Genomic DNA, 57671 nt, shown 5'->3' on the forward strand with positions numbered 1-57671 from the left:
GTCGACTACATCAAGGTCACCGAGTACGGTTCCGGCAACGTCAAGGGCTTCTCCCTTACCGTCGACCTTGCCAACGACCAAACCCAGGAGGTCGCCACCATCGAGATCGAGAAAACCGCCGACGGCCGGACCAATGTGCAAACCCACGGCAACCGCAACATCTACGGAGCCAACCACTACTACCACAGCAGCTTCGGCCTCACCGACTTCCTCCTGCTCAGCTGGCTCTTCAACAGCAACCGCCCCTACTACAGCTCACCCTGGGGCTACAACTCCTACCCCAGCTACTACGGCCGCTACTCGCCCAGCAGCTACGACAACTACCGCCAGCGCACCCGCAACGTCACCAGCAGCTCAACTTGGAGCTCGTCCAACACTTCCACCGTAAGCTCCACCGCCACTTCCCCCAACGCCGGCAAGACGGCCGACAACATCAAGGCCCCGCTCAAGAGCCCCACCTCTTCCCAAAAAAGTTTCCAGGCGCGCAACCCTTCCAAGACGGTGCGCAGCGGCGGCTTCGGGCGCACTAGCACCTCCACCTCCTCGCCGAGCGTCAAGCGAACCACCTCCTCCAGCTTCCGCAGCGGCGGCAAATAGAACCCTTTCCTGAATCAGAAAAATGGATACCATCACACTCAGCGACTTTTTCGGGATTGAGGACGCCACAGCCCTGCTCGATCCCTCATCCTTCGTCTTCCTCGCCCTTTCCATCCTCATTCTCTGGATCGGGAAGATGGTGAACGACTTCTGCACACCCTACTCCCTCGGAGAAGAGCTCACCTCAAAGGACAACAAAGCCATCGCCGTATCCTTTTCTGGATACATGCTGGCAATCAGCATCATTCTCTGGGGCGTGCTTCGTCAGGACATTCCAGTAGAAGACTTGCCAAATGTGAACCCCGGCAAGCGACTCTTCCTGCGCGACATCGGCGCCACCTTGCTCTGGTCCCTCTTCGGCATCGCCCTCCTTCAAGTCGCTCGCATCATCAACGACAAGGTCTTGCTACGTCGTTTCAGCAACGTGAAGGAGCTGGTCGAGGACCAAAACATTGGCACCGGCACCGTGCAAGCGGGCGCCTACATCGGCTCCGCCTTCATGATCCAAGCCGCCACCTACGGCGAGACCTCCGGCAGCCTCGTACGCGACATCCTCGTCACCCTCGCCTACTTCGTCGTTTCCCAGCTCGCCTTCGTCCTCTTCGCCATGGTCTACCAAAAGCTCAGCGCCTACGACCTGCACGACGAAATCGAACGCGACAACGCCGCCGCCGGCCTTGGCTTCGGCATCACGCTCTCCGCAGTGGGCATTATCCTGTCGAGCTACATCGTATCCAGCAGCTCGATACTCGGCCTCGCGCTTTGGTTCGTGATCTGCGTCTTCCTCTTGTCCGTTTGCCGCTTCGCCATCGACCGCTTCATCCTTCCCGGATCCCCGCTCGACGACGAAATTTCCAAGGACCGCAATTGGGGCGCCGCTCTCATCGAAGGAGCCGCCGCCATCGGCCTCGCCCTCATCCTGAGCACCCTTTTCCACTCGTAAAACCTGTAGGGCTGTCGCTTGCGACACGCCGCGTCTCTCTAACTCCTAGTTCCGGCAACGCTGCATGACGCAAGCGCCAGCCCTACAAACAAGAAGAATGTCACCAGAACCCAACTACACCGTTAGCGACCTGCAGAAGCAGCAATTCGCCGGCATCTACCTTCTGGAGTACATGATCAACGCTCCTAAGGTCTTCCAGCTCATGTTGGAGGACGGCGAGGAAGACCTCGAGTCCATCCTCGAGTGGTTGCTCGTGCGCGACCTCATCGAAATCAAGGAGGAGGAACGCTACGCTCCCACGCAAAAGGGCCGCAAAGCCCTAGAGAAATTCATGGCCCGTTACTCGGACTTTCTCAGCTTCTTCGATGTATTTTGCGCGGTCGACCTCGGAGCCGGAGAATTCGCCTTCGCCAGCTACTACGAATTCCAAAATCCCGAGCAGTGGAAAGGCTTCCTCGCCGACGAGCGTTGGGAAGACCTGCGTATTGCCGTGGCAGCCTACAAGGGCATCGATCCGGTAGAAATCGTCTTCATGAGCTTTCTCAACGAAGGCCGCTTCGGCCGCAGCGAAACCGGCTGGGAGTTCGACCTCCTTCTCGGCAGCGTCTGGGACGAGATCCTCAACATCTGCAACAGCGCCCTGCACGCCGACCAGCTCGGCTACGAGGACGATCAAGGCGAAGTTCCCGGCGAGGCGGTCCTGCAAGACGTCATCGCCCAAGGCCTCAACCTCATCGAGCAGCTCCACCAGCACGGCCGCCCGTACTCCGAGCAAATCAAGCACGCCGTCTCCGACGGCCCCAGCGCCGCCACCGTGGAAGCCGTCGAGCTCCTCAAGAAACGCTCCAACGACTTCGACAATTCCCCCACTCCCCCCAAGCGCTGGCAAGACGACTGGGAACTGTAGGAAGAAATAGTCATCCACGGACATGGAACTCTATCGCGAATTCTTCTCAATCATCGAGAAACTCAACGAACACGGTCTCGATTATTCCGTAGTCGGCGGCATCGCGCTGGCGTTCCACGACACGCCTAGGTTTACGAGGGATATCGACATCTTGGCCAAACCAGCCGATCTCGAAAAGTACGAAGGGATATTCCAAAAACTTGGCTACCACAAGACAAGTGAGCCATGGAGCTTCGGAAGCACGCAGCTTACGATGCATCGCTTCGGAAAGAAGAGCGAAGAAGACGAGGAAGAATTGGTCGTCATCGATTTGCTCATTGGACACGAAAGTCGTCACCATGAAATCATTGATGCCAGTATCATCGATGATTCACCTGCCGGTAAGGTAAGGCTCGCACAGCGCGAGGACTTGATCTGGATGAAAAAACTCAGAGGCTCGAAGCAAGACGAAGCCGACATTGAAAACTTGGAGAGCAAAAATGACTAAGATTCAGCGAACCCTAAAAGAGCTAAGCGACCTCAGATCATTCTACCTCAAACTGAAACAGAGGAAGGCCAAAGCAATCAAGACACCGCAAACAACCCCCTGAGTCTTCGCATCCCTGAACCCAAACTGTCTCAAGGGATCGCCCCATCCCCTCCCACTCCATGTTCCTCCAACTCATCCGCAAGTTCATCTCCCGCCGCAGCGACACCAGCATGCGGCTTTGGAAGATTCTTCTGGTCGCCTCAGGCTTGAACCTGCTCTTCGGAGTCGGATTCTACTTCGCGGAGCGAAACCACCAGGAAGGCCTCACCTTCATCGACTCCCTCTGGTGGGCCATGGTCACCATGACCACCGTCGGCTACGGCGACTACTTTCCCCAAACCTTCGCTGGGCGATTCCTCATCGCATATCCCTGCTTCATCGTCGGCATCGGCCTGCTCGGCTATTTGCTCGCATCTGTAACCGAAACCGTACTCCAGCGTGTATCCCTCAAGCGAAAAGGCGCCATGAAACTATCGCACAAGAACCACATCATCATCTGCAACTACCCATCGCTCGACAAGGTCACCCAAATCCTCGACGAACTGCAGGCCAACTCCAGCTACGCCGATAAAAAGGTAGCCCTCATCTCCAACGAGCTCGACGAGCTCCCCTCCGCCCTCGCCAAGCGCGGCGTGCTCTTCGTCAAAGGCCTGCCCACCTCCGACGAAACCCTCTACCAAGCCAACGTCACCGAGTGCGACGGCGTCTTCGTGCTGCCAGCCGTTTCCGGCGACCCCGCCTCCGACGCCCAAACCTACGCTATCGGTTCCATCATCGAGCTCATCGAGCAAGAAACCGGCACCCCCATCAAGACGGTCGTGGAGCTGGTCAGCTCCCGCAACCTGCGCATGATGGAGCGCGCCCAGACCGACGGCATCATCCTCGCCGACGGCATCAACGAGCGCATGATCGTGCAGGAATTCTTCTACCCCGGCATTCGCAAAACCTTCGAGCAGCTCATCACCTCCCGCGAAGGCAGCCAGTTCTACATCCACGAAACCAGCCTGCAGTCCCAGCGCTTCGTCGAGGTACAGATCGCCACCTTGCAACACCCCGTCAACATGCAGCTCGTCGGCATCATCAAAAACGACCGCCACATCCTCAACCCACCCAAAGACACCCTCATCGACGCCGGCGACCGCCTCATCATCCTCGCCGACAAAGCCGAAGACTTCCTCTCCGTCGAACGCGACATCCAACTCAAGCAATCCGCATAAATTGTGTAGGAGCGACCTTGGTCGCGATTCCAACCCGATCCAATCGCGGCGCAAGGCCGCTTCCCACAAAAACATACCACTCACCCAAGCACCTTTTTCGCGTTCATTCGCGCCCTTTATCGGTTAAAAAAAAGAACCAAGCCCAAACCCATCACCACTTTATGAATACAATCCAAATCAAGATCGAAAAAGAGGAAGAGTTCTCGCGCTTCCTTCTGCTCAACGGCTTCGAAGTCGAGGAGCTTGGCAACAACATCTACCGCGTCACCCGCGCCGACGAGCTTCCCGTCTTCCTCAAGCTGGGCGAAGAAGCCATCTACTTCGAAGTCGACCTCGGCAACCTGCACGCCTTCGGCGACGCCTCCCTCCACTTCAAGCTGCTCGACCTCAACACCGAAATCCTTCCCGTCAGCTTCGGCATCAACAACACCAACCCCGAGGACCCGCGCCTCGTGCTGGTGGAAAGCCGCGAAACCGGCAGCCTCAACGACCACGAAATCCTCAGCGTCTTCGACGCCCTCGAGCTCGCCGTAGACCGCGCCGAGGAACTCCTCGCCCCCGCCGTCAAGGACGCCTAACCCTCAGCCCCCTTTCGAACAATGAGCATTTTCTCACGCATCTTCAAAGTCGGCCAAGCCGCCGCCAACAAAGTCGTCGACAAGATGGAAAAGCCCGAGCTCATGCTCGAGCAAGCCATCCGCGATAAGGACAAGCAGATCATGGAAGCCAAGAAGTCCGTGCAAAGCTGCATCGCCACCGAACGCCAAACCAAAGCCATGCTGGAAAAGGAAAAGGCCGAAAAGCTCTCCTGGGAACAGAAGGCCGAACTCGCCCTAAAGGCCGGCAAGGAAGACCTCGCCGTGCGCGCCCTGCAACGCGCCACCGAGCACGAGCAAAAACTCGGCACTCTTGAAACCCAATGGCAGTCCCAGCGCGCCGCCGTCGACGAGCTCAAGAAAGAGATCGTAAAAATGGGCGACGAGCTAGCCGAGTTTAAGCGCAACAAAGACTTCATCATCGCCCAGAGCAAGGCCGCCCAGGTCAAGAAAGACATCTACGAAGCCAAGGCCCGCATCTCCAACAACAACAAAGCCGACGACCTCATGGCCCGCATGAAGGCCAAAGCCGAGCGCCAGTCCCACGAAGCCGACGCCGCCAAAGAGCTGGCCGAAGTTTCCGGCGGATCCGGCGACGCCCTCGAGAAGGAATTCGAAAACATGGGAGCCGGCGGCAGCGCCTCCCCCGCCGTCAACGACAAGCTCGCCGCCCTCAAAGCCAAGCTCGGCAACGCCTAAAAACTCTGTGGGAGCGTGCTTGTCACGCGATAAGCACGCTTCCCACACCCACCTATGCTCCCTACCACCGCCAACGCCCTCGGCACCCACATCCTCCTCGAGCTCAACCAGTGCCCCGCTGCATTGCTGCTCGAAAAGGACACGCTCGAGACTGCCCTCGTGCAATCCGCCGAAGCGGCTGGAGCCACCGTGGTGAAACCCATCTTCCATCAATTCAGCCCTCACGGACTTTCTGGCGTGGTGGTCATCGCCGAAAGCCACATCGCAGTGCACACCTGGCCCGAACACAGCTACGCGGCCATCGACATCTTCACCTGCGGCGACCCCGTAATCGCTTCCCGAATACAAGCGGAAATCGAAAAACGCTTCGCCCCCGCCCAAGTCTCCGGCCAAACCATCACCCGCGGCCCCAGTGTCTAGTATTCGCAAGCCACTCCCTTTCTCAATTGTAGGGTTGGACCTTGGTCCAGACCGCACTGCAGGATCGAACTGTCCCATCCGCATGACGCGGTCTGGAGCAAGCTCCAACCCTATCTACTAAATGCAGGATCCCCACTCCGCCGCTCGGCTCTGCCTCCAAGGCTTCACCGAACTCAAGCAAACGCTGGTCAAACGCTACGCCTGCTCCGACTTCGAGATCGACTTCGAGCTCCGCTTCGCCCTCTTCATCACCGCCCTCATCGACGGCGATACGGTGGCCGCCGAACGGGCCTTCATCGAAGGCGCCGCGCAAACCCTCGGCTGGTCCGAGATGTACGACAGCCTGCTGCGCTCCCGCATCGACAGCCTTCCCAGCTACGACCTCACCCAGCTGCGCACCGCCAAGGAACGCCCCGAGCTCGGACTAGCCATCGCTACCGCCAGCTTCGCTCTCGCCCTCGCCGACGGCTCCCTCAGCTCCGACGAGCAAGTCTTCCTCACCAATCTCTGCGACACCCTCTTCGGTCCCAACGCCCCAGCCGCTCGCCAAGCCGAAGAAAAAGCCCGCCAACTCTTCGACCGCCACGGCCCCGACCTTTTCTCCCCCACCACCTCAAAATCCGCCCCCAACGCCCGGCCACCGGAACCTGACGACTCCACCCTCGAAGACGAGCTCGCCAAACTCGAGAAGCTCATCGGCCTGGAAGCGGTTAAGGAAGAAATCCAAAAGCTGGCTCGCTTCTTGGAGATCCAAAAGCAACGCGAAGGCCACCAGCTTAAGACCGCTCCTCTTTCCCTGCACCTCGTCTTCTCCGGCAATCCCGGCACCGGCAAGACCACCGTCGCCCGCATCCTCGCCAAGATCTACCAAAAGCTCGGAGTGCTAAAAAGCGGCCACCTCGTCGAAACCGATCGCATGGGTCTCGTGGGCCAATACGTGGGCCACACCGCCAAGAAAACCTCGGAAGTCATCGACAGCGCCCTCGACGGCATCCTTTTCATCGACGAAGCCTACAGCCTGCTCAGCGGCGGCGAAAACGACTTCGGTAGCGAAGCCATCGATACGCTCGTCAAACGCATGGAAGACGACCGCGACCGCCTCATCGTCATCGTAGCCGGCTATCCCGCCGACATGGAATCTTTCATCCAAACCAACCCCGGCCTGCGTTCCCGCTTCAGCAAGACCATCCACTTCGACGACTACGCCAGCGAGGAGCTGGAGAAGATCTTCGAAATATTCTGCAAGAACAACGAGTACCAGCTCTCGGAAAAAGCCCGCAAGAAACTGCATCAAGTTTTTGAATACGAGCTGCAGAAGCCCAAGGTCGACTTCGGCAACGGCCGCTACGTGAGAAACCTCTTCGAGCAAGTCATCCGCAACCAAGCCCTCCGCCTCAGCCAACGCGACGGCGCCTTGGAAAAAAAAGACCTCATGCTCATCGAAGGCGACGACATCCTCCTGCCGGAAACGTAGGAGCGAGCTTGCTCGCGATCCGCACAGTCCCCAGCCCACAACCGACCTCCACCAGTCGCACAAGGTAGGGCGGTCTGGTTCGTGGTGAGCGTGCCGAACTGCCCAGACCGCCGCGGAGCACTGAACCTTCGAGCCGACACGTTTTGCGATCTTGCATCGCGGCTGACTGGGCCAGTCAGCCCTACCCCTACCCCCTGCCCTGCGAAATTCGCTGCAATAGCCCCCTTGCCTTCAAGCGTCTAGCTTCCCACTTGCGAAGCGCTTCGAAACGGCTGTCCACGCCCGCAAGTATCACTGCGAAATGAAATTCCTAGGAACCACTTGCATCTCGATTTCCGCCTTGTTTATGGCAGGCTGCGTCACCCGCAACCAAGAACCTCCGCAGAGGCTTCCCGCAGTCAGTCCGCTGCCCAGCTATTCGATTTCCTCGCAAGGCGAAATCGCAGCTCGTCCCTGGTGGGAAAGCTTCGAACGGCCCGCCCTCACCTCGCTCATCGAGCAATCCTTGGCTCAAAACTACAGCCTCGCCCAATCGGTAGCCGTGCTGAAGCAGGCCGAGTCGCTCGCTCGGCGCACGGGAGCAGGACGCAAGCCGCAGCTCAACTTGGAAGGCAACGGATCCCAAGACTGGGAGGACGGCGACTCCCAACGCGGCAGCGCGGAAGCGGGCCTTGCCCTCGCTTGGGAAGTCGACGTCTGGAATCGGGTCGGATCCGTCGCCCTAGCAGATCGCCTCGAAGCCCAAGCCCGCGCCGCGGACGTGGAAGCCTTGCAACTGTCCTTGAGCGCCGCAGTGGCCAACTCCTACTTCGGAGCGGTCGCGGCCCGCGAGCGACTCGAGCTCTTGAACGCCCAAGTAACGCTGGACCGCGAATTGGAGCGACTCCTCCAGCTGCGTCTCGACAACGGGGTCGGCACGAACGTGGACGTCCTGCAGCAACAGGTCCGCGTGGCTGAGAGCGAGACCTTGATCCCGGTGGCCGAATCGCAATGGGCCGTATTCGAAAACCGCCTCGACGTCCTGCTTGGCCAAACGCCGGACGCGAAGCCTCGGGTTGCCAACGGGGAAAGCTTGGACTTCGACCGCGCCCTTCCTTCCATCGACGTGCCAGCGTCCTTGCTGCTGAATCGCCCGGATTTGCGCAGCGCCTTCTCCGAGTTGGTGGCAGCCGACCACGAAATCGCAGCCGCCATCGCCGACCGCTTCCCCAACATCGTTCTCGGCGCCTCCCTCCTCTACTCCGACGACTCGAATTTTACCGGCTCCGTCTTCACCCTAGCCGCGTCTTTCGTGCAACCGCTCCTGGACTGGGGCGCCCGCAAGGCAGAAGTGCAGCGCAACGAAGCCCTCTACGAGCAGCGCTTGGCAGCTTTCACCCAGCTCTTCCTCGAAGCGGTGGAAAGCGTGGAGAACGCCCTGGTACGAGAAGCCAAGCAAAGCGAGTTCCTGCAAAAGCTCGCCAAGCAACAGGACCTGCTGCAACGCACCGTAAATGCGGCGGAAAGGCGCTACACCCAAGGGATCGACGACTACCAGCCCGTGATCAGCGCCTTGCAAGAGCTGCGAGCGGTGGAGCGAAACATGATCACCGCCAAACTCGACCTGCTGGCAATCCGCATCGAACTCTTCCGCGCCATCGGCGGACCGGTTCGCTCAGGACGTAGCGCCGCGCTTCAGCCCGCGGCCGCCTTGCAAGATCCTCAACTCCCCGTAGGGCTGTCGCTAGCGACACGCCGCGTCAGCTCGATCCTGCAGAACCATCACATTGTCGGCGCCAAGCTTTTTAAACAGCCCAATAAGACACCCACGCCTCTTCCGAGTAGGGTTGCAGCTTGCTGCAGACCGCAATGCAACCCCGTTTATCAGCAAGACGCGGTCTGGACCAAGGTCCAACCCTACTATGACTCGACTTATTGGACAGTCTCCAAGGGCTCCGCGGTCGCTGGCTGAAGCACAGCGCTACGACACAACAATCTTTAAACGAATCTACTCTATGAAGCGCGTATTAACATTTTCACTACTTGCTCACTTGTGCATCGCCCAGATTCACGGCCAGGCCAGCGGCAATGCAGCCCCACCCACTCCCGTCATCGTAAAGGTCGCCAGCTTGAAAGCCTACGCCGACGAGGTGGAGGCCCTCGGCACCTTGAAGGCCAACGAAAGCGTGGAGCTCACCTCCTCGGTCACCGAGATCGTCAAGCGCGTCTCCTTCGACGACAGTCAACGCGTCAAGAAAGGCGTCGTACTGCTCGAAATGGATACCGCGGAGGAGCTCGCCGAGCTCGCGGAGCAGGAGTCCATCATGGACGAAGCCATGCGCCAGGTGGCGCGCTTGAAGCCTTTGATCGAGCAAGGCGCCGCCTCCACCTCCGCCTTGACGGAGAGCGAACGCGACGTGGCGGGTGCCAAAGCGCGTATACAGGCTATCCGCTCTCGCATCGACCAACGTGTCATCAAGGCGCCCTTCGACGGCGTATTGGGATTGCGGAACATCAGCGTCGGCGCCCTCGCCCAGCCGGGTTCGATCATCGCTACCATCGACGACGACAGCGTCATGAAACTGGATTTCTCCGTGCCGGAAGTGTTTCTCTCCACCTTGAAGCCCGGAGTCGCGATCGAGGCGGAGTCAGCCGCTTACCCGGGACGTGTCTTCGAGGGAACCATCGCCAACGTGGACAGCCGCATCGACCCGGTCACCCGCTCCATCCAAGCTCGGGCCCTGATCGACAACCAAGAGGGGCTGCTCAAGCCGGGCTTGTTGATGAAGGTCGAACTGCAGAAAAATCCCCGCCAAGCCTTGCTGGTGCCGGAGGAGTCCATCGTCACGGACGGTCCCGAGCACTTCGTCTTCGTCGTGGCCGGCTCCGGAGAAAACTTGAGCGTCGAACGCCGCAAGGTGCGGATCGGCACCCGCAGCTTTGGCGAGGCGGAAATCCTTTCCGGCCTCTCAGCCGGCGATCAAGTCGTCACCCACGGCACCCTCCGCCTGCGCAACGGCTCGCCCATCACCATCAAGGCGGTGGAGAAGAACGGGGAATCGCTGGACGCGCTGATCAAGGGCAAGACCGCAAGCAACTAAACGCCGCGCGACCATGCTACTGTCCGACATCTCCGTCAAACGCCCCGTCTTCGCGAGCGTCATTTCCCTCCTGCTCATCGCGTTTGGAATCGTTTCCTTCGACCGCCTGTCGCTGCGCGAGTATCCGGACATCGACCCGCCCATCGTCACCGTGGAAGTCGAATACCCCGGGGCGCCGGCCAACATCGTCGAGACCCGCATCACGGAATTGATCGAGGAACGCATCGCCGGCGTGGAGGGCATCGAGTTCGTGCAATCCTCCTCCAGCGACGGACGGTCGAGCGTAACCATCGAATTCTCCGTCAACCGCGACGTCAACGAGGCCGCCAACGACGTGCGCGACCGCGTATCCGGAATCCAAGACAATCTTCCCGAAGAAGCCGAACCGCCCGAGGTGCAAAAGGTCGACAGCAACGACGACGTCATCATCTGGCAAAACCTCTCCAGCGAAACCATGACCGTGCCGGAGCTGACAGACTACGCGGAACGCTACCTGGTCGACCAGTATTCGGCTCTCGACGGAGTGGCTCGCATCCGCGTGGGCGGCGGCCTGAACTACGCCATGCGGGTCTGGCTCGATCGCCAAGCCTTGGCCGCTCGCGGCATCACCGTGAGCGACGTGGAAAGGGCCCTGCGCTCGGAAAACGTGGAACTGCCCGCCGGTAGCCTGCAGTCGGATCAACGCATCTTTAAGGCCCGCGTAGAACGCAGCTTCAAGGAGCCTCAAGACTTCGCCAAGCTGGTGCTCACCCGCGGCGCCGATGGTTACCTCGTACGCCTCGGCGACGTCGCCCGTATCGAAAAAGGCGTGGAGGAAGATCGCATCATGTTTCGCGGCAACGGGATTCCCATGGTCGGCATCGGCGTCATCAAGCAGTCCACCGCCAATACCATCGACGTGGCGGACGCCGTCAAGGCCCTCACCGCGAAGCTGGAAAGAAGCCTGCCCGAAGGCATGAAGATTTCCCAGAGCTACGACGAGTCCGTCTTCATCAAAGCCTCCATCAAGGAAGTCTACATCACCCTTTTCATCGCTATCGGCTGCGTCGTCTTCGTGATCTACATGTTCTTGGGAACCGTGCGGGCAATGCTCATTCCCGCGGTCACGGTTCCTGTATCCATAATCGCCGCCTTCATCGTCATCTACGCCCTGGGATTCTCCATCAATCTCCTGACCCTGCTGGCCCTCGTGCTGGCGATCGGATTGGTGGTCGACGATGCCATCGTGCTGCTGGAAAACATCGTGCGCCGCATGGTGGAGCTGAAGGAGACGCCGTTGGTCGCCTCCTTCAGAGGGGCTCGCCAAGTTGGTTTCGCCGTAGTGGCAACAACCTTGGTTTTGATCTCTGTCTTCGTGCCGATCACCTTCCTCGAGGGCGACATCGGCCGCCTCTTCACCGAATTCGCCCTCACCATCGCCGCCGCAGTCGCGTTTTCCTCGCTGGTCGCCCTGACGCTGGTTCCGGTTTTAGCATCGAAGCTCCTCAAGAAAACGGACGAGAACGATAAAGGAAACTTCGTATTGAGGTCGGTCGAACGCATCTTCGAATTTCAAAAGCGACTTTATATAAAGTGCCTGAATCGAGTGCTGCAGGTACCGGTGATCACCACCCTCGTCTTCGTCCTGCTGCTCGCTGGCACGGCCTGGCTCTATACTAAGGTTACCCAAGAGTTCAGCCCGACCGAAGACCGTGGTGTTTTCTTCATCATGGTGAACGCCCCCGAAGGATCCAGCTACAGCTATATCGAAGAGTACATGGACGTTATCGAGGAACGCCTCATGCCCTATGTAGAGAGCGGCGAATTCAAGCGTTTGCTGGTGCGGGCTCCGCGTGGATTCGGCAATATAGAAAACTTCAACAGCGGCTTTGTAATCGTAATCCTAGAAGACTGGGCCGTGCGTCGCTCCGCATTCGATATCATCGCCGAGGTACGCGGAAAGCTCGCCGACTTGCCGGGCATTCGGGCCTTTCCCATCATGCGCCAAGGCATCGGCGGCGGCACCAGCAAACCGGTACAATTCGTGATCGGCGGGCCGACCTACGACCAATTGGCCGAATGGCGGGACATCCTCATTGAGAAGATCAACGAGAACAATCCCGGCTTCGAAGGCTTGGACAGCGACTACAAGGAAACGCGGCCGCAGCTCGACTTCACCGTCAACTACGATCGCGCCGCCGACCTCGGCGTCACCGTTACCGAAATCGGCACCACCCTGGAAACCTTGATGGGCGGCAAGAACATCACCACCTACCTGGAAAACGGACAAGAATACGAAGTGGTCGTCGAAGGAGAACGCAGCAACCAACGCTCCTTCAGCGATATCGAAAGTATCTACGTACGCTCCGCCAGAACCGGCCAACTCATACCGCTCTCCAATCTTGTCAGCCTCAGTGAATACGGCGCCGCCGAAACGCTTTCCCGCTACAACCGCGTGCGAGCCATCACCCTGGAAGCCAACCTCGCGGACGGCTTCTCTCTCGGCGAAGCCCTTGCCCACTTGGAAGGGCTTGTGAGAGAGCACCTGCCGCAAGAAGCCGTCATCGACTACAAAGGCGAAAGCCGCGACTTCGTGAACTCGGGAAGCTCCATGGTTTTCGTCTTCCTGCTCGGATTGGCCGTGGTCTTCCTGGTGCTGGCCGCCCAGTTCGAAAGCTATATCCATCCCTTCGTCATCATGCTCACCGTACCGCTGGCGACCGGCGGCGGCTTGCTCGGACTCTATCTCTTCGACGCTACGCTCAACATCTATTCGCAAATCGGCCTCATCATGCTCGTCGGCCTCGCTGCCAAAAACGGGATCCTCATTGTTGAGTTCGTGAACCAGCTCCGAGACGAGGGCGTAGAGTTTTCCAAAGCGCTCATAGAAGCGTCCGAGGTACGCTTTCGCCCCATCATGATGACCGGCCTTACCACCGTAGCCGGAGCAGTCCCGCTCATCGTCTCCAGCGGCGCCGGAGCCGAAACCCGCTTCGCCATCGGCATCGTAGTGCTCGCCGGAGTCCTGGCCGCCACCGTCTTCACCCTCTTCGTGGTCCCCGCCGCCTACAAGCTCATCGCTAAAAACACCGGCTCCCCCCACGACATCGCCCAAAAGCTAGAAGACGAGATGTAGCACAAGCAGCAAGCCCCCCAGGTGGCGCGGGTTCTCCGAACACGCCTGTCCCGTGCCCAATAGTATTTTACGTCTCACAGCTCATCCCCTAGATTCAGTGGGAGCGTGCTTGTCACGCGATTCCCTGCGTCAAAACAAACGGAAGGTGTTATCCGGTAGCCGCTCTCAACTTATTAGCTCCTCAACATGCAGGGCACAACAAGCCGCGGCTAATGAGTCGCGCAAGGTTCGCGTTTGAACTCAGTGCTGGACGGAAAATTGAGTTCGCGTCTCTCCGTGGTTTCTCCAGACTCGCAGACATGTCACGTATGGAAACACTCAAGACAGAGGCCATGGGCTTAAGCGACAGCGAGAGAGCGGCTCTCGCTTCGGAACTGCTCTACTCACTTCCAGCCACTCTTTCCGACGAAGACGAAGGCGTCTCCGAGGCTCTAAGAAGAGATGCTGATCTTTCCTCAAATCCCTCATCTGGAATCAGTTGGAACGAGCTGAAGAAAGAGCTGGGTCGAGAGTAGTGGGGTTGATTTTCCACAGACTAGTCCAACAAGATCTCAGGGTTGTCCTGCGGTACTACGAAAAAGAAGGCGGTTCTGCACTAGCGGACCGCTTCTTTCGTGAGCTCGACACACTGGTCCATGAGATCGAAAACCATCCAACCCGATTCCACAAAGTGGCTGGAAACCTCAGAAGAGCCGATTTGGAGAGATTCCCCTACCACCTTCTCTTCACGGAAGGAACAAAAGGCATTCGGGTTTTGGTACTACGTCACCACAGGCGTAATCCAAACTTCGGAATACAAAGGAAATGATGTATCAACCGCTTCGATACAACAGCGGTCAGTCTCGTTCCGCGACCAGCCGCCTGACTAATCCTCCAAGGCAAGATGAAGCTCAAGAAAATGCAAAGATGCTCCTCCTTGTCGTCCCCGCCGCCTACAAGTTCATCGCCAAAAACATCGGCTTCCCCCGCGACATCGCCCAAAAGCTAGAAGAAGAAATGTCGGGCACCCATCAAGCCCCCCAGGTGGCGCGGGTTCTCCGAACACGCCCTCTCCGTCCCCACTAGCATTTTACGTTTAGCTAGGCAGCACAACCATTGGGAAACAATTCTCTTAGGTAGGGCGGACTGGCCCAGTCCGCCGCACAGCAGAGTCTTGTGCGACAAAACAAACGAATAAGGCACTAGCGTTTGGGGAAGGAAGATTCCAAATTCGACTTTTCTGCCCTCTGCGGTAGCGTGAACCCATGACAATCAAGGAACAGGCCATCAAAACGATCACCGACCTCCCAGATGACGTTGATTGGGAGGTTGTTAAGGATCGAATCAACTTCGTTTCCGCCATACGCAAAGGGTTGGACGAACTTGACTCCGGAAAAGGGATTCCTGTCGAAGAGATCGAAAAAGAGTTCCAAACATGGATTTCCGAGTAGTTTGGTCGCCATCAGCAAGACTCGACCTCAAGGAAATCGTAGAGTACATCGCCGAGAAGGATCCGTCTGCAGCGAGCCGGATCGGTCATTCGCTAATCGACGCAACAAAAGCCCTGTCTCGTTTTCCCCGAAAAGGCCGCGTTGTTCCTGAGTTTGGAATCGATTCACTGAGGGAGATCCCACTCAAACACTATCGAATCGTGTACAGAGTGTTCGACGAGCCTAAGCTCATCGAAGTTGTTAGAGCCTGGCATTCCTCACGAGGCACCCCTGAAGTGTGAAAAGAATTCACAGCCAGTCGTCCCCGCCGCCTACAAGCTCATCGCCAAAAACACCGGCTCCCCCCACGACATCGCCCAAAAGCTAGAAGAAGAGATGTAGGGCACCCATCAATCCCCCCAGGTGGCGCGGGTTCTCCGAACACGCTTTCCCCGTGCCACTAGCATTTTACGTTTAGCTAGGCAGCACAACCATTGGGAAACGATTCTTTAAGGTAGGGCGGACTGGCCCAGTCCGCCGCGTTGCAGAGTCTTGTGCGACAAAACGAACGAATAAGTCACTAGAAAACGTCTCCCACCAAGAGCCCAGTGATCGAGTAGTTATAATAAAACTACAACACCCAAAACAGCAATCGGCCTCGCCCGAAACCTCCTAGCTCATCGATTGCGCACCGCCATAATGAATTTCCCACGAAGGGCACCAAGATTCACAAAGATTGATAAGTCTAGCCCTATGAATCCTTCGTGAAGCTTCGTGCCCTTCGTGGGCAATGCCCAGCCGATTACCATCCCTTGTGATCCATAGCTCCTTGGAGCAAAGCGAACTCCCTTGAGCGAGCACGACAGGTCGAAGGGCTATGACCCAAAGTTGCCGCTTGCAACTGCGAACCCAAACATGCAGGTTTTACCTAAACCTCCGCTCGTAAATGTAAAATTAACGTCTCCGCAAATTCCCCCAGTTGATCAACCAACAAATTTACGAGCACATAATAATACTGTTGGCATAAAGAATGAACAAAGAAGACAACACCTCTGGGATGGGCAAGTCATCCGTATTACCCACCGAATTAGAAGGTTGGAATTGGGGAGCCTTCCTCCTAAACCTCTTCTGGGGCATCGGAAACAAAACCTACATTTCGCTCCTATGCTTTGTTCCGTTCCTAAACATGATCATGCCATTTGTGCTAGGAATCAAAGGAAACGAATGGGCGTGGCAAAATAGAAGATGGAACGATGTAGAACATTTTCGGCGGGTCCAGCGATCATGGACACGTATAGGATTGCTTATTATATTCGTCGTATTCCCTTTCTTCTTCATCCTGCTTTTTACCTCAATAATGGGAAGCATGAAGGGAGAAGCTTATGAGATGGCACTTTCCGAAATTAGCCGAAACGAAGACGTTATCGAACATTTGGGACTCCCCATTGAGCCGGGATATTTTGTGACAGGAAGCATAACGACCAGTGGACCGAAAGGAGAAGCACATCTAAGCTTCACGTTGGAAGGAACCAAAGAAGAAGCAACTGCGGCGGTCTACGCATTAAAGGAAATGGGAACATGGAGTCTTGAACACGTTATAGTCTACAACAAGGAAAGAAGTTGGGATTTCACAGTCGTATCGCCCAAACAAAAATAGGTCTAACAAGCCGTGCAGCCAGCGAGCGCAATCGCTGGCCGACTGAGCTCGACGTTAGCAAAAATTTAGGATCATGGGTTTTCTAAGAAAACTATTCGGAAAAAGGGACGAGGCCAAGGGACCTCCAGCCGAACCGCCTCCAGGTCGAGATTACACTTCGCTGCCGGTTTTCAAGTATCATCCAGACCCGATTTCTACAGGAGCAATCAAGAAGGACGATGCCTCGTGCGACTGCTGTGGGCAGTCGCACGGATACGCGTACAAATCCTCCGTTTATTGCCATGACGAAGTTGATGCCCTTTGCCCCTGGTGCATTGCAGATGGAAGCGCTGCCGCTAAATTCAACGCAATATTCTCAGACTCCCACCCTCTATCAGAGAATGGAATCTCAAAAGAGATTATTGAAGAAGTAACTACGAAAACGCCGGGATTTGACAGTTGGCAGCAAGAAGTCTGGCTTTCATGCTGCGACGACGCTTGCGAGTTTCATGGTGATGTTTCGAAAGCAGAAATGAAAGCGATGACGAAGGAACAGATCCAAAAGGCCTTTGAAGACGATGGTCTAGGCGACGAAATCGTTGGACGAATCAAAGAGGGATATGAGCCAGGGGGAAGTCCCGCCATCTACAAATGGAGGTGCAAACATTGCGGAGATATTAAGCACTATGCTGACTTCACATAACTACGCCAACCAGTCAGTCCTATTAAATAAACGAGGATAATTCTTAGTTTCTTTAAATCATTAGATATACAAGTCGTTATTGAGCTTGACCCCGAGTGAGCCGAATACCCCAAACTGGTCAGACCGTAATGTTTTAAGAGGGCAGACAAATCGCCATCTCTCCATCCACGCTTTCACATACGGACAGTGAATTGAGCCGACAGAGGAATGGAATTCGAAAACCACATCACCCACTATTTCGAGCGCGAGGTCGGACCCTTTCTCAGTATCTGCGATTTGGACGAAGCCGCGACCGAATCGATCATCGAACGCGAGAAAGACGCGGAGACCGGATTCAATCGCTACTTTTTCGGAAAGGACTTCTTCGACTACCGAAAAGCGGCCGACGACCTTCTCATAGAACTCTATGAAAAGAAGTTCCGGAAGAAAGCCGAGCGAAGGCCTTACTTCGCCGTGCTTGGCAACGCAGACGTGGTGGGTGGTTTGTACCGGGATCCCTACAAGATCCGAATTCCGCTAGACTATTTTGCGGATTTTGAGCTTACCTTCATGTGCCCGGATCACTTTCCTCTGGTCCGCTTGAGCGACACAAAAGTGAAGCGCTATTTTGGATACCCGCTGCCAAAGGACTACACGGAGGAGAAGTATCCCTATTTTGGTAAGCTGCTCACCATCGACGAGCTAAGAGCGCAGAGCGAAGCCCTCAAAATCGACCGCTACCTCGAGGAAAACCGGCGTACGAACCATTGGTACCGGTACATCGAAGCTCACATCTGGGCAGACCCTCAGGACATGCGAAAACGCTTTTCGGATTGGATCGAAGTGGATCCAGAGCCTTGGACTGCTGCAAACGTATCCCTCCTGCAAAACTACAAAGAGATCCGGAAATACAATAAGCTACCCAAACCGCCCACAAGCCGCGGCGTCGGAGCTTAGCATCGACCAGAACGATGAAATCAAAAAATTCAGATCGCGACCTTTGGATCCCTATCGAGGTTCTCGGTTTGATAGGCGTTTCGACGGTACTGTCTACCATCATCTACATGAAAATCGCCTCGAATTGGGGCCCGGTCATCGGAGGATTCATTGTTTGGTTCGGAACCCTAATCGCCTTCTTGGCCTACGCCGTATTCAGCTACAAGCGAATCATCAGCAAGGATACTGGATCCAGGGCTATAAAGTCTGTGGCTCTGGCTTTCCTCGTGGTGGTGATAAATTACCTCACTCCGATCTTCATTTATGGACCGTACCACTATGGGCCAGGACCTTAACGAATCGCTTAAGGACGCAGCAGAGCGGGAGTCCGGTAGTGGAGATGCTAAAGTTGGTATCGTCATCACACACCTTGTCAGATAAGCAACGAGGACTGCGATGGCTCTAGAACGTGAACAATGATCCCAGATTTCATCAGCCACTACTACCTCCCAGATCGGCAACCGTTTCTATCCCTATCCGATTTGAAGGGAGACCTCGAAAACCCAGTTTTCCTTGAGATGCTCAACAAGCACAAGACGACTCCCGGATACAATCGACGGTATGGAATGAGGTACCTCGAAATGAGGTCATCCGCCGAAAGCAAACTCAAGCGTTTGTTCGAAAAGAAAGGCGGAACGCCAAAATGGATGAGCCCTTACTACTTCGTACTCGGCACCTCCGAATGGTTCCGCCACATCAACTCAGGCCACAAGGAACTTAGAGTAAACCTCAAGGACTTACCTCGCGACTCGGTTTCCGTGACCTTTCCCGACAGCTTTATCGCCATGACGGCGAAAGGTAAGGACTACTACGAAAAGGTTTACTTCATCGATGAACTAGAGGAGCTGGTAAACCTGCACGGCCTGCCAAGGAACGAACGACCAGAAACCTACGAGAAATACTGGCTCGGAGACTTCGAGGAGTACATCGAAGTGCAAGTCTGGGACGACGGCGTGGTCGAACCTTTCAAACGGCAATGGCTGCGCCAGCAAGGCACTCACTAGCAGCCGGATTTGCCTGCCTCATTACAAATGAGAAAAGAACTAAAACCCAAATCCAAATTCCTCAGTCTAGTCCTGCGCCACAAACCGGCGGCAGCTGGCGTCACTCTAGACGAAAACGGTTGGTGTCAGGTCCACGACCTTCTAAGGGGAGCGGAATCTGCCGGTGTTAGCATTTCCCTGCCCGAGCTAGAGGAAATCGTAGCAACCAACGAAAAGAAGAGATTCAGCCTCTGCGGCGACGGCATCAAGATACGTGCAAACCAAGGGCATTCCATCGAGTTAGAATTGGGTCTCACTGAAAAGGAGCCGCCAGAAGAGCTTTTTCACGGCACCACCATCAGGTTCGACGAACCAATCATGGAAAACGGGCTGATGAAAATGAAGAGACATCACGTTCACCTGTCCTCGGACATTGAGACTGCGAAATCCGTAGGGATGAGGCATGGAAAGGTTCTCATTCTGCGAGTCGATTCAGAGTCGATGGGAAAAGATGGATACAAATTCTATCTCTCCGAGAATGGGGTTTGGCTCGTTGATCACGTTCCAATCAAATACCTAAAGAAAATGAACCTTCGTTAGTTTGCTGGATAGAGCGCACGGCGCCCTCCAAAATGAGCCGAAAACGCCTCCCGATCCGGGAAAGAGGAATCGAACTTGCTGTATCATGCGAGTCGCGCGGACGCTCCCTTTTGAGCGATACGACGGACACAAAAAAAGGACCAAGATGAAGATCACCCTGACTAGTATTCCCGTTAACGACCAAGGGCAGGCGATCGCCTTCTATACCGATAAGCTTGGTTTCGTGAAGAAGGAGGACATAGCGATGGGCGAGCACCGCTGGCTTACCGTTACCGCGCCCGAAGGAGCCCCGGGAGTGGAGCTACTGCTTGAGCCCCTCGCCTTTCCTCCGGCCCAGGAGTATTACAAAACGCTTTTCGAGGCGGGCATACCCGCCGCCCAGTTCGAAACGGATGAGTTGGACCGTGAAGTTGAAAAAATGAAAACGCTCGGAGTCGTTTTCCGAGGCGAGCCACAAGAAATGGACGAAGTGAGATACGTCATCTTCGAAGACTCTTGCGGCAACATTATTTGCCTCACGCAAAAGGATCGTTCCTAGGGGACAACCGCCCTCATCTCATCTAAACTCTTTGCTTGGATTTTCGTTTCCTGAGGTTTAATTCAAGCACCACTATTTCGCCACCGGACATTGAAATAGGAAACGCAAGCCAATGGTGCAGACAAAGACGACAAGCATGGCGTCTGAGCTCCACAATTCGGCCAAGCAGACACTGCGAGATCAGTCATCCATGAAATTAGCATCCTTCTCAGGCAAGGTAAGTCACGTCAACCGAACTTCGCACACCTATGGCGGCGGGTCTGGCGGCGAAGTTCAAACTTCACACAACACGACACTCCGCTTGGACGGCCGGCACGTCGAACTTCAGGGAAGCGCCACTTGGTTATCCGAAGACGACCTAGTGGTAATCGTTGCCGAAGAAAGCCAAGGGAGCATCGAGCCCTTGGCGGTGCGCAACGAAACCACCGGCTACGAAAGCGTACAAGGTCACGCGTCCTACAAAATTGCTATCGTCTTGATTGTGATAGGCGTTTTCTCGGCACCCGTCGTAATCGGTTGGCCTATTATGGCTCTGGGCGCCTGGTTCTTGTCGGTGGGTATGAAGCGAAACAAGCTCATCAATGAAGCCGCCTCCACCTTACGAAAGATCCCTAGCCCATCCGGGGCTCAAGCCAGTAGCGGGGAGAAATAGAAGCAACCTGAGAGATCTCGGCAACCGATCAAGCACACATTGTATCTTTATCTTAAATACAAAAGTAAAAGTCATCTGTGTAAATCTGTGTCCATTGTTTCGTCGGTACCTCCTCAAATGTCGTCGCAAGCTTCTCGGTAGTGGTTGAAAACTTAGCTACGCCCCGATCATTGAACCAAGTCGTCTTAAGGACAAGCCGACCCACCACGAAGTAAGACCTTCTGCGGATAGGGTTAGAAAACTAGCATCGGTATCAGTTGGACTGGAGATCAACTCCTGCAGCGCGGACCGGGTGGAACCGGTCCCTCCACTGTTTAGGAAGGACAAACCGTCGCGCTGAACGCAAACGCTGGAAAACGTGTAGTTCGCAACTTCATTGATAGCAGTGCCCAAAACAAGTTCATTGCATTTGTATCTAACTCATCAATACAAATTCAAAATTGATCTGTGTAAATCCGTGTCCATCCGTGGTTAAAAAAACTCAGATGCGTCCCCTTCAAGACCCCCAATCGCCTTGAGCTCGCGCCGACCCATAAAAAACATTCGCCCGCCAATCGTAGGGCTGCCGCTTGCGGCACGCCGCGTTGCAGGATCAAATCCCTGGGAACGATGCTTATCGATAAAACCAGCCCAAGTTCTTAGCTGGCTTCCGACTCTTCTGATTTTCGTTGCTGGGCGAGCGCGGAAAGGCCACCGATCGCACCCAGATTCATGGAATCCAAGGCCGAGCTGGGTACCATTATCAGCGATCCCTTTTCCTTGAGGCCTTCGAAGAGCATGTTCATGCCGCGCAGCTGCAGGGCCACTGGATTGTCCGCGTAGTTCTTGCTGGCCAGGGCGAACTTTTCGGAGATCTCCGTTTCCGCCGTACCCAAGATGATACGAGCCTGGCGCTCCCGCTCGGCTTGCGCTTGCTTACTCATGGCATCGGCCAGGGTCTCGGGGATAATGATATCCTTGATTCCAACTGACTGGCAGGTGATCCCCCAAGGGCTCGTCTGGTCGTCCAAGGTTTTTTGCAAAGCCTCCGCGATCTCCTCTCGATGCTGCAAAAGCCCCGCCAAGTCATTCCGCCCAATGATATCACGCAAGCCGGTCTGGGCGACGTAGGATACCGCTTCCACATACTTCTCCACCTCCAAGGCCGCCTTCTCGACGTCCCAAACCATCCAATACACCACCGCATCCACGTTTACGGGAACGGTATCTTTGGTTAGCGTTTTCTCCGCATGAAAGTCCGTTACGCGCACCCGTTGGTCGATGAACGTATTCACTTTGTCGATAACGGGTATGATGAAAAAGATGCCCGGTCCCCGCAAGCCGACGAACTTGCCCATGCGCAAGACCACGGCACGATCCCATTGGTTGGCGATTCTCACGGAAAAGGCCAAGAACAGGCCAATCGCTGCGAGAGGAAGTCCGACCGCAGTCGAGAGGATCTCGGCTGACATCAAGAAGATCACGGGAGCGATCGTGATCACTCCCACCGCCAGTGAAACGACGCTTAGGCCGTTTTCAGTTCTTACTCCCGCTCCGTTGGATGCTCTTAGCTTCATTTTTTTCCTCCTTTGTATTGCTTCAATTCATCGGCTAGCTCGTGCGGGCTTATGCCGTACACAGCCGCGGCGTTCACGAATTCCTCGCAGAGGGACTTGAGCTTGGCGCGACGCTCCTTGGCGCTCACTTCCACTTTGACGGAACCGATAAAAGTCCCGGTCCCCTGCTGCGTTTCCAAAATCTTTTGGATTTCCAGCTCCTTGTAAGCCTTGGTCACCGTATTCAGGTTTACCTGAAGCTTCACCGCCAAGGCCCGAACGGTGGGAAGCTGCTCCCCTATCTTAACCTGCCCCGTCGCCATGCCAAATCGGATTTGGTCGATGATCTGTCGGTAATACGGAACTCCACTCCGCGGATCTAAATAAAAATCAAGCATAGCCTATCCTCCCACTAACTCGCTCTCTCAAACAGTGTTCTAGTTCTATAGTACATTGTTTCTCTAGCGAATCTGCGCAAAGGTCAACTCCTAATTTCTTGAGCTGGGTGAGAAGCGGGAGCCTGCCTGCCTGACTGTGCCGGCAACGCCAATCCTGGCAGAACGGGATTCGCAAGCTGCGAGGCCAGGGCGACGGAGCGAGTCTACGCTTGTATCTGCAGCACAAATACAGACGCAAAGTGATCTGCGTTCATTGTTTCGTCGGTACCTCCTCAAGTGTCGTCGCAAACTCCTCGGTAGTGGTTGAAAAGAACGCAGCAAAAATCTGATCACCGACCCCAGTCGTCTTGAGGACAAGCCGACCCACCGCGATTGGTTCACTCGTTTCAAGATCGTAGGGCTGCCGCTTGCGGCACGCCGCGTTGCAGGATCAACGCTGGGAGTTAGGTTCCGCGGTGGGTCGCAAGCGGCGGAGTATTCGAAAAGGTGGGACGGGCGCTCCGCGCGCGTCAAAATCGCCCGGCGGAGCGGCCGATCCACCACGGAGTTCCGAGTGAGCGCCGGGGAACCCGTGTCGTCTTGAGGACCTGCCGAACCACCGCGAAGTAAGATCTTCTGCAGATTGGGTCAGCAAACTTGCATCGGTACCAGTTGGCCTGGAGATCAACTCCTGCAATGCGGACCGGGTGGAACCGGTCCCTCCACTGTTGGGGCGGGCGCTCCGCGCGCGTCAAAATCGCCCGGCGGAGCGGCCGATCCACCACGAAGCTCCGAGCGAGCGCCGGGGAACCCGTGTCGTCTTGAGGACAAGCCGAACCACCGCAATCGGTTCACTGTTTCTCCCAGCCTTCCGACTGGGAGGATCCAATCCTAGAACTCAAAAAAAACGCGTCCCGGGACGGGACGCGTTTTCTGGTAGGATATAATCTAGGTTTGGAAACGTTCGCAGTTTTCCTTCCACAGGCTCATTCGAATCGGCGAATGCTTGGAGGAGGTTAAGCGAAATGCTTTGCCCTCGCTTGCTATTCGGTGTCAGGGCGAATCTTAATGAATTCTGCTTCGTTTTCTTCGTCGTTCTCAAACTCAATTGAAAATGGATGTTCGGTCCAGTCGACCAGATTAGTGCTACGGTAGAGGATCCAACCGAAACTCATCAGGTCGCCCTTCATTTGAATGGGTCCGCTAGTGAGCTTGAAGTAGAGGTTTGAGATGAATTCCTGCTGGTAAAGGCCGAATCCGCTAGGGTTTTGCCGCACGTCAAACTGCCCTTGCAAGCGAGACTGTTCGAGCTCAGTGGCACTGTAGAGCTGGTAGGTGTCTGGATCAGCCAGCACTTTTTCGACTCCCAACTGAACCGCTTCAGCGAGCTCATCGTCGGAGGTGGCAGCGTTTGAGAGCGTGGGCTCGGAGGCGCCAGCGCTATTGATTGCGCTGACGCGGTAGAGGGAGTCCTCATTGTAGGGAGATGGATCGTGATAGTAGGTCACGCCACTAACAGGCAGGCCCGTTTCTAGCCACGTTTCCCCACCGTTTACGCTGTGCTCGATGCGATAGGCGGTGGCGTGTTTTGAAGGTGTCCAAAATACGGATACGCCTCCGTCGGGAGCGGATTTCGCTGCCACGGTGAGGGGCGATAGCGGAACGGGAGGTTCGGACTGGGTGATAACGATATTGTCGAAAAGGAAGCGATTCGCGTAAACGGGCGATTCGGAGTGATAGAAGATCACCGACGTCTCGTCGTCGCTGGTCCCGAAAGGAATGGACACGGAATAGCGTACCCATTGGCCGGCCAGTTGCGGAGTGGCAATGATCCGAGCAATTTTTAGATTGGAATTCCCAACCCGTAGTTCGACCGACAGGAGGTTCGCGGCAAGATTTACAGAGGCGCCATCGAACTTCAGGTCGAAGCTAACGTTGCCGCCATCGGAGAGATCCAATGGGAGCGTGACGATACTCATGCGGGAGCTATTTAGGGCTAGATAAGTACCGATGCCGCTTTCTTGCGATGCAACCGTCGAACCGTAGACATGGGCGTATCTGGAGGGGTCTAGCCCATCGGTAAAATCATCTTGGAAGACGGCTTCTTGAGGAACGATTTTGACGATTACCGGGTCCGCGTAGGGGGAATCGCCAGCGGGGTTGCTCGCGGTGGCTGAGTAGACGTAGGTCTGGCCGGACTCGAGCTCGCTATCGATATACGTTTGGGAATCAGGATCGTCGATATCCAGCTCCGTCCAGTCTTCCTCACCGGCTAGTCGACGTAGGATGTGGTAACTGACGTCGGTAGATATGTTGGACCAGTTGAGCAGAACGGAGTCATCGCTATGGAGTCCGGCACTGAGGAAAGGTTTTTCAGGTGGATAGCGTTTCTCAGTGGTCACGATACTGGACAGCTTGGCGACCGAGGAGCCTTCCGGATTGATAGCGATGATGCGGTATTGGTAGCGAGTTTCGGCTTCTGCCGATGAATCCACAAAATAGCGTGGCGATGTGGCGAGGGTGGCGAGGACCGACCATTCATTGTCTCCATCGGGCTCCTTGCGTTCCAGTTGGTAGCTGGTCGCTCGTTGGGAGCCGTACCATTCGAGCGCGACGGTTCGGTAGTCGAGCGGGCTAGCGTTGAGCGATGAGGGTGGCGTGGGCTTGATCAAATCCTCGAAGAGGACGATCGGTTCGCTGAGCGCTTCCTGGCCATAAGAACCGACTGATTTGATTCGGAAGCGGTAGATTTGATTCGACTGAATGGTGACTGTGAATTCCGGGGCGGTGAGCTTGCCGTCGGTGTTGTAGTTATTCCAATAGTCATCCCCGTTGAGGGCGTATTGTATTTGGTAGAAGAGAACGTTCTCTGACGGTTCCCATTGGAGACGGTGGGTGTACGCCCCGGTTGAGGTGGCCTCGAGGTCGGTCGCGGCCGTGGGGGGGGCGGAACGTAGCGAGAGAGTATCGGAATACGTGGAGGGCGTATCGCCGTTGATGCCGCGAAGGCGATAGGAGTAGCTATAGTCCGATGAGATATCTTCGTCGTGGTAGGAAGTCGTGTTCATCTCGAGCTCCGCGATCGTATCCCATGGTCCCGAACCTGTACGACGCTCGAGGATGTAGCCCGTCTCGCCACCGACGTCGCTCCACTTCAAAACAGTCCTATACGAGTAGGAGTCCTGAATGAGGAAAGCAGGCGGGGCGGCAATTGTATCAGGAGCGGCGATCTCGAAATCCGCGTCGAGCACGGAAATCTCGGGACTTCCGTAATAGTCGCCTTGCACCAGCACGATACGACCGTCGGAGGTGGAGAGGAGGATGCGTCGGTCTTCCAGGATAGGGAGGGAGTCGGTTACTTCGAAAGTGGAAGCGTCTCGTTTCTGCAGCGATGATCCCGCGAGCGTAATGAGCTGATCCCCCAGCCAGAGGCCGTCTTCAAGATAGTCCTCGATGCTGTAGAGCTCTGCGTAGTTGCTTCTGGAATAGATATTGCCCGATTGGGACAGGAAGAGGGTGTGATCGTCGTTGCTGGCGACGAAGCGGTCGTTGTTTTCGATCGGGACGTAGCTAGATTCGAGAGTCCAGCCAGGGCCTACTTCGACTTCGTAGACACGGTAGGATTCGCTCCAGGAGTAAGTGCGTTGCTCCTCGTTCCAGACGACTAGTGCGTTGTAGTCGATCTCGCCGAGATAGGCGGAGCTCATAAGGTTTCCGAGAGGGTCGTAGATGAAGTGCTGACTTGAGTAGGTGACGAGTACGAAATCCTCTGTCGCAAGTTGGACGTCACCGTAGTTGTAGTTGTCGAATTTCACGAAAAGCACTGGTATTAAGGGGGAGCCGTTTAGGTTAACCTCCATGAGGTCTCCATCGTATCCTCTGAAGAAAAGAGAGTGGCGGGCTTCGCTGTAAGTGAGTCGGTTCGGTTCGGTAAGCGTCGCTATGGTTTCTAGCCACGTTTGCTTCTCCACGTCGTAGCGATAGATGCCTTTCCGATCGTCGATCGAGAGATAGAGGATGTTGTTTTTATCCAACACCGCCGATCTCGCGTATCGAGAAATTTGAGACGGATCTCCCGCCTCAATAGGGAGAGGTTCGCGACTGGTATCGACCGCTATCACATTCGAGTAGTTTGATTCGATCGAGTCGTTGATGGCCTTCACTCGGTAGTAATAGGTTTCGCCGACTGCGATGTCTACGTCGGCGAAGGAGCCCGCGTCGAAGTCCAAGGCAGCTATTTGCTCCCAAGGTCCATCGCTAGCCTCGCTTCGTTCGATCAGGTAGCTCTCGGCTCCTGCGCTTGCAGTCCACTCCACGCTGAGGGCCCCTGCATTCATTTGACCAAAAGAAAGCTTCGGGTCCGGGATGCTTTCGAGCGCGATGATGTTGTAGCTTGTATCTAAAACGATGATACGAGGTTTCCCGTTGCCAGCGAGCGTCACTAGGACGAGGTCGCCTTCAGGCGAGTTGGAAATCGCGTAAGCGCGGTTTTGGAAAGAGATGCTGCTTCCTTCCGCGTAAGTCGGAAGGCTCCAGGTTTTGATGGAGCCATTGTGCAGGGTGTAGAGTTGTCCTTCGATCCAGGTCGCTCCCACGACGGACTCTGGTAGGACGCCCGCGGCTTCCTTTTCCAAAGCGTCATAGAGAATCCCGCTGCTGGTGAGCACGAGCTGCTGATCGGGATGCGGAAACAGCGGGCCGGATACACTTATGTCGTTAAAGGACTTCGAACCGTAGGTCCCGGTGTTTCCGGATTCCTGCACCACGAAGTCGTGGAGGTAAGAGCTGTTTCCCCTGTTGGATACGACTCTCCCATTAGCCCAGACGGCGTCGAATGTGTCGTATCGGTGCTGGATATATCCGGTGACGTTGCCGTCCAGATCGTAGATCTTTATGCCACTCCATTCAATGTTGCTGATTGAAGTAAAGACGAAGGAACCTGCAGCTACGAGGGAGTTGATTTGGCTCTCGGTATCGACAATGAGACTCTCCTTGTAGGTCGGGTCAGTGGGATCGATCTTGAAGATCTTGCCGTTGGAATAGGCGATGTAGATCAATTCAGTGTCGGGGGCGTAGCGGATGGCGACGGGCAGTCCTTCCAATTCGATGGTCGAGTCCCAGCTTTGGGTAGCGATGTCCCACGAGAAAAGTGTGCTGAGATCGTGGTGGGACAGAAATAGCTTTCCGTTGGAAGTGGCAAACACCTCGTCCGGTTCAAAGGCTAGTTTCGATGGATCGATCGGTTCACTGGGATCGTCGATCGCTAAGTCGGCGAAAGGAATGCGCTGCAGCGTGAAGCCAGTACCTGACAGGACGTTCGGGTAAAAGATGAATGCGGTTTCACCGTGAAGGAAGAGGTTTCCGTTTGCAGCATCGAGAGTCAGTCGGCCAGTTTCTTGAAGGCCCTTCGAATAGGTGATCAGCTCGTCACCCGAAACGATCATCGGCAGTTCGCCCTCGATAAAGGCGATGCTGTCAACTGCGGCGATTTGTCCGATCGGCAGGAAAGATGAGCTGTCGTAAATCCAGCCGCTTTGTCCGAGAATGCGGCTCCTTTCGGGCCATCTAAGAAAATAGTCACCGGTGGTAGTGTTGTAGGCGGTATTTCCCTGTAAGCTGCCAACGAAGGTTCCGTTGTCGTCGTAGTTAATGGTGTAGCGCGAGTTGCTCGAACGGGCGTGGTAGAGTTGATTGAGAGAGGGTTCGACTACGGTGCTGGCTGCGAAAGCCTGGTAATTGGTAAAGGTATCCAAGCGTCCAAGTGTGTTCTGGTCATAGGAATCGAAGTAAGCATAGCTTCCACTGGAGTGGTTGACGAAGAGCAGGTCGCCGTCGGCGTGGAGTGAAATGATCGGATGAAGGAAGTTGCCGACATGCGTTTCATCGCTGCCATCGAGTTGGTAGCGATAGAGGATCTTGCCGTAGGCAACGAACAGGAAGTCGTCGACGACCACGAAGCAACTGGCGGATTCACCGATGGCGATGGGATCAAGCCAGCTTTGGCTAGTGAGATCGTAGCGGCTGATTTGGTCGTCAGCGCTTTGCAGAAAATAGACCGAGTCTGCGATCCGCTGGGAGTTTTGTGAATTGGGGCCTGCAGCTATCAGAAACGTGGGGCAAAGGAGTAACAGGAGAGAGCGGAAAAAAGATCTGGCTTTCATATTAAGGGAGATCCCTATTGCCGTCTCTAACACGAAGTTTTGTCAAGTGTATGTAAGAGTAATTGCGTATCCTTAAGGGGAAATCACTTAATTCCCAGGAAAATTGAAAACCGTTGTTTCGTGATGGATGTGGAAAACGGCATCCAAACTTAACGCGAAAGCCCTGATCAAAACCTCGTCTGTCCGTGTCCATCCGTGGTTAAAAAGAGACACAGCAAGGATCTGATCTTCAACCTGAGTCGTCTTGGGACAAGCCGACCCACCGCATTCGATTCACTCGTTTCCAGATCGTAGGGCTGCCGCTCGCGGCGGAGTATTCGAAAAGGTGGGACGGGCGCTCCGCTCGCGTCAAAATCGCCCGGCGGAGCGGCCGATCCACCACAGAGTTGACCCGAGAGCGGCGGAGTATTGGACACAACACGAATCGAGCTGTAGATCTGTGTGAATCCGTGTTCATCCGCGTTTAAAAAGAACGCAGCAAAAACCTGATCAACGAACCCGAGTCGTCTTGAGGACAAGCCGACCCACCGCAATAATTTCACTCTTTTCAGCTCAATAAAAAAACGCGCCCCGGGATGGGACGCGTTTGTTGCAAATATAAGAACTCGGGTCGGAAAAGCTTAGAGCTTTCCTTCGATCATCTGCTCGAGCTTGACGATGTCCTTGGCGAAGTTGCGGATACCTTCGGCAGTCTTTTCCACCGCCATGGCGTCTTCGTTGAACATCCAGCGGAAGGTGTTCTCGTCCATCTCGATCTTCTCGATATCCTTGGCCTTGGAAGCGGCTTCGCTGAGCTTTTCTTCGACTGGGTCGTTAGACTTGGCGAGCTCTTCAAGCAGGTTCGGAGAGATCGTCAGCAGGTCGCAACCGGCGAGCTCCAGGATTTCGCCCTTGTTGCGGAAGCTGGCGCCCATGACCTCGGTCTTGTATCCAAACTTCTTGTAGTAGTCGTAGATGGATTGAACGGAGAGTACGCCGGGATCTTCGGCGGGCTCGAAGCTGCGACCTTCCTTGGCCTTGTACCAATCCATGATACGGCCGACGAAGGGGGAGATGAGCGTGATGCCGCTTTCCGCGCAATGTACGGCTTGGGCCATGGAGAAAAGAAGTGTAAGGTTACAGTGGATACCTTCCTTCTCGAGCTCAGCGGCCGCGTTTATGCCTTCCCAAGTGGAGGCAATCTTGATGAGGATGCGGTCGCGGGAGATGCCCTTCTCTTCGTAGAGGTTGATGATGTCCTTGGCCTTGGCGATGGTGCCAGCAGTGTCGAAAGAGAGACGCGCGTCCACTTCGGTGGATACGCGGCCGGGAACGATATTCAAAATCTCGATACCGAAGAGCACGAGCAGCTCATCGATGATCGCTTCCACCAGGGCGTTGCCCGAAAGCCCGGAGTCCTTCTTGGCGGCGACAGCCTTGTCAACCAGCTCCGCGTACTCCGCCTTTTCCGCAGCCTTAAGAATGAGGGTCGGGTTCGTGGTCGCGTCGCGCGGCTCGAACTCCTTCATGGTTTGGAAGTCGCCAGTGTCGGCTACGACAACGGTGAACTTCTTTAGTTGCTCGAGTTGGTTTTGTGTCAGTACTTCAGACATAATGGTTTAAAAGCTAGGTGTTCTAGTTGACGGAGATTCGCTCACTTCAGCGTTCCCTTCGGGTACGCCTCGGATCGCATTAAGGGTTTCTTCCTCCAAACAGAACGTTGTCCGCCTGGAAGCGACTCATTGCACAGTCTCCTACACGTATTTGGAACAATTAATCGCTTTCAGGTCCACCGCAAATGCCCTTGTTTCTTTACTGTTTAGCAACATTGTCCGGCACAGACGAATTTCATTCATGCTCAAGGAGAACTATTTTAAGACCACGCAGGTCTTGCTCGAGCGAGTTTACCTGCAGAACCAAGCTGAGATCGAACGTCTCGCCCCCCTCGTCGCCCAGTCGATCGCGGACGGTGGGGTAATGCACACATTCGGCAGTGGCCACTCGGAGATCATCGGCCGCGAGATGGTGGGCCGGGCCGGTGGACTGGTTTGCGTGAGCGCCATCCTCGACATGACGGGCGGCTTCATCGAAAACCTGGAAGGCTACGGCCGGGAGCTAGCAGCTCGCTACGATCGCAACCATGGCCTGAAGGAAGGCGAGTTCATCATCGTCATCTCCAACTCCGGCAAGAACTGTTCCCCTATCGAGGTGGCCGAGTACGCCAAGGAGAAGGGGCTGAAGGTGATCGCCCTCACCTCCGTAGGCATGGCCCAAAAGGTAAAGACCACCCACTCCGGCGGCAAGATGCTGCACGAGATCGCGGACTACGTCTTCGACAATTGCGGCAGCTTTGGCGACGCCATCGTGGAGCTGCACGAAAAAGGCAAATTCGCGGGGCCAACTTCCACCATGGCAGGCGCCTTGCTGATCAATCTCCTGCAGATGGAAATCCTGGACCAGCTCCACAAACTCGGGGTGGAAGCTCCGCTCTTGCGCAGCCAAAACACCGACGGCGCCATGGAGGCCAATCGCGAGCTGGCCCGCAGCTACAAGGGACGACTGAGCAAGCCGCTTTGACAGCCAGCCGTTTCCGCACTAAACAATTACGTAAACCACCGCAGTGCTGCACGTTTGAGCATTGCGTTTCAGCTCCTATCTGCTGAATCCTTCAAGCAAACCATTCGGCAACCTACACCATGTTTCAGGTAACTTTCAGCGATCAAGCTCTCAAGGAATTGGAAAAGCTCCCCACCATGAAGCAGCTCGCCGTGATCGATCCGCTCAGCAACTTAACCGAGTACCAGCTCAACCACCCGGAAGAGCCGCTCGGTTCCTTCAAGCGCCAAGGCAAGACCACCTACCGGCTGCGCTCGGGTGAGCACCGCATCTACTTCCAACGGGAAGGCGGCGCCCTCAAGACCATTTGTATCCTGCACAAAAATACGCTTACCGACTTCATCTACCGGACCAAGCTTCCCATTTCCGAAGAGCAGCTTGCCGAGCAGCACTCCTCCTTCTGGAAGTACCTCGATACCCTCAAACACTAATCCCACACCCTTTTGGACGAAGAGCCTGAACTCGAACCCAAGGAAATCGTCAAACTCGACGCCTCCCAAGCCTCCAAGATCTACCTGCTCCCCAACCTATTCACCGCGGGTAACCTCTTCTTCGGCTTCCTTGCCATCAAGAATTGTATCCAAGCCCGCTACGGCATGATGTTCGGGGACGAGGCCAGCGACCCCAACGCCCTCTTCCGCCAAGCCGTGCTCTTCATCCTCGGCGGCATGCTTTGCGACTCGCTGGACGGACGCGTGGCTCGCCTCGGCGGGCGCGAGTCCCTCTTCGGCAAGGAGTTCGACTCCATCGCCGATATCGTGACCTTCGGCATGGCCCCCGCCCTGATGGTGCTCTTCCTCATACTCAATCCGGAGCAAAACGAGGAATTCTACACCAAGGCAGGCTTCTTCCTCGCCTTTATTTACCTGCTTTGCGCCGGAGTGCGGCTGGCCCGCTTCAACGTCATCACCCACCCTGCGGTCAAGTCCCGCAAGCTGGAGGAGGCGGACGGCGACTTCCTAGGCCTGCCCGTCCCGGCGGCCGCGGGCATGATCGCCACCATCGTCCTCGTCATGACCAAGCACGACGCCCTGCGCGTCTACGCGCTCGGTTTGCCGGTGCTCATGCTGCTCATCTCGGTGCTTATGATCAGTAACGTGCGCTACCCCTCCTTCAAGAAGATCGACTGGAACACGCAGATCAAGTTCACCTCCTTCGTGGCGGTACTGGTGATCATAGGCCTCATCTACTTCTCCCGGGAGTACGCTCTGGTAGTCATTTTCTTCAGCTACCTCTTCTTTGGTCTCGGGCGCCATTTGCTGCGCTTGAAGCGGGTTTCCGCCCGCAAATCAAAGGCCGCTAAACAGGTGTAAATCCTTTGCTAACAACTTGGGCAAAACCGACCAATAAGCTGGAGATATTCGTTTTTTTTTAACATGTCCTTTTCTGGAAACAAACTATCCCCCTAGGCTTGAACATTTTCAAACCCTCCTTACTCCTTAGTTTTCAGGCATTTATGTCGCTTATGGCCAATATTCACAGGCTATAAGAATACGAATGATTTATTTATTTAATTAACTAACTATCCATTGGAATTGTCAGAAACTCCAAAAACTAGCTAACTCCTCCCCAATGAAGTTCAAAATCCACCGTGACCATTTCAGCAACGGCCTCCAGCAAGTCCTCAACGTCGTTGGATCGAAGGCAACGATGCCCATCCTGAGCAATGTGCTCATCGAAGCTGAAGGTGACACGATTTCGCTCACGACTACCAACCTCGACCTCGGCATCTGCGCTCGCATCAAGGCGACCGTCGAAGAAGAAGGTGCGGTAACCCTGCCCGTTAAGCGTCTTGCCACTATCGTTAAAGAGTTGCCTAACAGCGATGTAAGCGTGAAGGCCTCGCCCAACAACCAGGTCAAGATCGCCTCCGGCGGATCCAACTTCAAGATCATGGGCATCAGCCGCGACGAGTTCCCAGCCCTGCCGGAATTTAGCGACGACCGCTCCTTCACCATCGAGCAGAGCACCCTTGCGGGCATGATCAAGAGCGTCTCCTACGCTCAGTCCAGCGACGAGACCCGTTACATGCTCAACGGCGTTTTCTTCAACTTCCTCGAGCCGGAAGAAGGCGCCTCGGGTCGCCTCAGCCTCGTGGCCACCGATGGCCGTCGCCTCGCCAAGACCGACCACGAAATGGAAGTGGGCGAAGGCATGTCCGGCAGCCTCATCCTGCCTGCTAAGACTGTTTCCGAGCTGGTTCGTCTCCTCGACAAGGGCGAGAACCTCAAGATCGCTTTCAACGACCGCCGCGTCGCTTTCCAGATCCACACCAAGGACGACTCCAACGGATTTGTAGGTGACATCCACCTCGTATCCAAGGTCGTGGAAGGCAATTACCCGAATTACCAACAGGTTATTCCCAAGGAAACCCACCAGCGCATCAAGGTCGAGCGCGAGCTCTTCCTGCAGTCGATCCACCGCGCTGCCCTCGTCACCACCGACAAGTCGAACCAGGTCAAGATCCAGATCTCCAACAACTTGATGGAGCTCTCCGCTTCCAGCCCCGACTTCGGCGAATCGCACGAGTCGCTGGCCATCGACTACAGCGGTCCCGACCTGCAAGTCGCCTTCAACCCGCAGTTCCTCATGGACCCGCTGAAGGCCCTCAGCAAGGACGAGCTCTTCTTCGAGCTGAAGGATGAAGTCAGCCCCGGCGTCTTCAAGACCTTGGAAAGCTTCCTCTGCGTGATCATGCCGGTCCGCTTGACCTAAGCACTCGCCAAACCAATTTAGCAAAAGGCCCGCCTCGTTGAAGGCGGGCCTTTTTTTGTGGGTAGGAGCGAGCTTGCTCGCGAATGCTCCGAGATGGTTCGCGAGCAAGCTCGCTCCTACCTAACCTTTTTTGGTTGTCCCCTCTGCCTTCCGGGATCTACTACCTGCCTCTCGTACGTTACCATGCCGGAACAAAGCCTATCCCTTTTTGCCGAGATCTTCGTTTTCAGCTGCGTTGGACTTTCGATCCTGTTCGGAGTGCTCAACACGCGTGTGACCTCGCTCAAGGTTTCCGTGCTCAACCGCTGGGCACGTTGGTTGGGAGTGGCGTTCGGGGCAGCTTACCTGGTCTATGACGCCGGCTGGCTGAATCGGCCTTTTTGGGTGATCGGAGCCATCTTTTTTCTAGGCTGGCTGCTGATCGAAACGGTTTATACCTGGCTGGCCATCAGCGCTCTGAGCAAAAGCAGCATCTCGCTCTTCCCGCGCTTTTCCGAAAATACCACTGGCGAGGAGTGGCCGGCCCAGAAGAAGCTGATCGAGATCAAGGATTGGCTCAAAAGCAAAGGCTTCACCCGTTCCAAGGCCTTGCTGGCGGACGTCGGCCATGGGCTCAACATTCGCTCCACTGTCTTTCAGAGCGAGGACCAGAAAACCCGCTTCCAAATACTCTTCGTGCCGCAGCACAACGGCGACATTGGATTCTGCTTCTCCTTCTCCTCGGAAACGCAGTCCGGCGACCGTTTCGTAACCGACAATCTCTACATGCCTTACGGCGGCTACTATCCCGATAACTGGGCGGTCGCGCGCAAGCCATGGACGCGTGATGCGGCCAAGCTCTACAAGCTGCACCTCAGTCGGATCGCCAAGCTGGAGTTGGCTGCATTCGAGTTCGATCCCTTGGACGACCTCAACCAGCAGCAAAGAGAGCTGGAGCAGATCAACTTGAAGCAAGGCTTCCTCTTCGCTCCGCAGTACCAAGAAGAGCACGGTCGCATCACTTGGGAAGGCCGCTACCGGGTCTGGAAAGAAGTCTGGTTGCTCAACTATTTCGGCATCTCAATGGTCTAAGCCCCGAGACGCCGATTTAAGTGCCGAATCGCCCGTTTCTCAGCGTCGAGTCTAGGTAGCCGACACGACTTTGGGCATAAAGAGCTCAAATAAGCGATCCCTCAGGAATGCTTCTGATCACCAAACAAATTTGCTCGTGAATCACACTTAGAATTTTGCCTCACGACGAGTCGTAGACTCGGAAGGTAATCAAGATTCCCCTCGATCTGTGAACTTGCTATACGCGTATTGCGTGCTATTCTCGAAGACATGCTAGCAATCAGACTTCAACCGGACATCGAGAAGCGACTCGAACGACTCGCCAAGAAGACTGGACGCACCAAGACCTTTTACGCTCGCGAGGCCATCCTTCAGCACCTCGAGGATATGGAGGACTATTACCTTGCCGCCGACGCCGCAAGGAACCCGGGCCGCGTGTTCACCAGCGAAGAAGCCAAGCGTGAGCTGGGACTATAGGATCACCGACTGGGCAATCAAACAGCTGCGCAAGCTAGGCCCCGAAGCCAGCCGTCGCGTAATCGCCTTTCTCGACGAACGCATTAAGGACAGTGCGGACCCTCGCCAGTTTGGCAAAGCTCTCCGAGGCGAACTCGGAGAGTTTTGGCGTTACAGGGTAGGCGACTACCGAGTCCTCTGCCGGATAGAGGACGGCGAGTTCGTCGTCTTGGTCGTCAAAGTCGGACACCGAAGCGACGTCTACGACTGATCTTCCTTTTTCGCTTCCCTAACAGGGTTGTGCCACTGCCTGAAGGCGCAGCTACCTTTTTGCGAAAAATTCCGGGCACTAACTTACAGTCTGACTCTCTCGGGATAAATATCAGATCATAGAATCTTACTCTCCTTGTGTCTCGGTAGTTTTTGCTTCTTTTTTCCCTAGCGTATTTCTCAAGTCAGTACCGACTCTAAAAATGTTTTCCCATCCACCAGCAGGTTTACAGAGCTCAACACGAGATTGGACTTCTTTCAGGAAAGGGTACTCCTTTTCTAACACGCTCCTATCGCGTGCCCAGTAGTCGTTCACGTAGAACTCAACTTCTTGTGGTTGTGGAACCCCAAGAAACCGTTCCTGCAATACATTTGCAAAGTATTCTCCTATATAGACAACTTCCCCAGCTTGCACGCTGAAGGTGGCGTCGGCTTCTACGATGCTGTATATATAGCTCCCATCGGTTAGAGTAACGTGGAATCCTGAGATATTGTAATCGCCAGGTGGTGCTAGCACAGCTGCGACCTTCCCCTGAGAATACTTGTCGAGTTTTTGATGATTCTGCCAAGGCCAACCTGAATTATCCAAGCTTCCGACCAGAAGTCGATCACTGCTTGTAAAATCTATTGTGAATGAGTCAACAGGAGCTTTTTTCAGTCCTAGGGTGAGTCCAGAAGCCACTCCCGCAAGCAGGGAGTTTGTCCTCTTATTAACAGTAATCATTGCGACAATTAACCCACTGCCCTCTAGATCTTGCGGTGAAAACGTTTTGTCGGGAACCTTTAGTTTTCGAACCGTCTCGTCGGAGATCTTCTTTTGGTGAGTGGCGGTACTCACAAGGGCATAGCCTTTTTTAGTGAATTCAGATGATGGGAGCTCGTCGCTTTTGTCTTTGATAGAAAAAGCTTCGACTTTCCAATCCGCCGCGTAGCGGAGTTTCGTCATGAAATTTATATCACCAATATATACTACTTGTTTCGGGGTGACTGTGAAATTTACGGGATCAGGAAAGTTGTATGAATATTGTAGCGTATAAAAATCCTGTGCAACGTAATCTCCGGCAGGCATCACAAAGTAGGTAAGTTCTCCTTTTCTTTTAGGAGCCACAGTATAAAACGTTAGTTTGTCCTTTTCCTTAAATCGAATTCGAAGCTTATTCCCGATTATATTTGGGTAGTTCGAATCGACGCGAAAGACGAGTATACCTTCGTTTTGATTTGTTGTCGGGAGTTTTATGTTGGGGAAAGCTAGCGCGGGAATCGCTAAGTATACAATCGATACAATAGATATTATAAATGGCCGAATAGTTGACATCGAAGCTTTAGTTGAGAGGAGGATTTGGATTAGACAGTTGAGAAAGCCCTACGCCTTCGGCGTTTCAAAATCAAGGCTGGGTTTATTGGAACTAGCTCATTGAGATTCGATCCACCTTATGTATGGGGTTCGGATGAAAAGGGACCAATATTCATTCCGGCACGAGGCCGCTTCGAAACGAGAATAGTTTACGCTAGGGAACAGAGCATCGCCTAAAGGAGAAAGGTTTAAGCATGGGTCGGATCTTGTTCTATCGTTCAAAGAGCCACAGAATCTGGAAGCCGAGTTTGCGCCTCAAGTAGACACAGATTGGGACAGCCCACTCGGCGGACTTAGTGTCGCCGTCGCAATGCCCCTTGCGTCTTGCCTAGGGCATCTAAGCAAAGTTCGAGCTCCTTTCTTCAAAGCAAACGTAGACTCTACGTCAACCTCCCCTTCGACCATCAACCGAGCAGCTTCTCGAAACGTCGCTGATGCGGGCTCTCATTAAATTTCAATTGGTACTCGTTTTCAACGATGACACTCTTGAAGCGACCTTGGAAGAGATGTCCGTGCTCTCTGTGAAGCCGGTTATGCTGCATTGCGAATGTCGATTGTAGCCACCGCACGCCTACGCTCAAATTTGCCTCCGGAGTTTCCAAAGTAAAAAGTGATAGTGGTCGCAAGGCTTCCTCTTCGCTCCGCAGTACCAAGAAGAGCACGGTCGCATCACTTGGGAAGGCCGCTACCGGGTCTGGAAAGAAGTCGGGTTGCTCAACTATTTCGGCATCTCAATGGCATAGAGAGCGAAGCTGGCGCCGCTCGGATCCCTCGCTAGATCCGCTACTTTTTCGGTAGCGGAAATTGCCGGAATTACGAGCTGTTTGACTCTAAACTTGAGCCTCCTCTTCAATCTCTCGCTGCGAGTCGGTCCATGTTCCGTTCGCTTGGAGCTTGAGCCACTGGGATCCGTCCTCGCCAAGAGATATCATGTGTATCCACCCATTGGTTACTAGGTCCTTTAAGTGGGGTTGCTGTTCGAGGATCTTGTCGAGGGTCGCCGGATTTGCTGCGATACAGGCGTGCAAGCGGCAGGGCGTATGCACGAGGTGAGTACCGTCTGAGACCGACTGCAGCGGCAAGCCGGGACGTAGGTCGTATTCATTGCCGAGGGCTACCCCGATTCCGCCAACTACATTGTGGATCGCCTTATGACCGCTGCCGTAAACATTGTTGTCGGTGGAGGAAGCGTAGTACTGCAGGTTGATCCAGCTACCCACTACGAGCGGGCCGCCGAGGATACCGTTAAGGAGCGCTCCCTCAGGGTCGGCTTGCGGATCGTATTCGTGGAGAAACGCTTTTCCGGAGAGGTTGCTTTGCTGTGTCCATGAGCGAGGTGCCACGATGAAGGCTGCGTTTCCAGCGAGCCCCCACTCCGGCCGCACTTGCGACCAGTCGCGACTCTTTGCCCTGATTTTGCTCAACGACGGTTTTTTCACGCTCGTATCCAAGTCTGCGACACGCTGCAGCAGGCAAATGTCACCGGCTTGGGCTAAGGCCTTCTCCAAGTCCAAGGTTGGTTTCGTTTCCGCATCGAAAAGAGTTACCTCATCCGTAGTGGTATTGTGGAGACCGGCGATGAAGGTAGTATCCTCTGGGATGTTGATTCCCCGTGCTTCAAGTCCCTGACGGACGCTGTTTTGATTTAGGAGGTTCGCTGCGAGACGCGCGTTTACGTCGCCGGCATGGCCGCCACAAGCTCCACAGTCGAGGCTGGAAGCGTAGGGATTGTTAGCGCACTCACCTCCGTGGCCGCAGATCAGTACTCTCTTTGCGAAGTTTTGAGTCAGGTTGATGCCACGCAAAATGCTTTCGGCCAGATTGACCCGATCGGCCGGCTGCATCGCTTGGGCGAAATGGGGAAGTGCCGTTGCTGGCTTCCTTTGCGAAACTGCCATGCCAAACGCGTCCTTGATTATCTTGTACGCGTAGCTCAAGCCGAACGTCTCCACAAAAGTGAAGCAGGACGATGCTGATTCGCGGAACCCTTTCCAGGCGCGCTTTCGATCGATGGCGGCGGTTTGCTCGAATTCCAGACGTTGCCATTTTTCCCCGGTTAGGTCGCTTAGGGAGCGAGCCGTTTTTACGGGGGGTGCCAGAAGAGCGGGACAGAGCGCTTGAGCGCTGGGTTTGCCAGGGATGTGATGCTCGGCAGGAATTCCGAAGAATCCAGCGAAGCCTATGGTTTGAGCCTTGGGCATCACCGACTCGAGGGCTCTGCGAAAACGCTCGGAACGTACGTCGATGCAGAATACAGCCTGCAGTGTAGGCCTGTCGTTGCTGTCCGGGATCGCCGGCTGAATCGCTTGTTGGAACGACTTTTCGATAGAACGTTCGAGGCTCTCCTGCCAGAGGAGGCGGAGAGCAAGATCGAACGGGATGCTGGTCTCGCCAGTATCGCTTAGGTCCTCTTGCAAGCTGCGTTGCCAGCCGAGCATTCTGTCGTGATCGGATTTCAGGTTATGGTGCAGGATAACCTCGTAGCTGAGGAGCACCGCGAGCAATTGCAGCCCGTAGTCGCTATCGTTGCCGCGCAGCTCGTTTTCCCGATCAAGGTATCTTAGGTAGCCACCCCAGCCCGTCAGTTTCAGCAGGGTACGCTCCAAGATGTCGGCGACGCGCTCTTGGGGGATCTGCAAGACATCCATGGCATAAGCGATGGCTTGCAGGGGTTCGTGCGGTATCTTCGCTAGGACTTTCCGCGTATCATAAATTTCGCTACAATCGAGGGACTTGTCGATTTTGACGGACTTTCTCCATGCTTCGAAGAAGCTGAGATGACACCAAGGAGATCGCCAAGACGATTGACCTTTGTCGAAATGGGCAGCGCACCACTTAGCAGCTTCTTGCTTCAACAAGTGGTTCCATTGGCTTCCCTCCCGCTTGTCGACATATGAAGAGAAGGTCTCCAGTTGATACGGAACCTCTTCTTCGAGAAAAGGTTCAATGCTCTCTTGCAGGAACGTTTCGAGCTTCAGTTCGACTTCCTTGTTCGCGAAGGCACGGCGAATCTCATCGCTTGCGTGAGCGATGGCTTCTACGATCTTGGAAGTTTCGATCTTGTTTTCTCTGTATTGCTCTAGGAACCAGCTGATCTTTGGGAGCGGATAGTCACCGTGTACTTGCTTCAGGTGTTCGGAAGTCTCGCTGAAGGGACGATCCGCGTATCCGACAAATGGATTCACTGCGACGAAGTGCTTCAGTGGCCACAAGGGAGCGATAGCTCGGCAAGCTTGGTCGATTTGGGAAGAAAGTTTATCTATTGTATTCATCATGATGTTACGTCGAGGAGGCTTAGGCGCGTTTTGGCTGAAGCTTTACGAGCTTAAGGATTCGGTTGGCCAATATGTTGATGTAGAAACCGTTGAGTGCGTGTACGTAGAGGGCGTCTCGGAGGCGGAGCGGGATGAGAATGCGACTGCCGATCTGCAGTTGCAGCGTAGTAGCGAGAGCGAGGAACATGATTCCAGCCACGGTGAGCTCGAATCCCTTGCTCGTTAGCGGGGCAGGCGTTAGCGACGGCTCCATCCACCAGGCTGCTAGCGATGCGAGAACGAGGTATACGGTAGCGACCGAAAAGGCTACCGCAGTTACGCGAAGGATGCATGCGGGACTCACGTCGCGACGGAGTTGACGTAGGAGCAGCTGGGTGGTTGCCATGGCGACCACAACTCCGAGAGCGATCATTCCGGGCTTTTGGCTCGGGTTGATTCCAAACGCCCAGGCTAGTCCGAAGACGATGATGAAGGAGATGGCGACAGCAGCGAAGAGCGGAAGGTGTACCTCGCGCTTCGCTTTAGAGTCGGTCGACAAGGTATCAATAGTGTGAACGGTCGATCCGGAAGAGAGAAAGGAGTGCGCTTTATAGAGAGAGTGGGCGAGAATGTGCAGCAAGGCTAAGTGAAAGGCTCCAAGTCCGCATTGCATGAGCATGAAGCCCATTTGGGCGATTGTCGAATAAGCCAGTCCGCGTTTCACGCTGGTTTGCGAGAGCATCACAAAGGAGGCGAAGACTGCGGTGAGGGCTCCTACGACAGCGACCGCGTAGAGCGGGCCGGGAGCCGCCACGAAAACGGGAGCGAAACGGATCAGCAGCACGCCGCCTGCGTTGATGATGCCCGCGTGCATGAGTGCGGAGACGGGAGTGGGAGTTCCCATGGTGTCGGGAAGCCAGGTGTGGAATGGGAATTGGGCTGATTTCAAGACGGCTGCCAAAGCGATGAGCGAACCGATCCACAGCAGCCGCTCGGACTCTGCCGACATTTGGGCGAAGATAGCGCTGAAATTTTGACTGCCGATGGTTTGGTAGAGGCCTACGAAGGCGGCGATCACTGCGATGTCGGCGATGCGGCTCAAGAGGAATTTCTTGCGGGCCGAGAACAAAGTACCGGGCCGGTTGGGAAAATAGACCAGCAGGCGATGCAAGCTAAGGCTGGTGCCGATCCATGCGGCGGCGAACTGGATCAGCCCGGGAGCCAAGATCAGGGCCAGTACGCAACCAAGCGTGGCACAGATCCACTTCACGAACTCTCCTTTGCGAGGATCACCTGCCATGTAGTTGCGCGAAAAGCGAAGGATGATGGCTGCCAGGAAACACACCAGAACTAGCAAAGGGGTGGAAAGCGCGTCGAAGCGAATCCCAAGGAAACTTTCGAAGCCCAGTCCCCAAGTTGAGGGAGCCCGGCCGTTTGCCATCCAGAGCGCCACGCTGGCGCCGGCTGCGAGCAGCGTTCCCCAGGCGATTCGCTCCGCCCAGACAGCGGAACGGGCTCCGCGTCTGTTCAGCGAACGAGACGGAAAAAAGAGCCAGACAAGGTAGGCGAGAGGGATTGAGAGCAAGGTGAATGCGATGAGCGTGTTCATTCCCTCTAGTCTATCATAAGCACTTGCATTGATCCAATATAAGTATATTTAAAAATCGTTCTATATTTTATATCGATGAGTCAGCTCAACTATCACCACTTGCGCTACTTTTTGGCGATCGCCCGCGAAGGGAATCTCACGCGAGCGGCCCGGCGGCTTAAGGTTTCGCAGTCGGCATTGAGTATTCAGCTGAAGAAACTGGAGGAGAGTTTGGATTGCTCCTTGTTCGAGCGAGAACACAAGTCGCTAATGCTGACCGAAGAGGGACGCATGGTGATGAGCTATGCGGACTCGATCTTTCGATCTGGGGAGGAAATGCTGGCCACCCTACGCAATCGAGGCGGTCGGTTTCGCAAAGTGTTACGGGTGGGGGCTGTGGCGACGCTCTCCAAGAACTTCCAGATAGGATTTCTTAAGGAAGCGCTTGATGACCAAGAGCTTGAAGTTGTGATCTACTCGGCGAGCATTCGAGAGTTAATCAGTCAACTGAAAGCCCACACTATCGACTTGGTGCTTTCCAATAGTTCGGTTCCCAGAGAAATCGAACCGACCACCCGCAGCATCCTGCTGGCGGAACAGAGTGTTAGCTTGGTGGCGGGAGGAGAGTTGGCTCTGCCGGCGAAATTCAAGTTTCCTGATGATCTGGAGAACGTCCCGGTGGTGCTGCCCAGCTTGGAAAGCGGTATTCGCTCAAGTTTCGACTTGTTGATGGAACGGGCCGGCATGTCTCCCTTGATCGCTGCCGAAGCGAACGACATGGCGATGTTGCGTTTGATGGCCAAGGAAGCCAAAGCGGTCTCGCTGGTACCTCCCATCGTCGTGCAAGACGAGCTGCAGTCGGGTGAGTTGATCGAAATCTGCAAGATCCCTTCAGTACGCGAACGGTTTTACGCGATCACAACCAAGAGACGTTTTCCTAACCCTTACCTCGCTCGTCTGTTGGGGAACAACGAGGATGTCGACGGGTGATATTAAAAGGACGGCTGTTCAGCCTCCGATGTAGGACATCTCGACTTTCTTGTTGCTCTTGAGGGGACGGCCTTTGCTGCGGTCTTCCGAATATTGGTCTTCGCGGATGCTCCAGAGTTTGGATACAAGCTGTGTAAAGTCTGCTTGGCTGATGCCGGAACGGATGTGCTGCTTCAAGTCGGTGCCAGCGGTGGCGAAGAGGCAGGTGTAGAGCTTGCCCTCTGCGGAAAGCCGTGCTCGGTTGCAGTCGCCGCAAAATGGATTTGTAATGGAATTGATGATACCGAATTCGCTGCCAGTGTCCTTGAAGCGATAGCGTGAGGCGACCTCCCCTCGGTAGCTAGGCTCAAGCGCTTCGAATTCGTAGTGTCTTCCGATGGTTTCCAATATCTGTTTAGCCGGCACCACTTGGTCCATCTTCCAGGCGTTGGTCTCCCCTACGTCCATGAACTCGATGAAGCGCAGCGTGATCTTTCGTTCACGGAAGTAGCTCGCCATGGGAAGGATGTCTTGCTCGTTAACGCCGAGCTTGGCCACCATGTTTACCTTGATGGGAAGCCCCGCTGCTTCCGCGGCGTCGATGCCGCGAATCACCGCTTCCGGAGAAGAGCGACCCCCGCTCATGAGGGCGAAGCGTTCCTTGTCCAGGCTGTCGAGACTGATGTTGATGCGCTTTAATCCAGCCTCCTTCAGCTTTGTTGCGTACCGAGGCAGCAGGGACGCGTTGGTGGTGAGCGAGATATCCTCGATTCCGGTTTCCGCCATCAAGCTTGAAATCAATTCGCTCAAGTCGGGCCGCAGCAAAGGCTCACCACCGGTGAGGCGAAGCTTCTTTACTCCTAGGGCTGCGAAGCTTCTGGCTGCAAAAACGATTTCCTCGTTGGAGAGCACGAGCTCTTTGGGGAGGAAGGCGTAGTCGGGACCGAAGATCTCTTTCGGCATGCAGTAGGAACAACGAAAGTTGCACTGATCAGTGACCGAGATTCTCAGGTCCCGCAGTGGGCGATCCAATTTGTCCGTGGTACGATTCATGCCTCAGAGCAGTAAGGGTGCTGAAGATGGAAAGGTAAAGAGCGCTTTCCGGTGGGGCTGCTAGATCAGCTCTCGGCGCAGGAGGTCCATAGCAGCATTGAAGGCGCGGCGCTTTTGGGCGATGCGCGGACCTCGAAAACTGAACCTGCGGGCGAATGCTCCAGATGGACTATGCAAACCGATATAGACGGTTCCTACTGGATCCTTTTCGGTTCCGCCCCCGGGACCAATGTAGCCAGTGGCGCTGATGGCGTAGTCAGCCTCCAGTCGCTCCGCGACGCCGGTAGCCATGGCGACTGCTACTTCCTCGCTTACGGCAGTATGCTGTTGTATCAGTTCAAAGGGTACGCTGATTAGATCTTCTTTCGCTCCGGTGCTGTAGGTAGCTAGGCCGCCGACAAAATACTCGGAAGAACCAGAAATGTTTGTGATCTCGTTGGCGATATACCCTCCGGTGCAGCTTTCGACGGTAGCAAGCTTCAGTTTCTTGCGTCTTAGTATTTTGGATACGATGTCTAGGAGGGTGTCGTTTCCAATCGTGAGGAAGCTCTCGCCGAGTAGTTTCTTGCACTCTTCCGCAAGTTCAGCGAGTCGATCGAAGGGATTGACCTGATCTGGGAAACTCATGCGGAAGTCCACCATGCCTGGGTGGGCGCAGTAGGCGAGTTCGAGTCCTGACTCGCGTTCGGCGATAGGTTGCAGCAGCGTTTCTAGATTCGATTCTCCGATTCCTGTAGTGCGGATTTGGATATAGTTCTCACTGTCCTGTACGAGCCCCTTGTCCTGCAGGCGTGGAAGTACCTGGTCCTTGAACATGGGTTGCAATTCGTGGGGCGGGCCTGGGAGCATGACCAAGATCTTTCCAAACTTCTCGAGCCAGAGTCCTGGAGCGGTCCCGTTTGGATTGTGCAGCACCTCGGCGTTTTCGAAATGGTAGGCTTGCTTGCGGTTGTTGGGATTGAGTTCGAGTCCGAGGGCTTCGAAGCGAGCTTCTATCGCCTGCATGACCGTAGGGTCGTACACCAGCTTTTCTCCGAGGCACTCCCCTATCACCTCCTTCGTTCGATCGTCGACCGTGGGGCCAAGCCCACCGGTGGTTATGAGCACGTCTGCCTTCTTCCAATAATCCTCGAAGTAGGATTCGATATCCTCAGGCGCGTCGGAGATAGTGACGTTCGCGTGCATGGGCGTCCCTACCTGCCGCAGCTGGTCGCCGATATAGGTGAGGTGTCCGTTGGGGGTCAGTCCGAGGAGGAGTTCCTCTCCGAGGGTGAGGAGGATGATCTTTGGTTTTCCAGGCATTTGAGCGTGAACGAATAAGTGGGGAATCGGATTGGCTGCTTGGTCGAAAGTCTTGCGACTTTCGCTACTTTTCAAAGTCTAGCGTACCGAGGTGCTTGCTCCGACAGCGAAGCGATTACAATTCGCCAGCGTTTCTATTCGATCAATCAAAAATGCCTGAATCCATTTCCAGTGACTTGAAAGAGAAGGTGCGTCGTCTCCCGGACAAACCGGGCGTCTACCTCATGAAAGACCGGCTCGGTTCAGTGATCTACGTGGGAAAGGCCAAGAACTTGAAGAAACGGGTGTCTTCCTACTTTCAAGCGTCCAAGCGGTTTACGCACCAACCTAAGATTCGAGCCTTGGTGCAGATGATTCGCGACTTCGAGTACATCGAGGTGAAGTCCGAACCGGAAGCCCTGCTATTGGAAGGGAAGCTCATCAAAAAGTGGAAGCCGAAGTACAATACGGACTTTGTGGACGACAAGCGCTTCCTCTTGGTAAGGGTGGACGTCACGCGTGAACTTCCCCGTTTCGCCTTGGCTCGCTTCAAAAAGGAAGATGGAGCTCGCTACTTTGGTCCCTTCGCGCACGCCAACCATATTCGCAAGACCCTGACGGAAATGCGCCGCCGCTTTGGCATTTTACTGGGCGATGCCTCGCCTAAGAAGGAAGACGAGAATCGGTTTCGTTTGTACGACGACGTTCGCTCGGAAATCTACGGTCATGAGAATTTGGTGACGCTAGAGGAATACCAAGAACGGGTGGAGCAGGCTTGCGAGTTCCTGCAAGGTAAGTCGAAGGAGTGGCTGGACGAGCTGAAACAGGAGATGGTGAAGGAAGCCGCGGAGCGAAACTACGAGAAAGCGGCCGCCTTGAGGGATATCGTTTTTGCCTTGGAAGCTTCTTTGAAGAAAACGCGGAAATTCGAGCGAGATCTTCCGGTAAGGGAGAGTGCCGACGAGACCTTGGAGTCGCTGCAGAAAGAGCTGTCCATGAGGAATCCGCCCAACGTCATCGAATGCTTCGATATCTCCCACATCTCGGGGACTTTTGTAGTTGCTTCGATGGTACAATTCGTTGGCGGGAAGCCGAACAAAGCGGGTTATCGACGCTTCAAGATAAAGAGCTTCGAAGGAAACGACGATTTTCGCTCCATGGAAGAAGTGGTAGGCCGGCGCTACCGAAGGCTGCACAAGGAAGGCAAACCTTTCCCCGACCTGATCGTCATCGACGGTGGCATGGGCCAAGTAGGAGCCGCCATCAAATCGTTCCTATTACAGGACTTGGATCCTCCTGAATTGATCGGCTTGGCGAAGAAGCACGAGACGATCATCTTTCCTGACGAACGCCCTCCCCTTCGCCTTCCGCTGAAGCACTCAGGGCTTCAGCTACTGCAACGTTGCCGCGACGAGGCTCACCGCTTCGCCAATACCTTCAACGCCGACCTTCGCAGCAAACGTATCCGTGAAAGCATACTAGATGACTTCACTGGATTAGGTCCGAAAAAGAAGAATGCCTTGTTGGACGAGTTTGGAAGTATCGAACGACTCAAGTCTGCTTCCCTAACCGAGCTACGATCGGTAGATGGGATCGGCCTAGAAACAGCGACTCGCTTGAAGGCGTTCCTGGAGGAGCATTATAGAGGTTGAGCTCGTGTACTAATCTATTCAATACAGTTGGTCGCTAATCTTAAGAAAGACTGGACCACTCGACTGTAGGTCGACTGGAGCTCCGTCCCAAGGAGACCAGTGTATTAAGTCTGTAGACATGAGAATTGGAAGGTCTCCGTAGGCACTTGATCCAAACACATCCAGAAACAGGTATCCCGAACTATATAACCATCCAAGTGAAGCCTTGGAGATCTTGCTTGCGGGATCAGTCTGGAAAAGAAATTCGATGTAGTTGGAATGCCCGTCCTGATCGAAATCCGAGTTCTTTTTGTCGTCGAGCCCGTCGATCTGCTCCCCGCTTAGGTAGATGGGAAGCCAAGCGTCGAATGCACTGCCTGTGCGAAGTTCGATCTCTACTGTATCCGAGGAGGTATTGCCGAAAAAGTCGGTCACTGTGAGCGTAGCCGTGTAGATTCCGACGTTCAGGTAGACCTCCGTTAAAGCTGAATTGATCTGGTACCCGTTGAGGTCCCATTGCCACTTCTCGATGGCCCAATCGTCTTGGGACAAGGTTCCGTCCAGTGTGACGTGACCGTAGTCATGCGTCGCGTAAAATACGCGGTCGCTTCCGGCATTGGCGATAGGGCTGGCGTTTCCTTGAGGTTTTGAATCTGAGGATAGAGGATGCCAAGTCGAAGAGTAATTGGTGGAGGAGTCGTTGTAGCCGAAGTCGCCTTTCGCGGTTGAGTAGATGGATCCGTCGTCGGTGAGCACTACAGTCGCGTCGTTGCTGAGGCTGAAGTCCCGGATGCCACTTCTGAAAAGCGCAAGAGGGTCCTTTATGGCCGTATACCCGTCAGTGTATCCCAGCCCCAGGAGCCGGTTGTAACTTGATCCGACACCCCACAAGCTGCCATCCTCCATGAGCCAGATTGTTCTGTTACCGATGGTACGAGCTTTGGTTACAGGGCCGTTTGATAGTTTTACGAACTGGTTGCTTCGATGAACGTTGAGTGGAAGTCCCAGCTTTGAAGAGTCGTTCGACCCGGCTCCCCAGAGAGATCCGTCTTGCTTAACCACCAGAATGACCCTGTTGGAGGATAAGATTTCTTTGGCGTCACTTTCCAGTATTTGTATTGGGGATACAACGATAGAGTTGTATGGCAAAGAGCTTGAGTCGAACGTTCGGTTTCTACCGAACATCCAAACCGATCCATTTTCCTTCATGATGTAGACAGTGCTGCCATCGGTCTCTACTTGGGATACGCCGGATTCTATGATTTGTAACCATTCGTCGCTGGACACTATGGATTCGCTTGCGAACTGGCTGTCGCGGTTCAGGCCAGTTGCCCAGAGGGATCCATCTGACAAGCAGGCGAAGCTCGCGTCATTGGAAAGCGAAAAGTCGACTACATTCTCGGGGATAACTTTGCGGAATGGTTCGAGTAAGCTTTTGTACCCGATTCCCATCTCACCGCTGGTGTTGTTGCCCGTTAGCCAGAGAGCACCCTCGTTGTCTATCAGGCCAGTAGTATTCCAAGCGTTGTCGAGTTGATCAATGTTACCGAGCGTTAGTTGGTGGCCGTAAACACGGCTTTGATTGGAGTGGGCTCGCCCAATCGCAGTGCCAGTGGTGTGACCTTGCAGTAGGGCGTGACCGTTGCGGTAGAGGATCGCGTTGGCTGATGGTGACCCAACAAGGCCCGCTATTTCAGTATTCTCCTCGACGGTCACGGTCACGCTCTCGGTGTGGAAGATACCCTCTGAGTCCGTTACAGTAAGAGTGACCTCGGTGGTTCCGACGTCGAAGTATTCTGAAAGAATGGGTCGGTTGGCGGTATTGTTGTCCCAGGACCAACGCCAGCTCTTTATGAATTTGTCGTCGGTAGAGCCGCTGCCATCCAGAGTAACCATCTTGCTGGGCGTTCCCGGCAAGACGTATGTTTTCTCAGGATAGGCTACCTTAGCTATGGGGGCTGTGTTTTGGCTGGTTTCGAATGGCTCGCTGATGAGAGAAGGGGTCGTGTTTCTCGCTACGTCTTGACCGAAACGGTAGTTGACGGTCGACAGCCAAACTGATCCATCCTCAAGAAGGAAAACTGCCAAGTCGTCGTAGGCCGACGCTTGTTCAACGGATGAGAAGAAGAAGAAGTCTTTTTGATAATTTGGAAGTGGTAGGTAGTTGTTTCTAGGATACGATTGGCCCAGAGTATAGCATGCTCCGATTGCATCCAAAATTAGAGGGGATTGGGTTCGTAGTTGAATATCCGTTACGCCCTCTTGGATGATCTTCGTAAAAGAGAAGTCTGGTTCCAAGAGGTAGTTTCCGAAATAGGGTGTGTATGAACCGAGGCTTCTGTGAGAAATGTGGCCTTCTTGGTCGATGTATAGAAGGAGGTTAGAGTTGACGGCTTCGAGGTGCTTGGCTCCCTCGCTCACGATTTCGATGAAAGGTTCCGTTCTTTCATCCGTTGAGCGCTGTAGTTGTATGATCCTTCCATCTTCGAGAAGCAGGATAGAATTGTATCCACTGGTTGCTAGCTCTCTGATTCCCTCAAGAGGCAGGCGATGAGGACTGTGCACTATATCCGCTGCCGAGTCAGCAATCTGACCTTGGTAGTTTTGGCCCATTCCGTAGGCGGTACCGTCGTCGAGCAGGATCAAGCTCATGTGTGCCGCAGCCGCAATATCTGTCGCACCGCTAGGCCAGATTTCGACGAAGCCTTTGCTCGATGGCTGTTCTCCGAGACCGAGTTGGCCTTGGTTGTTCGACCCGGTTCCCCAAACGCTGCCATCGGTTTTTAGGACAAGGCAATGGTTGGAACCATCGACGACTTTTACGACGCCGCTCGCCATGACGGGGGTAGGCTTCTGGAAAAAATACTCTGTGTAGTCGGAGCCGAAAAGCTGACCGTCTGCCTCCCCAGCGCACCAGAGCGATCCGTCCTCCTTAATTATGAAAAACCGGTCGTGGCCGGCGTACACAGATTTAGGACGAGTGTAGGGCTGCACCTCGACGATGAAGTCTTGGCTATGTTGGAGGCCTTGATCGTCGAAAACGGTTAGGGTTAAGCTTGATTCTCCAACTGGGAGTAGAACGGTTGGTTTTTGCTCGTTGCTTGGGCCGTCCGGCAGGGTCCAAAGGTAACTCTCTATTCTCCAATCGTCGCTGGAGTTGCTGGCGTCGAGGTTGACTGTTGCGAAGCCATCTCCGTCGTCGTCGATTGGATACCCGAGGACTTTTCCCCGAGCAGTGGGAGCTCCGTTGGGCTGGCTGAGGTCGGTTACAGGAGTGGTTTGCAGGAGCGGGCTCATCTGGTGGCTCGTATAGCCCAGCCCCAATTGTCCGTAGTCATTGCGGCCCCCTACCCAGACGGAGCCATCTTTGAGGAGCACTGCGAGCAGATTGTTGCTCGCGGAAATTTTTTGTACCCGCGAAGTAAAAATTGGCTGAAGCTCATAGGCATTTTCTGAGCGAAAGGTTTGAGGGCTTATCAGGCCGTAGCCTGTTCCCCAGATAGTTCCGTCATTCATTGTGACGTAGGTGTTGTTGGATCCTGCTTCGACGCTCGCGGCCCCTGTATCCACTATCTTTTGCGCTTGATCGACTTTCCGATTTTGGTCGCCCGTTCCCAATTGTCCTTCCCGGTTGTATCCAGTGGTCCATACACTACCGTCTTCCTTCAGGTAGACGATGTGTTCGTCGCCGGAATCGAAGGCGACAACACCGCTCTGTTCGATTTTGGTGAAACTCCGATAGTCCGAGTACTCTACACCAGGGAAGGAGTCGTAGCGTACTTTACCGCTCACCAGAAGGGAGCCGTCAGTCCCGATTATCGAGGAGAACGTTTGACCTGCACTGATGGCCTTGGCTCCGGAATCGAATATGACGGATAGTTCGGTCGAATTAGAACTCTCGGGCCCGCCACCGAGTTGGCCGTCGTAATTGGATCCAGCTCCCCAGACTTTTCCTTCGTCGTCGAGGAATAGCGAGTGAGAGGATCCGCTCGCGACCGAGACAATACCTCCGTCGAAGATTTTGGTAAAGCCATCCACTGTTTTATCGGGGAAGTTCTGATTCCAGTAGTAGCCAGTTCCATAGACGGACCCGTCTTTTAGAAGAAAGAGCGTTTGGCCTCCTTTGCCGCTGACTTGATGGAGGTTGTCGAACTTTATCCTCGTAAGGATCGTGATGGAGGACTGGTTCGTTTCTACTCCCATCAGCTTATCGCTATTGTATCCTGCCGCGGAGGTACGGCCGTCCGCCTTTTGCAGAAACAGTCCGTGTTGGGTTGTGAATATGTTTTCGATGGGCGAGAAGCCGTGCACGGTCACTTGGATGGACGCGCTGTCTTTGAGTCCGCCGACCCCTGTGACGTTGAGTGTCACGGTATTGGTGCCGAGTGGTAGCTTTGCCTCCACGGTCTCGCCGCTGGCGCTTCCGCCCGGCCACGACCACTGCCAAGCTTCTATGCCGGGCCAGCCGCGGCTTCCGCTTCCGTCGAGGGTGACCGTCTCGTATCCGTCATTGTCGGTGTCTTCAATCCATTCTGAGTCGTCGTAGTCTGCAACAGCTGTTGGTTTGCTAGGTTTGAAGCTGCGGTAGCCGGCGACGGTGGAAGCGGTTTGGCGAAGCGTGCGAGCGTTGTCGCGTTGGGCGGTACCGGTGGCGACGCCCTCGTATCGAACGTTGGGGCTGGAGAAGTAGTTGACTTCCCATCCCGGTGAATAGGCCATGACTGAGCGATAGGTACTTGAGAATACGGTGAAGCGATGCCCGTAAGAATAGGAATAGAGGCCGCCGTTTTTGGCATTGTCTGGATCGTGGGCGGCTCCGAGGTTGTGTCCTATCTCGTGTTGCAGCACGAGATCGCTGAGAGCGTACTGACCGCTGAGCACTCCGTAGGCGTAGCTTTCCTCTCCGTTTTCGTCGTCTAGCAGCCACGCTTTTCCGATGTGGTCGATGCCATAGGAATCGCTGCGAAACAGGTAGATAACGTCCGCTCCCACCTCGTTGCGCCAGGTACGCGTCTCGTCGATGACACCGTCTAGATTTCGCAGATGATCGAGGTCCACCCCCATGTCGTCTGGGTCCTCGGTATAATCGACCTTCCTCAATCCCACGAGGCGGAGCTCCAAGTCGATATTGCTGTTCTGGAAGCTCAAGTTCGAGCTCTCAACGCTGGCGCGAACCAAAGCTTCGACGCCGTCGTAGCCTCCATAGTCCTGTTCCAAGCTAGGGGTGTAAACCACGAGCAGGTCTATGGTGGCGGCGTAGGCTCGGGGGAGAAATCCGAGATTCAGCACGAGTAAGGCGGCGATGGTGCCGGCGTTTAGCCAACGGAAACTATTCATGGCGGCAGGCGGCGCACCCAGGGAGCTTGCTAAGGTCGACCTTTTCGAAGGCCTGAACGCCCGGGGCGCGATTGCGGATTTCCCAAGCGATCCCTTCGCTTGGAATTCTCAGAGTACCAACGACTGCCTCCCCAACGAAGCTAATCAAGGCGTCGGAAAAGGGCTGGTCCTTGAGAGAGCCGGAGTAGATGCCTTTGCTTTCGCCGAACTTGTTGTAGCGTTCGAATGTGATCTGGTGGCTGACCCCGTCCGGAGTGCTCAGCTTCAGTTTAACGGTAGGAGCTTCGGCAGATGCAAAGTTCTGCCAGCTGCGAGGATGCGGCTCGAAGGATCCGAGCCAGGTACCGAGATTGTGGTCGTGTTGATCGGGAGGGAGCTTCTCGAGGGCAAGAATCTCCAATGCCTCGAAGCCGCTTTCGGGTTCCTCGTTGTCGACTTCTAGGGACTCGCGGGAAAAGGCAGTTTGGTGCTCCACTTCCTGCGACGGTTCGGGACGCTCTTCCGCCCCGGTCGCAGCCGCGTGTTCGACGACTTTGTTCTCCCCGGTCTTGTTGTTGGGCGCATCAGAGTCAGCCTTTCGCCAGAAAACGAAGCTTACGAGGACCGCGAGGACGGGAATCAGTAACAGGAGCGTCTTCGGTTTTGGATTCAAGGAGGCCATCGTGGTAGATTTACTTAGCTAACGCAAGGCATTGCGGTCCCGCTGGAATCGCAGCGTGCGCATTCCCCGAGGTGGTGAAACGAGGTCGAAGATATTCGCTCACATCTGGGCACAAAAAGGCCTCTCCCTTTTTCGGGGAGAGGCCTAAGTGTTCAAACGTTTACGACGGGCTCGCTCAATGTGGGGATCGAGAGCTCTTCGATTCTCAACACATTCTTGGGCATGTCCGGAACGGATGGCTTGGGCACGACTTTCCAGAACTTGCTGGTGGTCTTTTGCCAATCGTCCAAGAGGGCTTTGGCGTGCGGGCTTTGCGTGTTCTCGAAGTGGGCTTTGACCACTTTCCTGAGGGCGTCGATCTCACCGTTGTCGCCAATGCGCTCGATGTCTACCATGGCGGGATTGTAGTAGTGCTCGAAAACGTTGTCGGCGTCGTAGACGAAGGCGAGTCCGCCGCTCATCCCTGCTCCGAAGTTTGTACCCGTTTTTCCAAGACAGACGACAAGGCCCCCAGTCATGTACTCGCAAGCGTGGTCCCCTACTCCCTCGACGACTGCTACCGCTCCGGAGTTTCTGACTCCGAAACGCTCGCCGGCGAGTCCTGCGGCGAAGAGGTTTCCGCCAGTGGCGCCGTAGAGACAAGTGTTCCCGAGCAGCGTGTTCTGGGTCCAGTCGTAGGTTTGCTCTTCACCCGGGCGGATGATGATTTCTCCGCCGCTCATGACTTTGCCGACGTAGTCGTTGGCTTCGCCGAGCAAGGTGACCTTGATGCCGTGGGTGAGCAAGGTGCAGAAGCTTTGCCCGGCGGTACCCTTGAAAACGAGGTCGATGGAGCCGGGAGGCAAGTGGTTGTTGCCGCGTACGTAGGCAACTTCGCCGGAGAGCTTGGTGCCGAGGCAACGGTCCGTATTTCCGACGCGGTACTTGCCGGAGAAGGAGGCGGCCCGTCCGACGACGACGTCGTGCGACTCTTGGATAATAGTATTGTCGAGGCTGCCGTCGAAGCCGAGACGCTCGTTGCGAGGCCGCGTATGGATACGAGGCGCTTCGCCGCTGGGGTCTGGATTATGCAGCAGACCGCTGAGGTTGACCGTGGCGGTTTTGGCGTTTTCCGGATCGTCGATTTGCTCCAGGAACTCGGTGCGACCCACAAGGTGATCGAGTTTGCGTACCCCTAGCTTGGCCAGGTAGTAGCGCACGTCCTCGGCGACCGCATTGAAGAAGTTGATAACGTTTTCGGCGGTGCCCTTGTACTTGGCCCGCAGGTCGTCGCGTTGCGTGGCGACACCCACTGGACATGTATTCAGATGACAAACACGGAACATAGCGCAGCTCGCAGCAATCATGGCGGAAGTTCCGAAGTTGAATTCCTCCGCTCCGAGAATCGCGGCGATGATGATGTCCCGACCTGTTTTCATGCCCCCGTCGGTACGGAGGGTGACACGATTGCGTAGGCCGTTCATCATTAGCACTTGATGCGTTTCGGCGATGCCGATTTCCCAGGATGAGCCGGCGTACTTGACGGAGGAAAGTGGCGAAGCGGCAGTACCGCCGTCGTGCCCTGACACTAGAATTACGTCGGCGTATGCTTTGGCGACGCCGGCGGCTACGGTGCCGACTCCGGAGCTGGAGACGAGCTTCACGCAAACCTTGGCTCGCGGGTTCACTTCCTTGAGGTCGAAGATGAGCTGGGCCAAGTCCTCGATAGAATAGATGTCGTGGTGAGGCGGCGGAGAGATGAGCGTAACGCCGGGCACGCTGAAGCGGAGCTTGGCGATGAGCGGCGAGACCTTGTGGCCCGGGAGCTGGCCGCCCTCCCCTGGCTTGGCCCCTTGGGCGATCTTGATTTCGATTTCCTTGGCGGAAGCCAAGTACTCCGCGGTGACGCCGAAGCGCCCGGAGGCGACTTGCTTGATGGCGGATGCGGCGTTGTCACCGTTTTCGAGCAGGGAGTAGCGACGCGGTTCCTCGCCGCCTTCCCCTGAATTCGACTTGCCGCCGATGCGGTTCATGGCGATGGCCAAGGTTTCGTGGCACTCGGGAGACAAGGCTCCGAGCGACATGCCAGCGGTACAGAAGCGACGACGAATGTCCTCGATCTCTTCCACTTGGCTGATGTCGACTCCAGAATCTGGATACTTGATCCGAAGGAGGTCCTTGATGGCGTAAGGCTGGTGCTCGTCGGATTGCTGGCGGTAGTTGTCGTAGTCTTCCTTCTTTCGCGTTTTGAGGAAGCGATGCATGCCGCCCACGACCTTGGGGTTCCAAGCGTGAAATTCCCCGCCTTTGCGAATGACCTTGTAGTACCCTTCGCTCTCCAGCTCCGCGGTGAGTTCCGGATCGTAGGCGCGTTTGTGGCGAGCCAAGGCTTCCTCGGCGATGAGTTCGTAGCCAATACCTCCGATGGGACTGGGGGTACCGGTGAAACATTCGTCAATGACGGTTTGCGAAATGCCGATGGCTTCGAACATTTGCGAGCGGCAGTAGGAGAAGAGCGTGCTGATCCCCATCTTGCCCATGATCTTGAGCAAGCCTTTGTCGATAGCGGTACGGTAGTTCTTGGCAGCGGTCGTGGCGTCGACGCCTTCTAGCTCTCCGCGATCGGCGAAGTTCGTCATGATGGCGAGGGCGATGTAAGGGTTGACCGCGTTCGCCCCGAAGCCGAGAAGACAGGCGATGTGGTGTACGTCGCGCGCTTCGCCGGACTCGGCAACGATGTCGCACTTCATCCGGTAGCCTGTTTTCACGAGGTGCTGGTGAACGGCCCCGACAGCGAGCAGCATAGGGATCGCAATCCGGTTTTTGGATACGTTGCGGTCGGAGAGTACGATAAGTTTTGCAGCTTTGCTCTCCACTGCATCTTGGGCTCGAGAAATGAGGTCCTTGATGGCGGCTTCCAATCCCGCGGCACCCGATGATACGTCGTAGGTCGCGTCCAAACGAATGACGCGGTCCTTGAGGAACTTGACGTCGAAAAGCGCGGATAGCTCGTTGTTGAACAAGACCGGACTGTTGGTCTTGATGAAGCCGGCGGATTGCGGGAGGTCCTCGAAGAGTCCGAGCCGTCCACCGAGGAACATGTTGAGCGACATCACGGAGCGCTCGCGAATGGAGTCGATGGGCGGATTGGTGACCTGGGCGAAGAGCTGGCGGAAGTAGGTGTAGAGCAAACGGGGCTTGCGGGAGAGGAATGCCAGCGGCGTGTCGTCGCCCATCGAACCGATGGCTTCCATGGCGGATTCAGCCATGGGCTTGAAGATGATGTCGTATTCATCTTTTTCATACCCGAAGGCGAGCTGACGGTGGATCTCTTCGTCGTCAGGGTTCGAGATGCTCGTTTTCGATTCAGCCGAGTAGCTTTGGATGTCGACCAGGTGTTCGTGGCACCAATTGTGGAATCGCTCGTCGCTGCCGATTTGGGCTTTGATTTCCGCGTCGTCGAGGAACTTGTGTTCCTGCATGTCGATGGCGAGCATCTTGCCTGGGCCGAGCCTGCCGGAACGCAGGGTCTTCATGTCGGTCTCGTCGATGAGGCCGAGTTCGGAGGCGAGCATGAAGGTGCCGTCCTCGTAGATTTTGTAACGGGCGGGACGCAAACCGTTGCGGTCGAGGGAGGCGGCCACGTAGCGTCCGTCGGTGAAGGCGATGGCGGCGGGGCCGTCCCAGGGCTCGAGCATGCAGGCGTGATACTCGTAGAAGCCGCGCATGGAATCGTCGAGCAGGCTGTTGTTTTCCCAAGCAGGGGGCATCATCATGGTGACGGCTTGCAAGGCGGACCGTCCACCGAGTGTGAGAAGCTCGAGGGTGTTGTCGAAGCTGGCGGAGTCGGACATGTCCGGCTGCAGCATGGGCCTGAGGTCGGCGAAGCGTTCTCCCCAGATGCCGTGCACGTTTGAGTTTTCGCGGGCTCGCATCAAGTTGCGGTTGCCGCGAATGGTATTGATTTCCCCGTTGTGGGCCATCATCCGGAACGGCTGGGCCAGGTGCCACTGCGGGAAGGTGTTGGTGGAGTAGCGCTGGTGGAAGATGACGAAGTTGGTGGTGTAGGAGGGATCGCGCAGGTCGGGGAAGTATTTCCGTACCTGAGGAGAATTGAGCATGCCCTTGTATATTATAGTGCGGCAGGAAAAGCTGCAGATGTAGAAATCTTGCAGCTCCGCCTTCTCGGCTTCCCGCTCCGCTGTCTTGCGGGCGAGGAAAAGTTTGCGCTCGTACTCTTCGGGGCTCAGCTCGCCAGTCTTGGCGATGAGGGCTTGCACCATGTGGGGCTGGGTGCGGTCGGCCTTGCGACCGAGGCAATTGGGGTCGACC

46 protein-coding genes (2 of these 46 only partly in view) are annotated in these 57671 nt (G+C 55.2%); 34 read left to right on the forward strand and 12 right to left on the reverse strand.

The features are described from left to right. The 25 genes from IEN85_RS15715 to IEN85_RS15835 form a co-directional block, all read left to right on the forward strand. Positions 1–597 carry the 3' portion of a hypothetical protein gene (locus tag IEN85_RS15715; RefSeq protein WP_191618053.1) on the forward strand. 267 nt of this gene lie to the left of the window's left edge, so only the last 597 of its 864 coding nucleotides appear in the window; its start codon lies off the left edge, out of view; its stop codon occupies positions 595–597. A gap of 22 nt (positions 598–619) precedes the next feature. After that, a complete protein-coding gene (locus IEN85_RS15720) occupies positions 620–1540 on the forward strand; it encodes a DUF350 domain-containing protein (protein WP_191618054.1) in 921 nt (306 codons plus the stop codon). Between the two features lie 97 nt (positions 1541–1637). After that, positions 1638–2447 carry a hypothetical protein gene (locus IEN85_RS15725; protein ID WP_191618055.1) on the forward strand — a complete coding sequence of 270 codons (810 nt, stop codon included), beginning with the start codon at positions 1638–1640 and terminating at the stop codon, positions 2445–2447. A 22-nt stretch (positions 2448–2469) separates the two neighbouring features. Further along, positions 2470–2934: a nucleotidyltransferase gene (locus IEN85_RS15730; RefSeq protein ID WP_191618056.1), complete on the forward strand. Its 465-nt coding sequence runs from the start codon at positions 2470–2472 to the stop codon at positions 2932–2934. A 161-nt stretch (positions 2935–3095) separates the two neighbouring features. Beyond that, a complete protein-coding gene (locus tag IEN85_RS15735; RefSeq protein ID WP_191618057.1) occupies positions 3096–4193 on the forward strand; it encodes an ion channel in 1098 nt (365 codons plus the stop codon). 161 nt (positions 4194–4354) lie between these two features. Next, a complete protein-coding gene (locus IEN85_RS15740; RefSeq protein WP_191618058.1) occupies positions 4355–4771 on the forward strand; it encodes a hypothetical protein in 417 nt (138 codons plus the stop codon). 21 nt (positions 4772–4792) lie between these two features. Further along, complete coding sequence (locus IEN85_RS15745) at positions 4793–5488, forward strand: PspA/IM30 family protein (RefSeq protein WP_191618059.1); 696 nt, start codon at positions 4793–4795, stop codon at positions 5486–5488. 54 nt (positions 5489–5542) lie between these two features. Continuing rightward, on the forward strand, positions 5543–5908 hold the full coding sequence (gene speD, locus IEN85_RS15750; protein WP_191618060.1) for an adenosylmethionine decarboxylase: 366 nt from the start codon (positions 5543–5545) through the stop codon (positions 5906–5908). Between the two features lie 121 nt (positions 5909–6029). Next, a complete protein-coding gene (locus IEN85_RS15755) occupies positions 6030–7382 on the forward strand; it encodes an AAA family ATPase (protein ID WP_191618061.1) in 1353 nt (450 codons plus the stop codon). Between the two features lie 301 nt (positions 7383–7683). Next, positions 7684–9333, forward strand: coding sequence for a TolC family protein (locus tag IEN85_RS15760; protein ID WP_191618062.1), 1650 nt, complete (start codon positions 7684–7686; stop codon positions 9331–9333). A 43-nt stretch (positions 9334–9376) separates the two neighbouring features. Then, complete coding sequence (locus IEN85_RS15765; RefSeq protein ID WP_191618063.1) at positions 9377–10462, forward strand: efflux RND transporter periplasmic adaptor subunit; 1086 nt, start codon at positions 9377–9379, stop codon at positions 10460–10462. A 13-nt stretch (positions 10463–10475) separates the two neighbouring features. Continuing rightward, complete coding sequence (locus IEN85_RS15770; RefSeq protein ID WP_191618064.1) at positions 10476–13577, forward strand: efflux RND transporter permease subunit; 3102 nt, start codon at positions 10476–10478, stop codon at positions 13575–13577. Positions 13578–13876: 299 nt separating this feature from the next. Continuing rightward, on the forward strand, positions 13877–14092 hold the full coding sequence (locus tag IEN85_RS15775; RefSeq protein ID WP_191618065.1) for an addiction module protein: 216 nt from the start codon (positions 13877–13879) through the stop codon (positions 14090–14092). Then, a complete protein-coding gene (locus tag IEN85_RS24905) occupies positions 14092–14385 on the forward strand; it encodes a type II toxin-antitoxin system RelE/ParE family toxin (RefSeq protein ID WP_343222542.1) in 294 nt (97 codons plus the stop codon). Before IEN85_RS15775 ends, IEN85_RS24905 begins: the two co-directional genes overlap by 1 nt. 98 nt (positions 14386–14483) lie before the next feature. Further along, the gene (locus IEN85_RS15785; RefSeq protein WP_191618067.1) at positions 14484–14642 is read left to right on the forward strand and encodes a hypothetical protein; all 159 of its coding nucleotides are present in this window, start codon (positions 14484–14486) and stop codon (positions 14640–14642) included. A 179-nt stretch (positions 14643–14821) separates the two neighbouring features. After that, positions 14822–15007, forward strand: a complete 186-nt coding sequence (locus IEN85_RS15790; protein ID WP_191618068.1) for a hypothetical protein — start codon at positions 14822–14824, stop codon at positions 15005–15007. After that, entirely contained in the window at positions 14992–15288 is a 297-nt protein-coding gene (locus IEN85_RS24990) for a type II toxin-antitoxin system RelE/ParE family toxin (RefSeq protein WP_191618069.1), read from the forward strand. Before IEN85_RS15790 ends, IEN85_RS24990 begins: the two co-directional genes overlap by 16 nt. A gap of 728 nt (positions 15289–16016) precedes the next feature. Next, the gene (locus IEN85_RS15800; protein ID WP_191618070.1) at positions 16017–16643 is read left to right on the forward strand and encodes a cytochrome c oxidase assembly factor Coa1 family protein; all 627 of its coding nucleotides are present in this window, start codon (positions 16017–16019) and stop codon (positions 16641–16643) included. A 73-nt stretch (positions 16644–16716) separates the two neighbouring features. Then, positions 16717–17325, forward strand: a complete 609-nt coding sequence (locus IEN85_RS15805; RefSeq protein WP_191618071.1) for a CbrC family protein — start codon at positions 16717–16719, stop codon at positions 17323–17325. A gap of 207 nt (positions 17326–17532) precedes the next feature. Then, a complete protein-coding gene (locus IEN85_RS15810) occupies positions 17533–18261 on the forward strand; it encodes a hypothetical protein (RefSeq protein WP_191618072.1) in 729 nt (242 codons plus the stop codon). Between the two features lie 14 nt (positions 18262–18275). Continuing rightward, entirely contained in the window at positions 18276–18596 is a 321-nt protein-coding gene (locus IEN85_RS15815; protein WP_191618073.1) for a hypothetical protein, read from the forward strand. A gap of 120 nt (positions 18597–18716) precedes the next feature. Then, the gene (locus IEN85_RS15820) at positions 18717–19304 is read left to right on the forward strand and encodes a hypothetical protein (protein WP_191618074.1); all 588 of its coding nucleotides are present in this window, start codon (positions 18717–18719) and stop codon (positions 19302–19304) included. Between the two features lie 27 nt (positions 19305–19331). Continuing rightward, complete coding sequence (locus IEN85_RS15825; protein WP_191618075.1) at positions 19332–19883, forward strand: RNA 2'-phosphotransferase; 552 nt, start codon at positions 19332–19334, stop codon at positions 19881–19883. A gap of 145 nt (positions 19884–20028) precedes the next feature. Then, positions 20029–20421 carry a VOC family protein gene (locus tag IEN85_RS15830; RefSeq protein ID WP_191618076.1) on the forward strand — a complete coding sequence of 131 codons (393 nt, stop codon included), beginning with the start codon at positions 20029–20031 and terminating at the stop codon, positions 20419–20421. A 190-nt stretch (positions 20422–20611) separates the two neighbouring features. Then, a complete protein-coding gene (locus IEN85_RS15835) occupies positions 20612–21073 on the forward strand; it encodes a hypothetical protein (RefSeq protein ID WP_191618077.1) in 462 nt (153 codons plus the stop codon). Between the two features lie 638 nt (positions 21074–21711). Here IEN85_RS15835 and IEN85_RS15840 read toward each other — a convergent pair. The 4 genes from IEN85_RS15840 to tal all read right to left on the reverse strand — a co-directional run bounded on the left by IEN85_RS15840 (position 21712) and on the right by tal (position 30738). Then, positions 21712–22629, reverse strand: a complete 918-nt coding sequence (locus IEN85_RS15840) for a slipin family protein (protein WP_191618078.1) — start codon at positions 22627–22629, stop codon at positions 21712–21714. Further along, complete coding sequence (locus IEN85_RS15845; RefSeq protein WP_191618079.1) at positions 22626–23006, reverse strand: GntR family transcriptional regulator; 381 nt, start codon at positions 23004–23006, stop codon at positions 22626–22628. The genes IEN85_RS15840 and IEN85_RS15845 overlap by 4 nt, the downstream gene beginning before the upstream one ends. Positions 23007–24028: 1022 nt before the next feature. Next, on the reverse strand, positions 24029–29146 hold the full coding sequence (locus IEN85_RS15850; protein WP_191618080.1) for a fibronectin type III domain-containing protein: 5118 nt from the start codon (positions 29144–29146) through the stop codon (positions 24029–24031). A 620-nt stretch (positions 29147–29766) separates the two neighbouring features. After that, the gene (gene tal, locus IEN85_RS15855; RefSeq protein ID WP_191618081.1) at positions 29767–30738 is read right to left on the reverse strand and encodes a transaldolase; all 972 of its coding nucleotides are present in this window, start codon (positions 30736–30738) and stop codon (positions 29767–29769) included. Positions 30739–30979: 241 nt separating this feature from the next. Here tal and IEN85_RS15860 point away from each other — a divergent pair, with 241 nt between their 5' ends. The 7 genes from IEN85_RS15860 (at position 30980) to IEN85_RS15890 (ending at position 36233) form a co-directional block, all read left to right on the forward strand. Then, positions 30980–31702 (forward strand): sugar isomerase domain-containing protein, encoded by a 723-nt coding sequence (locus IEN85_RS15860; protein ID WP_191618082.1) that lies wholly within the window; start codon positions 30980–30982, stop codon positions 31700–31702. 119 nt (positions 31703–31821) lie between these two features. Continuing rightward, a complete protein-coding gene (locus IEN85_RS15865) occupies positions 31822–32172 on the forward strand; it encodes a type II toxin-antitoxin system RelE family toxin (protein ID WP_191618083.1) in 351 nt (116 codons plus the stop codon). 12 nt (positions 32173–32184) lie between these two features. Continuing rightward, positions 32185–33054 (forward strand): CDP-diacylglycerol--serine O-phosphatidyltransferase, encoded by an 870-nt coding sequence (pssA, locus tag IEN85_RS15870; protein ID WP_191618084.1) that lies wholly within the window; start codon positions 32185–32187, stop codon positions 33052–33054. A gap of 259 nt (positions 33055–33313) precedes the next feature. Then, positions 33314–34456: a DNA polymerase III subunit beta gene (gene dnaN / locus IEN85_RS15875; RefSeq protein ID WP_191618085.1), complete on the forward strand. Its 1143-nt coding sequence runs from the start codon at positions 33314–33316 to the stop codon at positions 34454–34456. 183 nt (positions 34457–34639) lie between these two features. Beyond that, positions 34640–35527 carry a hypothetical protein gene (locus IEN85_RS15880; protein WP_191618086.1) on the forward strand — a complete coding sequence of 296 codons (888 nt, stop codon included), beginning with the start codon at positions 34640–34642 and terminating at the stop codon, positions 35525–35527. Between the two features lie 249 nt (positions 35528–35776). Further along, entirely contained in the window at positions 35777–35983 is a 207-nt protein-coding gene (gene relB / locus IEN85_RS15885; RefSeq protein WP_191618087.1) for a type II toxin-antitoxin system RelB family antitoxin, read from the forward strand. After that, a complete protein-coding gene (locus IEN85_RS15890) occupies positions 35967–36233 on the forward strand; it encodes a type II toxin-antitoxin system RelE family toxin (protein ID WP_191618088.1) in 267 nt (88 codons plus the stop codon). The genes relB and IEN85_RS15890 overlap by 17 nt, the downstream gene beginning before the upstream one ends. A gap of 126 nt (positions 36234–36359) precedes the next feature. Here the strand turns inward: IEN85_RS15890 and IEN85_RS15895 are convergent, their stop codons facing one another. The 3 genes from IEN85_RS15895 to IEN85_RS15905 all read right to left on the reverse strand — a co-directional run bounded on the left by IEN85_RS15895 (position 36360) and on the right by IEN85_RS15905 (position 42449). After that, the gene (locus IEN85_RS15895) at positions 36360–37340 is read right to left on the reverse strand and encodes a hypothetical protein (protein ID WP_224772668.1); all 981 of its coding nucleotides are present in this window, start codon (positions 37338–37340) and stop codon (positions 36360–36362) included. Between the two features lie 1076 nt (positions 37341–38416). Beyond that, positions 38417–40861 (reverse strand): YbcC family protein, encoded by a 2445-nt coding sequence (locus IEN85_RS15900; RefSeq protein WP_191618090.1) that lies wholly within the window; start codon positions 40859–40861, stop codon positions 38417–38419. A gap of 19 nt (positions 40862–40880) precedes the next feature. Then, positions 40881–42449, reverse strand: coding sequence for a proton-conducting transporter transmembrane domain-containing protein (locus IEN85_RS15905; RefSeq protein ID WP_191618091.1), 1569 nt, complete (start codon positions 42447–42449; stop codon positions 40881–40883). Between the two features lie 75 nt (positions 42450–42524). On the opposite strand from IEN85_RS15905, the gene IEN85_RS15910 reads away from it, so the two are divergent. Next, on the forward strand, positions 42525–43418 hold the full coding sequence (locus tag IEN85_RS15910; protein WP_191618092.1) for a LysR family transcriptional regulator: 894 nt from the start codon (positions 42525–42527) through the stop codon (positions 43416–43418). Positions 43419–43436: 18 nt separating this feature from the next. Here IEN85_RS15910 and moaA read toward each other — a convergent pair whose 3' ends face one another. Together moaA and IEN85_RS15920 are read right to left on the reverse strand one after the other, a co-directional pair. Beyond that, a complete protein-coding gene (gene moaA, locus IEN85_RS15915) occupies positions 43437–44450 on the reverse strand; it encodes a GTP 3',8-cyclase MoaA (protein ID WP_191618093.1) in 1014 nt (337 codons plus the stop codon). Positions 44451–44510: 60 nt separating this feature from the next. Beyond that, entirely contained in the window at positions 44511–45752 is a 1242-nt protein-coding gene (locus tag IEN85_RS15920; protein ID WP_191618094.1) for a CinA family nicotinamide mononucleotide deamidase-related protein, read from the reverse strand. 152 nt (positions 45753–45904) lie between these two features. Here IEN85_RS15920 and IEN85_RS15925 point away from each other — a divergent pair, with 152 nt between their 5' ends. Next, complete coding sequence (locus tag IEN85_RS15925; protein WP_191618095.1) at positions 45905–47383, forward strand: excinuclease ABC subunit UvrC; 1479 nt, start codon at positions 45905–45907, stop codon at positions 47381–47383. 18 nt (positions 47384–47401) lie between these two features. On the opposite strand, the gene IEN85_RS15930 is transcribed toward IEN85_RS15925, so the two are convergent. The 3 genes from IEN85_RS15930 to gltB all read right to left on the reverse strand — a co-directional run. After that, positions 47402–52699, reverse strand: a complete 5298-nt coding sequence (locus IEN85_RS15930) for a M12 family metallo-peptidase (protein WP_191618096.1) — start codon at positions 52697–52699, stop codon at positions 47402–47404. Beyond that, complete coding sequence (locus IEN85_RS15935) at positions 52692–53360, reverse strand: hypothetical protein (RefSeq protein WP_191618097.1); 669 nt, start codon at positions 53358–53360, stop codon at positions 52692–52694. The genes IEN85_RS15930 and IEN85_RS15935 overlap by 8 nt, the downstream gene beginning before the upstream one ends. Positions 53361–53512: 152 nt before the next feature. Further along, positions 53513–57671 carry the 3' portion of a glutamate synthase large subunit gene (gene gltB, locus IEN85_RS15940; protein ID WP_191618098.1) on the reverse strand. It continues 392 nt past the right edge of the window, so 4159 of the gene's 4551 nt are visible here — the last part of the coding sequence; its start codon lies off the right edge, out of view; the stop codon is at positions 53513–53515.

The organism is Pelagicoccus enzymogenes (assembly GCF_014803405.1).
Classification (GTDB): domain Bacteria; phylum Verrucomicrobiota; class Verrucomicrobiia; order Opitutales; family Opitutaceae; genus Pelagicoccus; species Pelagicoccus enzymogenes.

What these genes read in the sequence shown, in the direction of transcription:
- IEN85_RS15720 (WP_191618054.1), top strand. Translation starts at nt 620, where the DNA reads ATGGATACCATCACACTCAGCGACTTTTTCGGGATTGAGGACGCCACA.
- IEN85_RS15725 (WP_191618055.1), top strand. Translation starts at nt 1,638, where the DNA reads ATGTCACCAGAACCCAACTACACCGTTAGCGACCTGCAGAAGCAGCAA.
- IEN85_RS15730 (WP_191618056.1), top strand. Translation starts at nt 2,470, where the DNA reads ATGGAACTCTATCGCGAATTCTTCTCAATCATCGAGAAACTCAACGAA.
- IEN85_RS15735 (WP_191618057.1), top strand. Translation starts at nt 3,096, where the DNA reads ATGTTCCTCCAACTCATCCGCAAGTTCATCTCCCGCCGCAGCGACACC.
- IEN85_RS15740 (WP_191618058.1), top strand. Translation starts at nt 4,355, where the DNA reads ATGAATACAATCCAAATCAAGATCGAAAAAGAGGAAGAGTTCTCGCGC.
- IEN85_RS15745 (WP_191618059.1), top strand. Translation starts at nt 4,793, where the DNA reads ATGAGCATTTTCTCACGCATCTTCAAAGTCGGCCAAGCCGCCGCCAAC.
- speD (WP_191618060.1), top strand. Translation starts at nt 5,543, where the DNA reads ATGCTCCCTACCACCGCCAACGCCCTCGGCACCCACATCCTCCTCGAG.
- IEN85_RS15755 (WP_191618061.1), top strand. Translation starts at nt 6,030, where the DNA reads ATGCAGGATCCCCACTCCGCCGCTCGGCTCTGCCTCCAAGGCTTCACC.
- IEN85_RS15760 (WP_191618062.1), top strand. Translation starts at nt 7,684, where the DNA reads ATGAAATTCCTAGGAACCACTTGCATCTCGATTTCCGCCTTGTTTATG.
- IEN85_RS15765 (WP_191618063.1), top strand. Translation starts at nt 9,377, where the DNA reads ATGAAGCGCGTATTAACATTTTCACTACTTGCTCACTTGTGCATCGCC.
- IEN85_RS15770 (WP_191618064.1), top strand. Translation starts at nt 10,476, where the DNA reads ATGCTACTGTCCGACATCTCCGTCAAACGCCCCGTCTTCGCGAGCGTC.
- IEN85_RS15775 (WP_191618065.1), top strand. Translation starts at nt 13,877, where the DNA reads ATGTCACGTATGGAAACACTCAAGACAGAGGCCATGGGCTTAAGCGAC.
- IEN85_RS15785 (WP_191618067.1), top strand. Translation starts at nt 14,484, where the DNA reads ATGCTCCTCCTTGTCGTCCCCGCCGCCTACAAGTTCATCGCCAAAAAC.
- IEN85_RS15790 (WP_191618068.1), top strand. Translation starts at nt 14,822, where the DNA reads ATGACAATCAAGGAACAGGCCATCAAAACGATCACCGACCTCCCAGAT.
- IEN85_RS24990 (WP_191618069.1), top strand. Translation starts at nt 14,992, where the DNA reads ATGGATTTCCGAGTAGTTTGGTCGCCATCAGCAAGACTCGACCTCAAG.
- IEN85_RS15800 (WP_191618070.1), top strand. Translation starts at nt 16,017, where the DNA reads ATGAACAAAGAAGACAACACCTCTGGGATGGGCAAGTCATCCGTATTA.
- IEN85_RS15805 (WP_191618071.1), top strand. Translation starts at nt 16,717, where the DNA reads ATGGGTTTTCTAAGAAAACTATTCGGAAAAAGGGACGAGGCCAAGGGA.
- IEN85_RS15810 (WP_191618072.1), top strand. Translation starts at nt 17,533, where the DNA reads ATGGAATTCGAAAACCACATCACCCACTATTTCGAGCGCGAGGTCGGA.
- IEN85_RS15815 (WP_191618073.1), top strand. Translation starts at nt 18,276, where the DNA reads ATGAAATCAAAAAATTCAGATCGCGACCTTTGGATCCCTATCGAGGTT.
- IEN85_RS15820 (WP_191618074.1), top strand. Translation starts at nt 18,717, where the DNA reads ATGATCCCAGATTTCATCAGCCACTACTACCTCCCAGATCGGCAACCG.
- IEN85_RS15825 (WP_191618075.1), top strand. Translation starts at nt 19,332, where the DNA reads ATGAGAAAAGAACTAAAACCCAAATCCAAATTCCTCAGTCTAGTCCTG.
- IEN85_RS15830 (WP_191618076.1), top strand. Translation starts at nt 20,029, where the DNA reads ATGAAGATCACCCTGACTAGTATTCCCGTTAACGACCAAGGGCAGGCG.
- IEN85_RS15835 (WP_191618077.1), top strand. Translation starts at nt 20,612, where the DNA reads ATGAAATTAGCATCCTTCTCAGGCAAGGTAAGTCACGTCAACCGAACT.
- IEN85_RS15840 (WP_191618078.1), bottom strand. Translation starts at nt 22,629, where the DNA reads ATGAAGCTAAGAGCATCCAACGGAGCGGGAGTAAGAACTGAAAACGGC.
- IEN85_RS15845 (WP_191618079.1), bottom strand. Translation starts at nt 23,006, where the DNA reads ATGCTTGATTTTTATTTAGATCCGCGGAGTGGAGTTCCGTATTACCGA.
- IEN85_RS15850 (WP_191618080.1), bottom strand. Translation starts at nt 29,146, where the DNA reads ATGAAAGCCAGATCTTTTTTCCGCTCTCTCCTGTTACTCCTTTGCCCC.
- tal (WP_191618081.1), bottom strand. Translation starts at nt 30,738, where the DNA reads ATGTCTGAAGTACTGACACAAAACCAACTCGAGCAACTAAAGAAGTTC.
- IEN85_RS15860 (WP_191618082.1), top strand. Translation starts at nt 30,980, where the DNA reads ATGCTCAAGGAGAACTATTTTAAGACCACGCAGGTCTTGCTCGAGCGA.
- IEN85_RS15865 (WP_191618083.1), top strand. Translation starts at nt 31,822, where the DNA reads ATGTTTCAGGTAACTTTCAGCGATCAAGCTCTCAAGGAATTGGAAAAG.
- dnaN (WP_191618085.1), top strand. Translation starts at nt 33,314, where the DNA reads ATGAAGTTCAAAATCCACCGTGACCATTTCAGCAACGGCCTCCAGCAA.
- IEN85_RS15880 (WP_191618086.1), top strand. Translation starts at nt 34,640, where the DNA reads ATGCCGGAACAAAGCCTATCCCTTTTTGCCGAGATCTTCGTTTTCAGC.
- relB (WP_191618087.1), top strand. Translation starts at nt 35,777, where the DNA reads ATGCTAGCAATCAGACTTCAACCGGACATCGAGAAGCGACTCGAACGA.
- IEN85_RS15900 (WP_191618090.1), bottom strand. Translation starts at nt 40,861, where the DNA reads ATGATGAATACAATAGATAAACTTTCTTCCCAAATCGACCAAGCTTGC.
- IEN85_RS15905 (WP_191618091.1), bottom strand. Translation starts at nt 42,449, where the DNA reads ATGAACACGCTCATCGCATTCACCTTGCTCTCAATCCCTCTCGCCTAC.
- IEN85_RS15910 (WP_191618092.1), top strand. Translation starts at nt 42,525, where the DNA reads ATGAGTCAGCTCAACTATCACCACTTGCGCTACTTTTTGGCGATCGCC.
- moaA (WP_191618093.1), bottom strand. Translation starts at nt 44,450, where the DNA reads ATGAATCGTACCACGGACAAATTGGATCGCCCACTGCGGGACCTGAGA.
- IEN85_RS15920 (WP_191618094.1), bottom strand. Translation starts at nt 45,752, where the DNA reads ATGCCTGGAAAACCAAAGATCATCCTCCTCACCCTCGGAGAGGAACTC.
- IEN85_RS15925 (WP_191618095.1), top strand. Translation starts at nt 45,905, where the DNA reads ATGCCTGAATCCATTTCCAGTGACTTGAAAGAGAAGGTGCGTCGTCTC.
- IEN85_RS15930 (WP_191618096.1), bottom strand. Translation starts at nt 52,699, where the DNA reads ATGAATAGTTTCCGTTGGCTAAACGCCGGCACCATCGCCGCCTTACTC.
- IEN85_RS15935 (WP_191618097.1), bottom strand. Translation starts at nt 53,360, where the DNA reads ATGGCCTCCTTGAATCCAAAACCGAAGACGCTCCTGTTACTGATTCCC.